A 57,671-nucleotide genomic window follows, 5' to 3' on the forward strand; every position below is an offset into this window, starting at 1 on the left:
TCGGATTAGACTCTGCCTCTAGCGGATGCTATGGCCTGCGCCGCGCAGGCGCTTCCGGCGCAGCCGGGACTTGAGGCTCAGAGGCTTGAGGCTCAGTGACCTGGGGCTCAATTGTCCCCGGGCCTGTCCGGCCGGCTCTTGGAGAGACTATGACGGCTCAAAATCCAAAGCGTGTGGCGCTGATCACGGGCGTCACCGGCCAGGACGGTGCCTATCTGGCCGAATATCTGCTCGGCCTCGGCTATGAGGTCCACGGCATCAAGCGGCGGTCGTCCTCGTTCAACACCGCGCGCATCGATCACCTCTACCAGGATCCGCATTCCCGCAACGTGCCGTTCCTGCTGCATTACGGCGACATGACCGACTCGACCAACCTGATCCGGCTGATGCAGCAGATCAGGCCGACCGAGATCTACAACCTCGCCGCCCAGAGCCATGTCGGCGTCAGCTTTGAGAGCCCGGAATATACCGCCAACGCCGACGGCATCGGCGTGCTGCGGCTGTTGGAAGCGATCCGCATCCTCGGCATGGAAAAGGAGACGCGGTTCTATCAGGCCTCGACCTCGGAGCTCTACGGTCTGGTGCAGGAAGTGCCGCAGAGGGAATCCACGCCGTTCTACCCGCGCTCGCCTTACGGCGTCGCCAAGCTGTACGGCTACTGGATCACGGTCAATTACCGCGAGGCCTACGGCATGTTTGCCTCGAACGGCATCCTGTTCAACCACGAGAGTCCGATCCGCGGCGAGACGTTTGTCACCCGCAAGATCACGCGCAGCGTCGCCCGCATCGAGGCCGGCCTGGAAGAGGTACTCTATCTCGGCAACCTCGAAGCCAAGCGCGACTGGGGCCATGCGCGGGATTATGTCGAGGGCATGCACAGGATCCTGCAGGCGGACGCGCCCGACGATTTCGTGCTGGCGACCGGCGAGACCCGTTCGGTGCGCGAGTTCGTCGAACTGGCGTTCGCCGAGGTCGGCCGCACCATCGAATGGCGCGGCCAGGGCATCGACGAGACCGGCGTCGACAAAAAATCCGGCAAGACCCTGGTCCGGATCGATCCGACCTATTTCCGGCCGACCGAAGTCGACCTTCTGGTCGGCGATGCCAGCAAGGCGCGCGAGAAGTTGGGCTGGCAGCCCAGGACGTCGTTTGCCCAACTGGTCAAGGAAATGGTCGCGGGCGATCTGGCAGAGGCGCGGCGGGAGGCGGCCAATGGCAAGCCTTCCATTTGAGCTGAAGGGCAAGACGGTCTACGTCGCCGGACATCGCGGCATGGTCGGCGCCGCGCTGGTGCGCCGGCTGGCACGCGAAGACATTGAACTGCTGACAGCAACAAGGGACGAAGCCGATCTGCGCGATCAGGCCGCGGTCACCAAATGGTTCGCCGCCAAGCGTCCGCAGGTGGTGTTTCTGGCGGCGGCCAAAGTCGGCGGCATCGTCGCCAACAACACGCTGCGCGCCGAGTTCCTCTACGACAATCTGGCGATTGCGACGAATGTGATCCATGCGGCGCATGTCCATGGCGCCGAGAAGCTGATGTTCCTTGGCTCGTCCTGCATCTATCCCAAGCTGGCGCCGCAGCCGCTGCGCGAGGATTCGATGCTGACGGGACCGCTGGAGCCGACCAATGAGCCCTATGCGATTGCCAAGATCGCCGGGATCAAGATGGTGGAGGCCTATCGCAGCCAGTACGGCGCCGACTTCATCAATGTGATGCCGACCAATCTGTACGGGCGCGGCGACAATTATCATCCCGAATACAGCCACGTCGTCGCCGCCCTGATCCGCCGCTTCCACGAAGCGAAGCTGTCCGGCGCCGGGGAGGTCGTGGTCTGGGGCACCGGCACGCCGCGGCGCGAGTTCCTCTATGTCGATGATCTCGCCGATGCCTGCATCCATTTGATCAGGACCTATTCCGGCGCTGAACTGGTCAATATCGGCACCGGCGAGGACATCACGATCGCCGAATTCGCCCGCGTGGTCGCGGCGATTGTCGGCTACAGCGGTGAGATCAGCTTTGATGCCTCGCGGCCGGATGGCACCCCGCGCAAACTGCTCGATGTCAGTCGGCTGGCCAAGCTGGGCTGGCGGGCCAGCACGAAGCTCGAGGAGGGCATCCGGCTCGCCTACCAGGCGTTCCTGAGCGAGCACGCGGCGAACGTCTAACTCGCCGAACGAAAGACCTGTCAGCCGGCGTTAACGCGAAAGCATTTCGCCTCTCCCTGACGAAAATCGGTACCCAATTTTCCCGATCATGCTCTAGGATGCTCGCGCCGAGCGGCCGCAAAAAACCGCCGGCGTGCGCTTGGAGGAAGCATGATGAAATATCAGCGTCGCCAATTCTTGCAGCTTGTCGCCGGTGCGGCCGCGCTTCCCGTTACGTCAGGCATCGCAAGCGCGCAGGCCTATCCATCGCGACCGGTACGCCTCGTGATTGGCTATACGCCCGGCGGCTCGGCCGACCTCACGTCGCGCCTGATGGGGCAGTGGCTGTCGGAAAAGCTCGGGCAATCCTTCGTGATCGAGAACCGGCCGGGCGGCGGCACCAATATCGCCACCGAGCAGGTGCTGCGCGCCACGCCTGACGGCTACACGCTGCTTCTGGTGGCGCCGGCCAACGCCATCAACGCCACGCTCTACGACAAGCTGCCCTTCGATTTCATGAAGGAGATCGAGCCGATCGCGGGCATCATTCGCTTTCCCAACGTCGTGGTGGTGCATCCCTCGCTGCCGATCAAGTCGATCCCTGAATTGATCGCCTATGCCAAAGCCAATCCGGGCAAGCTCAACATGGCCTCATCCGGTAACGGATCGACGATCCACATGTCGGGTGAGCTGTTCAAGATGCTCACGGGCACCAACATGCAGCATGTGCCCTACCGGGGCGGCGCACCGGCGCTCACCGATATGCTCTCCGGCCAGATGCATGTCATGTTCGACAACCTTCCAACCTGCGCCGAGCACGTCAAATCCGGCAAGCTGCGCGGCCTTGCGGTCACCAGCACGACCCGCTCTGACGTGCTGCCCGACCTGCCGCTGGTCGCGGATTACCTGCCGGGCTACGAGGCAAGCGCCTGGTACGGCCTCGCCGCGCCGAAGGGCACCCCGCCGGAAATCATCGACAGGCTCAACAAGGCGGTGAATGAAATCCTGGCTGATCCCAAGGCAAAGGCGCGATTTGCCGAGATCGGCGCGATTCTGCTGCCGGGCTCGCCCGCCGACTTTGGAAAGCTGGTGGCGGACGAAACCGAGAAATGGGGCAAGGTGGTCAAGTTCGCCGGTGCGAAGGTGGATTAGCGGCGCACCGTCGCTCGGGGCGGATTCTTGCCAAGCGCTGCCGCCATCGCCGAGATCAGCGGTCGCATGAAGAAGGCGTCCTCGGCCGGATAAATATCCGTGCGCAGGCCGTGAGACTTGAGTTCTTCTGACACGGCCGGTCCGACGGACGCGATCGGCGTACATTCAAGCCCCTCGCGTAGCCGATCCTCGCAACCGCGCGCCCGCGCGACCTCGATGAGACGGCGCACCTGGCCGAGATTGGTCAGCGCGATCGCGTCGACGCGGCCTTCCGCCATCTCGTCGATCGCGGTGATGATATTGGCGTCGGCGGCCTGCGCGTCATAGGCATAGGGCAGCACGGTGTCGACTTCGGCGCCTTGCGCCTTGATCGCGCCGAGCAGGACGCTGTGATCCTTGTCCGGGTAAAGCTGCAGGCCGAGGCGATGGCCGCCAAGGTCGAGGCGCGACAGCATCTCGGCTATGCCTTCGGAAGTCGGCTTTTCCGTCGTCATCTGCGGTTCCAGCCCGATTTCGCGCAACGCCTTGCCCGGTTTGGGCCCGCGCGCGAATTTGCGCGCCTTGCCGAGCGAAGCAACGAATTCCTGTTCGGCACCGATGCGCCGTACGACTTTCATCAGCCGGCGCAGGCCTTCGCCCGTCATCAGCACGATGTCGTCGAAGGGCTGTTCAATGCACCGCCCGATCCAGGCTTCGACCGGCGCCGGGTCCGGCGCGTCGTGGATGGTGAACATCGGACATTGCAGCACGTCGGCGCCCTGTTCGGTGAGCAGGCGGGAAAACTGCGCTTCCTCGCGGGTTTCCAGGATCAGGATGCGGTAACCGTCTAATTTGTCAGCCATGATCTCGCTCCAACGCTTTTGCTTCGCGCTTTGTTCATCCTGACTCCGGTTTACGGATTGGCGCAAGCGCGCCCGCAGTGATAGAGCAGGGCCCGCAATCGCCGCTTCACCCTTTTGCCTGAATTGTAGTCAGCTTCGCCATGCCCGATCACCAGTTCGTCTTGACCCTGTCCTGCCCGGATCGTCCCGGCATCGTTTCGGCGGTGTCGACCTTTCTCGCCCATAACGGGCAGAACATTCTGGATGCCCAGCAGTTCGACGACATCGAGACCGGCAATTTCTTCATGCGGGTGGTGTTCACCGCCGCCGATCTCGCCGTCGAATTGCAGGCGCTGCAGACTGGCTTTACCGCGATCGCCGATCGCTTCGCCATGGAATGGCAGATGCGCGACCGCGCCAATCGCCGCCGGGTGATGCTGCTGGTCTCCAAATCGGATCACTGCCTGGTAGACATCCTCTATCGCTGGCGTACCGGCGAACTCGAGATGATCCCGACCGCAATTGTCTCCAACCATCCGCGCGAGACCTACGGCAATCTCGATTTCGGCGAGATCCCGTTCCACTACATGCCGGTGACAAAGGAAACCAGGCGCGAGCAGGAAGAGGCGGTCTGGAAACTGGTTCAGGACACCAGGACCGATCTCGTGGTGCTGGCGCGCTACATGCAGATCCTGTCGGACGAGATGTCGGCAAAGCTGTCGGGGCGCTGCATCAACATCCACCACTCGTTCCTGCCGGGATTCAAGGGCGCGCGGCCCTACCACCAGGCGCATGAGCGTGGCGTCAAGCTGATCGGCGCCACCGCGCATTACGTCACGCGCGACCTCGACGAGGGCCCGATCATCGACCAGGACGTCGAGCGCATCAGCCATCGCGACACGCCGGAGGATCTGTCGCGCAAGGGCCGCGACATCGAGCGCCGCGTGCTGGCGCGCGCGATGCGCCATCACCTGGAGGATCGCGTGATCCTCAACGGCCGCAAGACCGTGGTGTTCATGGACTAGCGGTTCGCATCCTGCGCGGCGGGCGCGGGCTTGGTCTCTTCGCCCCGTTCGGAGGCCGGCAACAGTCGCTTCCGCTCGCGCTCCCGCATGTATTCGTCGTACTTCGCGGTCCCGGGGCGCGGCGGCGCGTCCGCGGGCATGCCGCCGATCGCCGCCGGGATGGCGTCGCTGACACCAGCGGCCAGCTTCTCGTTGATAGTTCCGCAGCCGCTCACGCCGCAGCCCGCGAGGGCAACGGTGACGATCGTGACGATATGGCGCGCGCTGGTCGGCATCGGCAGAAGGTTACAACCTGACCCTTTAAAGATGATGGATTTAGGGCGCTGGCCTTCGGGAACCGGTGAGGGCTCTTCTTGTTGACAAGACCATTTTATTTGTACAATCGTACAAATAAGCGGCAACTGAGGAGGGCGTCGGGCAGTTATATCGGGTTACATCGGGTCATATCATAATACCGTCGCGTCTTTTACGCCTGGCCTGGCCTCTTCGCCACGGCACGCCAATGGTCCGGTTGACAAAAGTACGGCCAAGGACGCCATGTTGCCGTGCTACCCGGCCGAAAAATCTGGGTTATGGTGAGATCAAGGGCCGGGGACTCGGTTCGAGGACACAAGGCCGACCAGGGGGAGAAATGTTCATGTCTATTCGCAGTCACATGTTGTTGGCCGCAGGCGCCGTCGCCGGGATGCTGGCGCTTGCGCCGGCGCAGGCCCAGGAGACCGTCAAGATCGGCCTGATCCTGCCGATGACCGGCGGCCAGGCATCGACCGGCAAGCAGATCGACAACGCGGTCAAGCTCTACATGCAGCAGAACGGCGATACCGTCGCCGGCAAGAAGATCGAAGTCATCCTCAAGGACGACGCGGCTGTTCCCGACAACACCAAGCGCCTCGCGCAGGAACTGATCGTCAACGACAAGGTCAATTTCATCGCGGGTTTTGGCGTGACGCCCGCTGCACTCGCGGCGGCGCCGCTGGCGACGCAGGGCAAGATTCCCGAAATCGTGATGGCGGCTGGCACCTCGATCATCACCGAGCGTTCACCCTATATCGTCCGCACCTCGTTCACGCTGGCGCAGTCGTCGACCATCATCGGTGACTGGGCCGCCAAGAACGGCATCAAGAAGGTTGCAACGCTGACCTCCGACTATGCGCCCGGCAACGACGCCCTGAACTTCTTCAAGCAGAACTTCACCGCCGGCGGCGGCGAGATCGTCGAAGAGGTGAAGGTGCCGCTGCAAAACCCTGATTTCGCTCCGTTTCTGCAGCGCATGAAGGACTCCAAGCCGGACGCCGTGTTCGTGTTCGTGCCGGCGGGACAGGGCGGCAATTTCATGAAGCAATATGCCGAGCGCGGGCTCGACAAGTCCGGCATCAAGGTGATCGGCCCCGGCGACGTCATGGACGACGACCTGCTCAACGGGATGGGCGATGCGGCGCTCGGCACCGTCACCGCGCATCTCTATTCTGCGGCCCATCCCTCCGCGGCAAATAAGGAATTCGTCGCCGCCTACAAGAAGGCCTTCAACCAGCGCCCCGGCTTCATGGCGGTCGGCGGCTATGACGGCATCCGCCTGATCTATGAGGCGCTGAAGAAGACCGGCGGCAAGACCGACGGCGATGCGCTGGTCGCGGCGATGAAGGGCATGAAGTGGGAAAGCCCGCGCGGCCCGATCTCGATCGATCCGGAAACCCGCGACATCGTGCAGAACATCTACATCCGCAAGGTCGAGAAGGTCGATGGCGAACTCTACAACGTCGAATTCGCGACCTTCGAGGCGGTGAAGGATTCCGGCAAGACGAAGAAGTGACGCGGAAAGCGTCATTCCGGGGCGCGCGTTAGCGCGAACCCGGAATCTCGACATTGTTGCACAAGATTCCGGGTTCAGCGCTATCGCGCTGCCCCGGAATGACAACCCATCAAGGTCTTCCGGCGCCTAACCCATGACCACGCTCTTCACCATCCTGTTCGACGGTGTCGCCTACGGCATGCTGTTGTTCGTGCTGGCCTGCGGGCTGGCGGTGACGCTCGGGCTGATGAATTTCGTCAACCTGGCCCATGGCGCCTTCGCCATGACCGGCGGCTACATCTGTGCGGTATTGGTCAACAACTCCGGCTGGCCGTTCTTCACGGCGCTTCCGCTCGCCTTTGTCTCGGCCGCCGCGATAGGCGTGTTGCTGGAGCGCACGCTGTACCGCCACCTCTACACCCGCAGCCATCTCGATCAGGTGCTGTTCACGATCGGCCTCACCTTCATGTCGGTGGCGGCGGTGGACTACATCATGGGATCGTCGCGGATCTTCATCAAGCTGCCGGCGGCGCTCGAGGGCCAGTTCGATTTCTTCGGCGTCGGCATCGGCCGCTACCGGCTGATGATCATCGTGATCTGCGGACTGCTGACGGTGGCGCTGCAATTGATCCTGGCGAAGACCCGCTTTGGCAGCCGCCTGCGCGCGGCGGTGGATGATCCCCGCGCGGCCAGCGGCCTCGGCATCAACGTGCCCCAGGTCTTTGCGTTCACCTTTGCGTTCGGTTGCGGCCTTGCCGGTCTCGGCGGCGCGCTGAGCGCCGAAATTCTCGGGCTCGACCCGTATTTTCCGTTGAAGTTCATGATCTACTTTCTGATCGTGGTCACCGTCGGCGGTTCCTCGAGCATCACCGGGCCGTTCCTCGCCTCGCTCTTGCTCGGCATCGGCGACGTCGCCGGCAAATATTACGTGCCGAAGATGGGCCCGTTCGTCATCTACACCATCATGATCGTGATCCTGATCTGGCGTCCGAACGGCCTGTTCGGCCGCACCGCCACGCGATGAGCCCGCGATGACCGCAGTTTCCGATGTCTCATCCCATGCCATCGCCCGCGCCCGCTGGCGCCCGGCCGAAATCGCGTTCTGGATCCTCGCGGCATCCTGCGCGTTCCTGTTTCCGTCCCGCTATCTGATCATGACCGACATCATTCGGCTGGCGCTGTTCACGCTGTCGCTCGATCTGATCCTCGGCTACGCCGGCATTGTCTCGCTGGGGCACGCCGCCTTCTTCGGCGTCGGTGCCTATTCGGCGGGGCTATTGGCCCTGCACGGCATCATCAACGAGCCGGTGATCGCGCTGGTCGCGGCCGGCTTGATTGCGACCGTGCTCGGTTTCCTCACGAGCTTCCTCGTCATCCGCGGCGTCGACCTGACGCGGCTGATGGTGACGCTCGGCATTGCGCTGCTGCTGGAGGCGCTGGCGGAACGCTTCTCCAACATTACCGGCGGCACTGACGGGCTGCAGGGCATCGAGATGCAGCCGATCCTCGGCCTGTTCGCATTCGACATGTTCGGCAAGACCGGCTTCTTCTATTCGCTGATCGTGCTGTTCCTGCTGTTTCTGCTGGCGCGGCGGATCGTGAATTCGCCGTTCGGCCTCTCGCTGCGCGCGATCAAGAACAATCCGTTGCGGGCGTCCGCCATCGGCGTGCCCGTCAACCGCCGCCTGATCGCGATCTACACGGTGGCGGCATTCTATGCCGGCATTGCCGGCGCGCTGTTCACCCAGACCACGGCCCTGGCCTCGCTCGACGTGTTCGCGTTCGAGCGCTCGGCCGATCTGATGCTGGTGCTCGTCATCGGCGGCACCGGCTATCTCTATGGCGGGCTGATCGGCGCGGTCGTGTTCAAGATGCTGCAGGAGCTGTTTCAAACCATTACGCCGCAATACTGGATGTTCTGGATCGGACTCGTTCTGGTCGTGATCGTGCTGGTCGGCCGTGAGCGCATCCATCGCTGGGTGCTTTGGGGGCCGAACCTCGTGATACGCCAGGTCTTCGGACGCAAGGCCGTTGTGGCCGTTCCCGAAAGCGATGCGCCATGACGATCGCGCTGGCAACCAAGGGACTGGAGAAATCGTTCGGCGGCTTGAAGGTCACGCGCGATCTGTCGCTGCAGGTGAAGCAGGGCGCCCGCCATGCCCTGATCGGGCCGAACGGCGCCGGCAAGACCACCGTCATCAATCTCTTGACCGGCGTGCTCAAGCCCAATGGGGGGCGGATCCTGCTCGAGGGCAACGACATTACCGATCTGCCGGTTCATACGCGGGTGCTGCGCGGGCTTTCGCGCACCTTCCAGATCAATCAGCTTTATGCCGACCTCACTCCGCTCGAAACGATTGGGCTTGCCGTCTCCGAACGGCTCGGCCGCGGCGGCGACTGGTGGCGGCGGATGGGCACTCGCGACGACGTCAACCAGGAGATCGCGGAAACACTCGGGCGCTTTCATCTGCTCGACGTGATGAACGAACGCACCGCGACGCTGCCTTACGGCAAGCAGCGCCTGCTCGAGATCGCGGTCGCGATCGCGACGAAGCCACGCGTGCTGCTGCTCGACGAGCCCGCCGCCGGCGTGCCCGAAAGCGAGCGCCACGATATTCTGGCGGCGGTTGCCGCGCTGCCGCGCGATGTCACGGTGCTCTTGATCGAGCACGACATGGACCTGGTATTCTCGTTTGCCGACCGCATCTCGGTGCTGGTCAATGGCGCCATGCTGGTGGAGGGCCCGCCCGACGAAGTGGCGCGGGATCCGCAAGTCAAGGCGGTCTATCTCGGTGAGGCCTCCGATGCCTGATCTTCTCGCCATCGATGCCTTGCGCGCCGGCTACGGCGAAGCCGTGGTGCTGCCTTCGATGTCGCTGTCCTTGGGCGAGGGGCAGGTGCTGGCACTGCTCGGGCGTAACGGCACCGGCAAGACCACGCTGATCAATTCGATCGTCGGCATCACCCGCCGTTTTGGCGGCAGCCTTGCGCTCGGCGGGCTCGACATCACGGCGATGCGGCCGGACCAGCGGGCGCGGGCAGGAATCGGCTGGGTGCCGCAGGAACGCAACATCTTCCGCTCGCTGACGGTCGAGGAAAACATGACCGCGGTGGCCCAGCCCGGCCTGTGGACCGTCGAGAAGGTTTACGAAATGTTTCCGCGGCTGAAGGAACGCCGCAACAATTTCGGCAACCAGCTCTCCGGCGGCGAGCAGCAGATGCTGGCGATCGGCCGCGCGCTGACCCTCAATCCGAAGGTTCTGCTGCTGGACGAGCCGACCGAAGGCCTGGCGCCGATCATCGTCGAGGAACTACTCCGGGCGCTGGGCACCATCACCCGTTCCGGGGGCATCTGCTCGATCATCGTCGAGCAGAATGCGCAAAAGATTCTGGGGCTGGCCGATCGGGTTGTGATATTGGAACGCGGCGCAATCGTGCATGATGCGCCAAGCCACGCGTTGAAGGCCGATCCTGCGGTGCTCGAACGCTATCTCGGCGTCGCCGGCGCCACTGCGCACTAGATTTGATGGGAGTTGAGACCATGCAGAGAACAAAGCCCCCGTTCCGCGCCGACGAGGTCGGCAGTCTGTTGCGGCCGCAGCGCATCAAGGAGGCGCGCGCCAAGCTCGAAAAGGGCGAGATCACGGCGGACGACTTGCGCAAGGCCGAGGACCTGGAGATCGAGAAGGTCGTGCACAAGCAGGCCTCGATCGGCCTGAAGCTTGCAACCGACGGTGAATTCCGCCGCTCCTGGTGGCATTTTGATTTTCTCGCCAAGCTCGGCGGCTGCGAGCTCTTCCACCCCGAGACTGGTATTCAGTTCGCAGGCGTCGAGACCCGCCATGACGCCGTCCGCGTGATCGGCAAGCTCGATTTCCCCGACAACCACCCGATGCTGGATCACTTCCGCTTCCTGAAGAAGCATGCCGACACCGCCCACGTCACGCCGAAGATGACGATTCCGTCGCCCGCGGTGCTGCATTTCCGCGGCGGCCGCAAGTCGATCTCGCAGGAGGTCTATCCCGATCTTGAGGAGTTCTTCCTCGACCTCGGCAAGACCTATCGCAAGGCGGTGAGGGCATTCTACGATGCCGGCTGCCGCTACCTGCAGTTCGACGATACCGTGTGGGCGTATCTCTGCTCGCAGGACGAGTTGCAGAAGGCGCGCGAGCGCGGCGACAATCCTGATGGTCTGCAGGAAATCTACGCGCGCGTCATCAACTACGCGCTGGCGGAGCGGCCGGCCGACATGGTGGTCACCACGCATGTTTGCCGCGGCAATTTCCGCTCGACCTGGATCTCGTCCGGCGGCTACGAGCCGGTGGCCGAGACCATGCTGGCCGGCACCAATTACGACGGCTATTTTCTCGAATATGATTCCGACCGCGCCGGCGGCTTCGAGCCGCTGCGCTATTTGCCGAAGGGCAACAAGGTGGTCGTGGTCGGCGTCATCACCTCGAAATTCGGCGAATTGGAGAAGAAGGACGACATCAAGCGCCGCCTCGAGGAGGCCGCCAAGTTTGCCCCGCTCGACCAGCTCGCGGTCTCGCCGCAATGCGGCTTTGCCTCGACCGAGGAAGGCAACATCCTGTCCGAGGAAGAGCAGTGGGCGAAGCTGAGCCTCGCGGTCGAAGTCGCCAACGAGGTATGGGGGAAGTGACGCGCGCCGGCGCGCGCCCCGGGATGACGGCGCGTCAGTCACACCGTCACTTCTCCGCCAGATAGACCTCACCAAGCAGCGACGAGTTCGACCACGGCACCTGCTTGCCCTTGGTCGCGGCGACCACCTCGGCCCGTACCCGCGTCAGCATCTGCTGCACTTCCAGCCCGGGCGTGCCGATGTGGCGGGTCAGCGCGGCCGAGAACGGGCTGTTGGCGCCTTCGCCGTCCAGCGCGACCTGTCCAGGCGCGGTGGCGAACGCGATCAACGTTCCCGCCCCATGCGTCGCGCCGGCGCCGAGCGTAGCGGGCGCGGCAAGCCCCGAGCCGGCTTCGATGCCGCGGGCTGGACCTGCGGAAGCCAGCTTCGGCGCCATCGGGTTGTTGCGGCAGGCATCCAGGATCAGGATGTTGGTGCGGACCTGATCGTCCAGGCCGGCCGTGATCGTGTCCATGTCCATCATCGCATCCGTCATGCCGCTGCCGGTCTGAAACTGGATATCGATCGGCGCCAGGTAATTGCGGCCGTCGATCTGTACGCCGTGACCGGCGTAGTAGACCACTGCCACCTGCGCCCGCGCGGCATCGCGCAGGAAGTCGCGGATCGTCGCCTGCATCGCCCTGCGGTCGAGGTCGGAGCCCTCGGTCACCACGAAGCCGATGTCGCGCAGGCTTTTTGCCATCGCGCGCGCATCGTTGGTCGGATTGGGCAGCGCTCGGACATGCGCATAGGCGCCGTTGCCGATCACCAGTGCGACGCGCCTGACGGTTTCTCTGTTGGCCTCTGCGCGCTGGCGCTGCTCCGCTGCAGGCGGCGGGGACGGGCTCGCTGCGCCCGTCGGCGAAGCCGGCGCGGCCTTGCTGGCCGGCGGCGGTGGCGCCGTGGTCGCCGTTCGCGGCGCGGGCGGCACCGTCTCTGACAACAGCGACAGGCGAACTTTTGCGGTTGCCTGGTTGGCCTTGCTGCCGGCGTCGGAGGCCTTGCCTTCGAGAGCCGCGGCGTAGTCCATTTTGGCGCGGTCGAAATCGCCCTTGGCCTCGTAGGCAAGCGCGCGATGGCTATAGGCCGAGATCAGCACGCTGCCGGGCGGCGTCATGATGTTGACCGGCGCCTTGGCCTTGGCGAGCCGGATCGCTTCGGTCGTATCGGCGATGGCGCGATCGAAGTCGCCTTTGGCGCGCCAGATCACCGCGCGGCTGGTCAATGGTTGCGGCAATTCCGGATCGAGCCGGATCGCTTCGTTGATGTCGGCCAGCGCGCCATCGAGATCGCCGAGCGCGCGTTTCGATATCCCGCGGTTCTGCCACGAAAAGGCGGACGGCGGACCGAGCCTGATCGCTTGATCGTAGTCGGCGATCGCCTTGGCGAATTCGCCCTTGTTGCGCCAGGCGTTGCCGCGGTTGTGAAAGATGATGCCGCTTGGCGGCCCTATCCGCAGCGCGTCGTTGAAGTCGGCGATCGCGATGTCGTCCTCGCCCTTGTCGTAGTAGGCCGAGCCGCGCAGATTGTAGAGGGCGACGCTGGGGTGCAGGCGGATCGCCTCGCCGGCGTCCGCGATCACCTGGTCGTAGTTGCCTTTCTTGTTCCAGCCGACCGCGCGCCAGAAGTAGATCGTCGCGAGCTTCTCGCCGGAAAATACCTTCAGTGCGATGATCTTGTTGCAGGCGCCGATCTGCTGATCTGCCGGCGTGGTGTCGGTGGTGCAGAGCGGCCCAAGCTGGTTGCGCGGTTGGGCGAGGGAAGGCGCCGACCACAACGCGGCGGCAAGCAACGTGAGTATCAGGATTGCGCGGCGCATCAGGTCCCCGTGATTGGCGGTCGCAGTGGCGGATACAACTTTGTTGCCCCCTGCGGAACGGCGGTTCAAGCAAGGACGTCGATCCATGCCGGTCGCAGACGGCGGCATTTCCCCTGTTGGGCAGATGGTGGTGGGACAGGCAGGTCATCCCATCCTGCCCACCGGTGCTTCGCCGCGAATTCCTTTATCGCTGGACTGAACGGATAGTGGCTTGATTAGCCCGCGTGTGGCCAGCTGTTGGCCATTGGAGCGGAGGCGGAGGGAACCGCTTCAATTGGTGTTGAGCCTAGCCTAGCGATGGTAGCGGCGCCGCTGAAGCCCATGTAGCGCAGACGATCACCGATCGGACGGTTGCCACGGCTCCGCTTTTGTAACGTAGAACCAGTAATCGCCATAGCGACTGCTATCGCCCCACCGCTTGAGATCGAAGTGCCAAGCCAGGATGTCGCGGCGTTCCACAACGTTAGCCGGTACGATGTATAGATAACGACTGATGCTGCCCTTCTCCAGGCGCGGAGCAAAGACGAAGCCGAAGGGCAGCGGCGGAAGGATCGGGTGAATGAGATCTTGGTACTGTTCCACGCCACTCTGTGTGATGATGGCATCGAAGTCCGCCACGTGAAGCGAGGGAATGTCGTCGCGAAGAGGCTGGTCGTCGTCGACTACGAGGAAGCCGGACATTCGACGACCGCCGAATACAAAAGTCTCGTCGTTCTTTTCCGCCGGAGTTACCGCGACCAACGTATCGATGGGAGAGAGGCGATGGGCCATCCATGGAACGCAAACAAAGAGCACTGCCGCCGCAATTAGTCCAATTAAGCCATTTCGTGACAGCGAGGAACTCGACTGCAACTTCGCCGGTACCAAGGCCACGTTGCTCATTCCCAGCGCAAAGAACAGCGCCATCATCGGCTGGCTCGCGGCGAGAGAACGTGCGCCATCATCAAAGTAGATCAAGGAGGACGACACCACAATGCTTGCCCAGACAAGACTCCAGAAAGTAAGTTCGACAGCTTCGGCTCTTCTCGCAGCGCCGTACAAAAGCCCGATGAGGGCCATCGCAGTCAATACGCCGCGAAGTAGCCAGTCAGGCGTGTTGATCTGTCCATAGCCTCTCCAAATTACCCCAGGAAATTGCGTAGCGAAGGCCTGAGCGCTATCGGCGAGTCTCCGGAAAAGGATTCCGGGCTGCGCGCGGAAATTCTTCCAAGCTGCGGAATACAGTTGCCGCGCACGGTCATCTTCGGAGCCTTCAAGCGGGGTGCCTTCAGCGGCAAGTTTTTTGGCGCAGCCGTCCCATGTTGTCCCGATCGACAATCCGCAGAGCACGTAAGCAAAGTTCCCGGTGCCGGGACTAGGACCTGTCGCATAAGCTCTTTGCAGCAGCGAATTGAGCCCGAAAACCCCGATCAAGGTGCAGATCGTTATGGCGCAAATCCTGATTTTCGCTGCGGCGCCTTTCCCGAATTGCCAAACCAGCCATACCACCAAGGCAGGGATCGTGAACATGCTTCCCATTCGCGTCGTCAGGGCTACGGTCGTCATCGCAAACGCCACCAGCGCGGCATTTACCGAGTGATCACGGAAAGCCTTGATGAAAAACGGGATCGACAACAGCGCCCAGAACAACCCAAACGGTTCAGTGAGAGTAGTGGGCACAAAGTAGCGGGCGTAAATGTATGTCAGCGCAAAGAAGGTTATGCCGGCCCAGACGCCCCGCCACGCGATGATGGCATGGGTCGCGAAGCAGAGGGCCCCGGCCACCAGACAGGCTTGCAGGATAAGCATGAACTGCAGCGAGGAATTACCAAAAACTAGAAGGGCGGACCTGAAAGCCGCAGCCAATGGCCGCCGCAGTGCCAAGTCGTTCCAGACGCCATCCTTCACCTGATCGAAGGCAGCTGCGAGATATCCGCGCGCGTCTGAAAATGGAACCAAACCGCCAATGCTCGAGGGATTCGGGTCACCCGGTCTGAGAATTCCCGCCCACATAGCGCTGCTACAAAAAACGAAGGCGCAAGCGGTGATCGGAAATCCGCACCAAGCGAGAAGCCGTCGCAGCGACTGCTCCGTCTGATCCAGCAACGGCCGATAGTGAGGTGCGCTCGAGCCGACGAGCCAAGTCATTGCCGTCCCGAGGCCTGCCAGCATCAAAAGCAAGTAGGCGAAATAGGGCTCATTCCTGCCCGCCCATTCGGCGACCGGCGACCAACGAATCAATGCAGTGGTTGGCAGGGCCCAACCCGCTGCCAACGCATAGAGGGTGGACACGAGATACACCGCCGAAGCGGTCAAGCCAGCCCAGCAAAGTCCAAACAATATCAGGTACGGCGCTCTTATTACGATCGCCTTCGGCATGTCCCCAAAGCGTGCCGCGAGCGATCTGAGCGGACCAGAGTAAATGGAATAGCCGAGCAGGGCACTCAAAATCCCCAGTGCATAGCTGACCCAGGTTCTCGGCCGTACATTGTACCGAATTGTTGCTATTGTTTCAGGACCATTCGTCACGCCTGGAGGAAGTGAGAATATCACCTGAGCGCCCCAGTGGCTGAAGCCAGTCGTCTTGCCCGTCCGAATCTCTTCGTGCAACGTGTGCGGAGGCCCCATCTCGCGGCCATTGATGCGTAACTCAAGAAACGACTGAAAAGGCTTCTCGCCGTTGTCGCCGTTCGGCGGCCGCCTCCACCACTGAGCCCGCCCTTCTTGCGGGACGTTCAATATCAGCGAAGCCCGCGCCGGATTCGTCTCTGTTGCGAATGGGCCGGCAAATTTGACTTCCTTCGACCAGGCACCGAGCTGAAGCGCCAGCGACACCAGCGCCAACACGACGAGCGGCCAGAATATTAGCTTGGCACCGACCAGCATCCAGTCGCGGAAGCAGCGGACAGAAGCCGACTTGATGGCGATTCCGGAAGTCCGCAACAGCTCCTGCATACCTACACTCGCTCCAGCACAACCATCATCCGAAATGCCAGATGCTTTCGGAAAATAGCGGGCACCATGTTCTCGAATGCCAGCGTCGGGCTTACCAGTGCCGCTGGAATCAATGACCATTTCTGAAATCCGCCGCTCATCGGATAGGCAATCAGGCTGTGCCAGTCCACACTTCGGACGCGCAACGATGGAATCGTCTGTTCGACACGCTGGCGCGCCGGCGTGGTGGCAAACAGCAGCGAGGGAATTGCCTGATTGGAATCGAACGGGTCTCGATTGGGGTTGATCGTTACCGGCGCGAATGGGTCGACGTTCATGTCTACGGGCTCTTCGTGAAAGCGATCGTAGAATCTTTGCGCCAGCGTTGTCATGGCCGGTTCGATCATCACGAGTCGTCCGCCGGGCCGCAATACGCGCGACGCTTCCTCGAGGAATTCGATCGGGCGCTCGAGATGATGCATGACGTCGAGCATGACCACGCCGGCAAAAAAACAGTTCTGGAATGGAAGTTGGTGAGCGTCGGCGACCACGTCGATACCCGGAAAGGACTGGATATCGGCGGAGACGACGTCGGGATGAGTTTCCTTGATGTGGGCGGTGCCGCCGCCAATGTCGAGGACGGCGCCTTCGGGACAGTTTTCGAAAAGCTGCCGATGGTAGTCCTGGTAGATGAGCCTGAGCGCTTTCTTGCGCTCCCACAGTTCTCGATGGGTGATCTGGCGTTGGCTCAAACCGATCGCGTTCGTTGTGGTCATGGGCTTGCCGATCAAACGGCTTTGAGTTTGCGATAGGCGAACCACACCATTTTCAACAGCAGCCAGCCGTCTCGAAATCGCGATATCTGGGTTTCGCCGAAGGTACGCGCCTTGTAGTGGATCGGTATCTCGATGATCTTGAGATTTTGCTTGGCTGCGCCGAAGATCAGATCGAAATCGCCGAACGGGTCGAAATTGCCGAAATAGTCGCGCTCCCGCGCCAGCACCTCGTAATCCTTTCGCAACAGAACCTTGGTGCCGCAGAGTGTGTCCGTCAGCCGCGTATTCACCAGATAACTGAACATGTAGGCAAAGCAGCGGTTGGCGGCGAAATTAAGCGGCCGCATCGCCTCGTTTTCCATGGGGTAGATCAGGCGGGTTCCGTTGACGAATTCGGCCTTTCCGCTCTCGATGATCGCATGATACTTCGGAAGCATTTCCGGGGGCATCGTCAGGTCGGCATCCAGAATCATCAGCACGTCGCCGCTCGCGGCGGCAAAGCCCTTGCGGACCGCGTCTCCTTTGCCCTTGCCCTCCTGCTTCATGACCTTGATATCCCAGCTATCCCTGTAGGCATCGCGTACCCGCTCGCACTCCTCAAAAGTGCCGTCGCTGGAATTCCCCTCGACGAACAGAATTTCCTGGCTCGCTGCAAATCTCGGCATTCGCAGTACAGCGTTTTCGATATTTCCCTTCTCGTTGCGGCAGGGGATGATGATGCTCACCGATAGTTTCCGATCCGGAAACGGCAGCACCGGACGTCCGACGATATAGGTTCGCAAGCACAGTTTTCTGATGCCCGGCAGCGGCGCTACGAACCGGTTGATGAACGGACCAAGTCCGAACCATCGCCGCGGCAGCAATTGTCTTTGCTCCTGATTGATCACCTCGAAATCCGCAAGGTCCATGAGATTCAGAAAGTCAGTGGTGGCGATGAAATTGATTCTCGGTTGCTTGCTGCGCAAACGCAGCAGTTCGGCAAATTTCAGGATCGGCTCCCACAGATGGGAGTAATAGGCGATGATGATCCGCGTGGAGGGCGTGCACAAATGGTGCACTTGTCGCAAGGTGCCGTCGATGTCCTCGAACATGCCGATGGTGTCGGCGATCACGATGTAATCGAAGGGGCCCTCGATCCCGGCCAGCGTCGCCGGATCTTCAACGTCGCCCATGACGAAGTGCAGATGGGGGAACGCCTCGCGCGTCTTGGCGATGGTCCTGGCGCTGAAATCAATGCCGACTCCGTAGGAGGGCTCCAGCGCCGCGAGCAGACGCGCGGTGCCGCAGCCCAGTTCCAGAACCCGCTTGCCGGGCGGGATGAGAAATCGCATGAACTTGCGATCGTCCTCGTGATAGGCGGCATTGAACTTGCGCCAGCGCTCCAGGTCGTCGAGATTAGTGTCGACGTGTTCGAGTAATTCCAGTTTTCGCGGGCTGTTCAGCTGTAGCGGAACGGCAGATTGCGCTAGATTCATTGCCGCCTCAGATGGGGGACTTGCGTCCATATTGATCGATCAGTCAAAATGCGGGGCGTGGCTTACGCTTCGGATTTTACCGTGACTTAGACCAATCTTGTAGACTGAACCGGCTTCGAACCGCAACCACAGGTGTGGCGGGTCTTCGTGACCAACATTTGCGGCGATCAGCCTACGCGCGCGATGACATTTACGCTTTCACCGCTGGCAACCAGTCCCTGCAACTCCTTGGCAGCGGATGGCAGCCGCTGAAGAGTCCGTTCATTGTAAAACGAGTAGCCATTAGGAATGAAGTAAGAAAGAAGCTGGTCCAGCGATGCACCCCGCTCCTCTAGCACATAGGGTGCCAGTTCCATCACGAAGATTGGGCGCGTATCGTGAAGCAACGAAGCCGCGCCTTGCAGCACGTCACATTCAAAGCCGTCCACGTCAAGTTTAACCAGCTGAACCTTGCGATCGGTACGCTCCGCCAGAATGCTATCGAGGCTCCGCGCCTTTGCCGAATTCGTCTGCATTTCGCGGCCTAGGTGCTTGGCGTGCAGTCCAGCTTCTGCTGCGAGCGGCCAACTTGAATAAATTGCGTCTGGAACGGAAGTCCCGTCGGCGGCGGTCAGGAAGCAATGGAACGCTTCCACGCGGGAGGCAAGCGACGGATTGAGGTCGAGGTTGCGTCGAAGCTTGCGGAATGCAAATTCGGTCGGCTCAAACGCCATTACCCGTCCCTTGGGACCAACGAGATTGGCCAAGCGCAATGTATGCGCCCCGATATTGGCTCCGATATCGAGCACAAGAGAGGACGGCTCGGTCAATTTGCTCAAAGCGATTGCGGTGCTGCGCTCGAAAATTCCGCCGAGATAAATGGCAAAATCTATTCCCTGTGAGAGGTCCAGATCATAGGTAATGCCGCCCCTGACCACGATCTGCCGATCGGTTCGCCCCAGCAGCGTGCGCCCGGCATGAACTGCATGATAGATCATGCGGGCAGCACCGATTTTGTGGGCGGTCTTCATCAATGTGTTCCAGCAGGTGGGTCGGCGAAGAGCTATGCCTAGCCGATGAGCGATTCCGTGTAAATTGAAGAGCGGTCCCTCCCCAGCAGCGACGAATTCGACCACGGCACCTGCTTGCCGTTGGTGGCCAAGCCGATCCAGCTTCGATGCCGCGGGCCGGTCCGGCGGACGCAACATTCGGCGCTATCGGGTTGTTGCGGCAGGCGTCGAGGATCAGGAGGTCGGTGCGGACCTGATCGTATCCATGTCCATCATCGTGTCTGTCATGCCATTATCGGCCTGAAACCTGGTATCGATCGGCACCAGGTAATTGCGGCCATCGACCGGAATGCCGTGGCCCACCGCGAACTGCGACCGCGCCGCTTCGCACAGGAAGTCGCGGATCGCGGCCCGATGCGCAGCGCGTCGTTGAAAATCGGCGGTCGCGATGTCGTACTCGCCCTTGTCGTAACCGGCTGAGCCGCGGAGATTGTAGGCGGCGACACTGGGCTGCGGCCGGATCGCTTCGCTGGCGTCCGCGATCACCTGCGTGTAGTTGCCCTTCTTGTTCGAGCTGACCGCCCGCCAGAAGTAAATCGACGCCAGCTTCTCGCCGGAGAACACTTTCAGCGCGATGCTCTTGTTGCGGGCATTGATCTGCTGGTCGGTCGGCGTCGTATCGGCTGTGCAGAGCGGACCGAGTTGGTTGCGCGATTGGGTGGGCGAAGGCGCCGACCACAGCGCGGCGGCGAGCAGGGTAAGGTCAGGATCGCGCATCAGGTCCCGTTGATTGCCGGCCGCAGTGGTGGATACCGCTTTGTTGCCCCCGGCTGGACGGGTTCACGGGTAGATGTCCGGCGTTGTCGGGCTTGGGCTCGGCATTTCCCCGTTGGGCAGATGGTGGTAGGATATACCGGTCATCCGAATCTGCCCACCGGTACTTCCCAAACCCCCTTTCGGAATTTCTGGCCTGATGAAGAACGACCAGATCCTCAGCCAGATAACGGAGTTCTGCCGCCAGGCCGACATGGCGGAGAGCACGTTTGGCCGCCGGGCCGTCAATGACGGCAAGCTGGTGCACCGGCTGCGCGAGGGCAAGCGCATCACCATCGACACGCTGGATCGCATCCAGGCCTATATCGCGGCGTCCACACCGGGCGGGGTGCCGCCGCCACGCGGCCTCGAAGTGCCGCCCGAAAAGCGCGACCCCAGAGGCAATTTCCGCTTTTTCGAGAACCGCCAGAAATACCTGCTGTTCGTCCATACCTGCAGCGAAAAGCGGGTAATTGCCGAGCGGGTGGCATTGGAGCTTTCCAGCCTGCACCCGCGCCCGCCGGCGCTTCGGGTATTCGACGCCGGCGTCGGTGACGGCACGGTGCTGGCGCGGGTGATGCGCTCGATGCACGGCCGCTTTCCCCACATGCCGTTCTATATCGCCGGCAAGGAATTGAGCCTGGAGGACGTCCGCCTGACGCTCGACAAGGTGCCCGACCGACTGTTCGAGCACCCGGCGACCGTCTTCGTCCTCACCAACATGTACTACGCCGAGGCACCCTGGCTGACCCCGGCTTCGCCCTCCGCGGCCGCGGGCATGATCTGGCATGAGGTCGCCTTGCGAGGGGCCTCGTCCGGCGAATTCGAGGCCCAGATCGCCGAATTGGGTCCGTTTCTGGAACAAAACTGGCGAGCCAATATCAGCCCCAAATCGGGCATGCCGACCTATGAACGGCCCGTGGCACTGGTCGTGTACCGGGAGGACCACCGGTTCCTGCTTGATTCGATCATCCCCCGGGCGGGCCGGACCGAGGCCAATTTCGACCTTGTGATCGCTTCCCAGCCCTATCGGGCCAAATCCTCTGTGAATTTCCGCGCCAAGCGGATTATTGCGCCATTGGCCCGGAGTTTGCGGGCAGGGGGCCGTTTGATTGGAATTCACTCCCACGGGCAGGATCCGGGCCTGGAAATCATCCAGTCGGTGTGGCCGGGAGAAAATCCTTTCGCCGTGAGCCGTCATGAGCTATTGCGCGCCGTGAAATACGAGCTGGGATCGGCCGGGCGCGACCTTAACTTTAATGCCTACGCCGATAACCGTTCCATCTTCCGTTATGATATGGAAGCGCTGCCCAACGAGGTCACCGGCCAGATCGGAACCTCGACGGCCTTTGCAGCGTGGAATGCGGCGGTGTATGTCGCCCAGATCGAAGACGACCGGTTGACGGAAATGACAGAAAACAGCCGAACCCTCGATGCCACCAGGGAGGTTCTGCGCAAGCATAATGGGCTTTGGTTTTACGACGAATCCTACGTCATTTCGCGCCGTCGCGACTGACATTCCAGGAACACATTCAGAAACAAACGTCGGAGTTCGACGAAAAGAGGGGTCTGCTTGATGCGCGCGTCTTACCTGTTCACCAGCGAGTCGGTCTCGGAGGGTCATCCCGATAAGGTCTGCGACCGAATTTCCGACGAGATCGTCGACCTGTTCTACCGGGAAGGGCCGAAGGCGGGCATCGATCCCTGGCAGATCCGTGCGGCCTGTGAAACGCTTGCCACCACCAACAAGGTGGTGATCGCCGGCGAAACCCGCGGCCCCGAATCGGTCACCAATGAGCAGATCGAGAACACCGTGCGCGAGGCGATCAAGGATATCGGCTACGAGCAGGAGGGTTTTCACTGGAAGACCGCCGACATCGAAATTCTGCTGCACCCGCAGTCCGCTGACATCGCGCAGGGCGTCGACGCCAAGCAGCCCAGCAATCAGGAAGAGGGCGCGGGCGACCAGGGCATCATGTTCGGTTACGCCACCAACGAGACGCCCGACTTGATGCCGGCGCCAATCTTCTACGCCCACAAGATTTTGCGGCTGATTTCCGAAGCCCGCCACTCCGGCCGCGAGAAGGTGCTGGGTCCGGACTCCAAGAGCCAGGTCACTGTGCAGTACGAGAACGGTAAGCCGGTCGGCGTCCGCGAGATCGTGGTCTCGCACCAGCATCTGGTGGAGGATCTGACCTCCAATCAGATCCGCGACATCGTCGAGCCCTATGTGCGCGAGGCGCTGCCGAAGGAGTGGATCAACGGCAAGACCATCTGGCACATCAATCCGACCGGCAAGTTCTACATTGGCGGTCCCGATGGCGACTCCGGCCTCACCGGCCGCAAGATCATTGTCGATACCTATGGTGGCGCGGCCCCGCATGGCGGTGGCGCATTCTCCGGCAAGGATCCGACCAAGGTCGACCGTTCCGCGGCCTATGCCGCGCGCTATGTCGCCAAGAACATCGTTGCGGCCGGTCTCGCCGACCGCTGCACGCTGCAGCTTGCTTACGCGATCGGCGTGGCTCGTCCGCTGTCGATCTATATCGATACCCACGGCACCGGAAAGGTGTCGGAGGACGAACTCGAGAAGGCCGCTGCGCGGGCGATGGATTTGACGCCGCGCGGCATCCGCAGCCATCTCGATCTCAATCGGCCGATTTACGCGCGCACGGCGGCCTACGGTCATTTCGGCCGCACGCCGGACAATGAAGGCGGCTTCTCCTGGGAGAAGACCGATCTGGTCGAGCCGCTCAAGCGCGCGGTCTGATCCTTTCTTGCCTCTCCCCGCTTGCGGGGGGAGGTCGCCGCGCCTTCGCGGCGGGTGAGGGGAGTTTCCGCACACGTCGCTGTTTGGATTTCGCGGCAGCAGCCCCTCACCCATAGCCGATGCTTCGCATCGGCGTTCTGAAGCAAAGAGCGGCGGCCAAAAGGCCGCCGTTGCCTCTCCCCGCAAGAGCGGGACGAGGGAGATCAACGTCACAATGCGTGCAGCTTCGGCCTGTACGGATACGTCGCCCGAATTCATCGTGTTAGGAAAAACGACATGACCACCGCCGCTGCCAAGAAGCCCGCCTTCACCGATTACATCGTCAAGGACATCTCGCTCGCCGAGTTCGGCCGCAAGGAAATCTCGCTGGCCGAGACCGAAATGCCGGGCCTGATCGCAACGCGCGAGGAATACGGCCCGAAGCAGCCGTTGAAGGGCGCCCGCATTGCCGGCTCCCTGCACATGACAATCCAGACCGCGGTCCTGATCGAGACGCTGGCAGCACTTGGCGCCGATATCCGCTGGGTGTCCTGCAACATCTATTCGACGCAGGACCATGCGGCAGCCGCGATCGCGGCCGCCGGCATTCCGGTGTTCGCCGTGAAGGGCGAAACGCTCGCCGAATACTGGGACTACACCGCAAAGCTGTTCGACTGGCATGGCGGCGGCACGCCCAACATGATCCTCGATGACGGCGGCGATGCCACCATGCTGGTGCATGCCGGCTACCGCGCCGAGCAGGGCGACACCGCCTTCCTCGACAAGCCGACGTCGGAGGAAGAGGAAATCTTCTATGCGCTCGTCAAGCGCCTCCTGAAGGAGAAGCCGAAGGGGTACTTCGCCGAGATCGCCAGGAACATCAAAGGCGTCTCGGAGGAGACCACGACGGGCGTGCACCGCCTCTACGATATGGCGAACAAGGGCACGCTGCTGTTTCCTGCCATCAACGTCAACGACAGCGTCACCAAGTCGAAGTTCGACAACCTCTATGGCTGCCGTGAATCGCTGGTCGACGGCATCCGCCGCGGCACCGACGTGATGATGTCCGGCAAGACCGCGATGGTCGCTGGCTTCGGCGACGTCGGCAAGGGTTCGGCCGCTTCGCTGCGCCAGGCCGGCTGCCGCGTCATGGTTTCCGAAGTCGATCCGATCTGCGCGCTGCAGGCGGCGATGGAAGGCTATGAAGTCACGACGATGGAAGACGCCGCACCCCGCGCCGACATCTTCGTCACCGCGACCGGCAACAAGGACATCATCACCATCGACCACATGCGCGCGATGAAGGATCGCGCCATCGTCTGCAACATCGGCCACTTCGACAACGAGATCCAGATCGCCGGTCTCCGTAACCTGAAGTGGACCAACATCAAGCCGCAGGTCGACGAGATCGAATTCCCCGACAAGCACCGCATCATCCTGTTGTCGGAAGGCCGCCTCGTGAACCTCGGCAACGCCATGGGCCATCCGTCCTTCGTGATGTCGGCGTCGTTCACCAACCAGACGCTGGCGCAGATCGAGCTCTGGGCCAACAACAAGGACGGCAAGTACGAGAAGAAGGTCTACGTGCTGCCGAAGACGTTGGACGAGAAGGTTGCGCGCCTGCATCTCGCCAAGATCGGCGTCAAGCTGACCGAGCTGCGCAAGGACCAGGCCGACTATATCGGCGTCAAGCCGGAAGGCCCGTTCAAGTCGGATCATTACCGGTATTGATGGTCCCGACTTCGTCATTGCCGGGCTTGACCCGGCAATCCATCTTGCGAAGATGATGGATACGCGGGTCAAGCCCGCGTATGACAAGTTGTACGGGTGATGCGCCGGTGTCCGTCCTGGTCCGGCTCGCCCTCGGAGACCACGATGTCTGCAGAGCATTTCGATGTGCTTATCGTCGGCGCGGGCCTGTCCGGCATCGGCGCGGGGTATCACCTGCAGCAGAAGTGCCCGGGCAAGAGCTACGTGATCCTCGAGGGGCGCGATTGCATCGGCGGCACCTGGGACCTGTTTCGCTATCCCGGCATCCGTTCCGACTCCGACATGTATACACTCGGCTATTCGTTCCGGCCGTGGACCGAGCCGAAGGCGATCGCTGACGGGCCGCGGATCCTGAACTACGTCCGCGAGACCGCTTCCGACAACGGCATCGACAGGAAGATCCGCTTCAACCATCGCGTCAAGCGCGCGTCGTGGTCGTCGCCGGCTTCGCGCTGGACGGTGGAGGCCGAACGCATGGCAGGCGAGGGCGCAATCGAGGTCGTGAGTTTCACCTGCAATTTCCTGTTCATGTGCTCGGGCTATTACAAATACGAGGAAGGCTACACGCCCGAATTTTCCGGCACGGCTGACTTCGCCGGCCAGATCGTGCATCCGCAGAAATGGCCCGAGGATATCGACTATGCGGGCAAGCGCGTGGTGGTGATCGGCTCGGGCGCGACCGCCGTAACGCTGGTGCCGGAGATGGCGAAGACCGCGTCGCACGTCACCATGCTGCAGCGTTCGCCGACTTACGTGGTGGCACGGCCGGCGGAAGATGCGCTCGCCAACAAGCTGCGGCAGAAACTCTCGGCCAAGCTCGCCTATCATCTGATCCGCTGGCGCAACGTGCTGTTCGGCATGTATTTCTTCCAGCTCTGCCGCCGCAAGCCTGACCGCGCCAAGCAACTCATCCTCGGCGGCGTCAAGATGGCTCTGGGGCCGGAATACGACGTGGCTAAGCACTTTACGCCGCGCTACAATCCGTGGGAGCAGCGGCTGTGCCTGGTACCTGATGGCGACCTGTTCAAGTCGATCCGCGACAAGCGCGCTTCCGTTGTCACCAGTGAGATCGACACTTTCACCAAGGGCGGCATCAAGCTGAAGGATGGCAGCGAGCTTGAGGCCGACATCATCGTTACCGCCACGGGACTGAACCTGCAGGTGCTCGGCGGCCTCGAGGTCAGCGTCGACGGCCGCACGGTCGATTTTGCGCGAACGCTGAACTACAAGGGCATGATGTATTCGGACATTCCGAACATGGCCTCGGCATTCGGCTATACCAATGCGTCGTGGACGCTGAAATGCGATCTGACCTGCGAATATGTCTGCCGGCTCATCAATTACATGGACCGCAACGGCTACAGGCAATGCATGCCGCATAATGTCGATCCTGACGTCACGGAACTGCCGTCGCTGGATTTCTCGTCCGGTTATGTGCAGCGCTCGATCGCTAAACTGCCCAAACAAGGCTCGAAGCGGCCGTGGCGGCTGTATCAGAACTACGCGCTCGACATCGTCACGCTGCGCTACGGCAAGGTCGACGACGGGGTGATGCAGTATTCGTGAGCGGTCCGCGTATTCCGCAAAAGTGGACACGGTTTTGCGGTCAGAATACGCGCAGACAAACCGCGCGAGGTGCGTTCCGGCGCCCCATGCGTTATTTCGCGTATACGTGGCCGAACGCGAATCGTTCAAGGTACCCTCACGGTTAACGCCGGATTAACCGGCATCCATCTATGCTGCGTGGCTTGTGGCCCCCGACAGCACGAGGAAGCCCATGGACGCCCAGCGAATTGCCATCGATGCCATCGTGGCGCTGACCGATTGCGACCGCGAGGCGGCCGCCGCCTTCATCCGCAAGTTCTATCTCGCCGGCGTCCGCGATCCGAAGCGGCTCACGTTCAAGGGCCTGCAGGCGCTGCGGGGCTGAGGTCTCTCCTCCGTGAGGATGGATTTCGGGTTCGGCCGTCAAGCGGTTCGCCCGCAATGAAGTGGATATGGTTTTGCGTTCTCGCGACGCATTGCGCCCGAGGTTTGATCTTCGTTTGCCCTCTTCGAAATAGAGGGCGCAGGGAAGACCGGGTGCTTGCTGCACCCGCGGTCTCGCGTGCGATTTGCGCAAACAAAACTGCACACGAGCATACAGGGCAGCGGGAGCATTCCGGCCTTCCCTGCGCAATGGCTTTACGGCTTACTTCGTGCTCTCCCTGGTGAACGGCTCTTTTGCCACCATCGTTACGCAGAACTTCCGCGCAACTTAGCGCCAGCACCGCGGCGCCCGAACCACACGACTTCGCCGTACGCTCAAGCTGCACACGTCAGTCGCAGCTCGCGCGTCCATCGCATCTCACCGCACGTTCGTGACGATGGCCAACGCCCCTCATCTGCCGTGAGACGGGCGGAGTTATGCTGCTGATTTGGGTGACATGTTAAGCGGAATATTTTTGCGCGAAGGGCTGGACGACCCAAATCGCGTTGATGCATCGGATAAATTTCGTCTGAGCGCGCAGGCCATCGAGACCGCGCTCGTCCTCACTCAGCCGTGAACCCGCTTACGGACTCTTGCTACCGGAGCGCGAGCATGATGAAATGTGGTCGAAATGTAACCAAACGGAAACCAGCACGACCCCCGAATTTCCTGGGCCGCGGATCAAATCCGCGCATCACGGGTACAGGAACCGGAAAATGCTACAGCAGCTTTTCGCGCCACAGCTCGTCTTTCTCTATATCCTCTTTGCATCGACGCTCTATGTGCACTTCCGCGGCCGCGAGCGGCTCCGGATCGCGCGCCAGCTTGGCGATCATTCGACCTATCTCGCGCCCTACAACGTGCTGATGTATGCGGGCTCGGCGATTCCGAACCAGCCGGTGATCCCGGTCGAGCGCTTCCCCGAACTGGCAAAGCTCAGCGAGAACTGGGAGGCGATCCGCGAGGAGGCGGTGCGACTGTTCGACGAGGGCTTTATCCGCGCCGCCGCGAAGAACAACGACTGGGGCTTTTACTCGTTCTTCAAGAGCGGCTGGAAACGGTTTTATCTGAAATGGTATGACGACTTTCTTCCTTCCGCGCGCACCCTGTGCCCGAAGACGGTCGAACTGTTGAACTCGATCCCGACGGTGCACGGCGCGATGTTCGCCATGCTGCCGCCCGGCGGCAAGCTCGGCGCGCATCGCGATCCCTTTGCCGGCTCGCTGCGCTATCACCTCGGTCTCGTCACGCCCAATTCGGACAAATGCCGGATCCTGGTCGACGGCGTGCCATGCGTCTGGCGCGACGGCGAAGCCTTCATGTTCGACGAGACTTTTATCCACAGCGCGGAGAATGCGACCGACGTCAACCGCATCATCCTGTTCTGCGACGTCGAACGTCCCATGAAGTATGGCTTCATGACCGCGATCAACCGCTGGGTCAGCCACCACATCGTCAAGGCCTCCGCCACCCAGAACATGGAAGGCGAGCATGTCGGCGTGCTCAACAAAGTGTTCGGCAAGCTCTACGAACTTCACCTCGCCAGCCGCAAGGTCAAGGAGTGGAACCGCAAGGTCTACTACGCGCTGAAGTACAGCCTGATGGTCGGGATCGTCGCGCTGATCGTGGTGTCGGCGTTGCGATGATGCGTAGGGCGGACTAGCGATAGCGTAATGCGCCATCTTGACCAGCTACGGGTGCTGACGGTGCAACGGGCGTACGTCTAAGAGGTAGGCGGGTTACGCTTCGCTAACCCGCCCGACTTATCAAGTCGGGAGGCTGCGCATCTTCAGCCGACGACGACTTCGCTGATCTGGATGACCGGAGACTGATCGGTATAGTTCGGGATGTCGGCCATGATCTCCTTGGCATGAGGCCCAAAGCCGGTCTGGAACGCCTCGAGCGAGTCGCAGAAGATGTGACACATGCCGACATAGGTCGCGGGAGCGCCGGGCGCGCCGCCGGCGAGGCCCTTGTCGACTGTGTAGGACTTGCAGGCATCGCCCATGCGCGCCTTCACGAGCGGCATATGCTTGTCGCGGTAGTAGTCGTGATCGAAGCGCCCGCCGGGTGTATTGGGATACATTACGCTTACCTTGATCATGGACGTGCCCTCCGTTTCGACGTTCGCCGTTGGTTTCCGGCAATAGTTGAAATCTGTGTCAGTTTTGCGGATCTTGCAACCGGAAGGTGGCGGCCTTCGCGTCATCCTGCCGCCGAAGGACGTGGGCGATCATCATAGGGTGGATTACGCTTCGCTAATCGCCCAACGAAAAAGCCCCGGATCAGATCCGGGGCTTTGCACTTCGCGGAGGCTCTCAGTCGCAGATTATTCCGGCTTGCCGATCGCAACCTTCAGCGTGCCGACGCCGTCGACGCCGCACTCGATCTGGTCGCCGGGGTTGAGCTGGGAGACGCCGGCGGGCGTTCCCGTCATGATGATGTCGCCGGCGGCGAGTTTTACCTGCTGCGAGAGCTGCCAGATGATTTCCGGCACGTTCCAGATCAGCTCGGTGAGATCACCTTTTTGCGTTTCCTTGCCGTTCACCGTCAGCCAGATCTTGCCCTTGGTGGGATGGCCGATCTTCGCGGCGGGCTGAATCGCGGAACAGGGTGCGGAATAGTCGAACGACTTGCCGACTTCCCACGGCCGCTCCTTCTTGCGCGAGGCGAGCTGCAGGTCGCGGCGGGTGAGGTCGATGCCGACGGCGTAGCCATAGACATGGTCGAGCGCCTTGTCGGCGGGAATGTTGAGGCCGCCGCTCTTCATCGCGACGATCAGCTCGACCTCGTGATGCAGATCCTTGGTCAGCGGCGGGTAGGGAATGGTGGCGCCGTCGGGCACCAGCATGTCGGCATGCTTGCCGAAGAAGAACGGCGGGGCGCGCTCGTCATTGCCCATCTCGCGGATGTGCTCGAGATAATTGCGCCCGACGCACCAGATGCGGCGGACCGGATAGGTGCCCGTTTCGCCGACGACGGGAAGGGCGGGCTGCGGGGCTGCTGATATGACGTAGGAGGCTGCGTTCATGAAAAGGGTCTCGGGAGGTTACAGGTGGAAATTTCGGGAATAGCTCTACGCGGTTGCGCTGACCGGCGCCAGACTGGGGATGGGCAGTGAGGGTGGCTCAGAAGTTCTCTTCCCCGTCGCCGCGGGTCCGTCAAGAGAACTTCTGAGCCACCCTCACTGAAATCAGAAATTTTTGCGGTGTCCTTTATCGGATCCGACGCTCGCTCAAGATGCTACGATGGAGTAGGCGAGCGTCGGCTCCGGGACACTGCTGTCGCGCTGTTGCAGGCGGAAGAACGAGGCGTAGCGGCCGCCGCGCCGCAGCAAATCATCATGCTGCCCGCGCTCGACGATTTCGCCGGCCTCGACCACCAGGATCGCATCGGCGTGCATGATGGTGTGCAGGCGGTGGGCGATGACGATGGTGGTGCGGTTCCGGCAGAGATGCTCGATCGCTTCCTGCACGGCTTTTTCGGACTCGGAGTCCAGCGCCGCGGTGGCCTCGTCGAGCAGGATGATCGGCGCGTTCTTGAGCAGCGCCCGCGCGACGGCGATGCGCTGGCGCTGGCCGCCGGATAGCTGCGTGCCGTGCTCGCCGACGGGCGTGTCGTAGCCGAGCGGGAAGCCCATGATGAAGTCATGCGCGCAGGCCGCCTTGGCCGCCGCCACGATCTCGTCCTGGGTGGCGCCTTCCTTGCCGAAGGCGATGTTGGCGCCGATCGTGTCGCGGAACAGATAGACGTCCTGCCCGACATAGCCGCTCTGGGCGCGCAGCGAATGCCGCGACACGCCTGATATCTTCTGGCCGTCGATCAGGATCTCGCCGTCGTTCACTTCGTAGAGCCGCAGCAGCAGTGCGAGCACAGTGGACTTGCCGCCGCCGGACGGGCCGACCAGCGCGGTGGTCTTGCCGGGCTCGGCGACGAAGCTCATGTTCTTCAGCACCGGCTCGTCCGGCCGGTAGCGGAAATTGACGTCGCGGAACTCGACCCGCGCGTTGGAGAGTTTCAGCGCCGGCTTGTCGTTGTCGGCGGGCTCGCTCGCCGGGCTGTCGACGATCTCGAGCAGCATGCGCGCGCCGACCAACTGGCTGTTGAGGTCGATGTTGAGCCGCGCCAGGCGCTTGGCCGGTTCGGTCGCCAGCAGGAACGCGGTCATGAAGGAGAAAAACTGTCCGGGCGTGGCGCCGAGCGCGACCACGCTGTAGCCGCCATAGAGCAGGCAGCCCGCGACGGCAAAGCCGCCGAGCATTTCCATCAGCGGGTTGGAGCGATTGGAGACCCGCGCCATCTTGTTGGCGTTCTTCTCGACGATCGCGATATTCTCGTCGATGCGCCGCTGCATGGTTTGTTCCAGCGTGAACGCCTTCACGGTGCGGATGCCTTGCAGCGATTCCTGCATCACCTCGAGGATATCGGCGGTGCCGGTGAACTGGTTGTGGGCAAGGCCCTTGATGCGCTTCACCAGCTTGCGCAGGATCAGCATCGCCGGCGGCACCACCACCAGGCCGATAAACGACAGGACCGGATCCTGCGTCACCATCACGAATATCAGGCTGACCAGCAGCAGCAGGTCGCGTCCGACCGCATTGATCAACAGCGTCAGCACGTCGGTGATGGATTTTGCGCCCGACGTCAGCCGCGCCAGGAATTCGGACGAATGCCGCTCGGAATAGAATCCGATGCTCTCGCTCATCAGCTTGGCAAACAGCCGCCGCTGGTTATTGGCGAGAATGGCATTGCTGATCTTCGACAGGATCACGGTGTGGCCGTAGGCCGCCAGACCCTTGATGAACAGCAGCACCACCGTGACGCCGGAGAGGATAGCGATGCCGACGACGTTCTTGTCGATATAGGCCTGGTTGATCACCTGGCCCAGGATATAGGCCGAGCCCGCGGTGGCGCCGGCGGACACGCCCATCAGCGCGAACGCGGTCAGATAGCGCCGCCAATAGACAAAGCCCTGTTCCATGACGAGGCGGCGAATCAGGATCGCCGCGCCGTAGGGATCGTCGGTGATTTTTCGTGTCGGTTTGCTTGGAAGTTCGGTCATCCGCGTTCCATTGACGGGGCCGGTAGACCGGCGCGTCAGGGCTGCTGCGGACTAGTCCTTGCCTGCTTGGCGGGGCTTTTTCAAGCCCAATAAGCACTTGATTTCAGGCCGATTCCGCATGCTGCAGGAGGCCGCCGCGGTCGCGGAACAGCTTCTCTTCCCAGGCCAGCGCGTGGGCGGCGATGGTCTCGAGGTTGTCGTATTGCGGCGTCCAGTCCAGCGTCGCATGAATGCGGCGCGTATCGGCGACCATGGTCACGATGTCGCCGGGGCGGCGCGGCGCATAGGAAACCGCGAAATTGCGCATGGAGACCCGGCGGACGGCCTCGATGGTCTCGAGCACCGAGTAGCCGCGCCCGTAACCGCAGTTCAGCGTGATCGAGCCTCTCGCGCCGCGCAAATAGGCCAGCGCAGCGCGATGGGCCTGCGCGAGATCGCTGACATGGATGAAGTCGCGGATGCAGCTTCCGTCCGGCGTCGGATAATCCGTGCCGTACACGTCGATCTTGGCGCGCTGGCCGGTCGCGGCTTCGACCGCGATCTTGAGCAGATGCGTAGCGCCGACGGTGGCGAGGCCGCAGCGGCCCAAAGGATCGGCGCCGGCGACGTTGAAATAGCGCAGCACGACATAGTTCATGCCGTGTGCGGAGGCCACGTCATGCAGCATGATTTCCGTCATCAGCTTGGAAGAGCCGTAGGGCGATGCCGGCCGCGTCGGCGCATGCTCGGGCACCGGCACCTGGTCCGGATTGCCGTAGACGGCAGCCGTCGACGAGAAGATGAAGCGGTTGACGCCGCCCTTGACCGCGGCATTGAGCAGGCTGCGGGTCGTCATGGTGTTGTTGCGGTAATAGCCGAGCGGATCGCGCACCGAATCCGGCACCACGATGGAGCCGGCGAAATGAATGATGCTCTCGATGCCGTGCTGGGCGATCACGCCTGCGACGAGGTTTTCATCGCCGGCATCGCCAATGAACAGCGGCACGCCTTCGGGCAGGAAGGCGGAGAATCCGGTGGACAGATTGTCGATCACGACGACGCTTTCGCCGGCGTCCGCCAGCGCATGAACCATGTGACTTCCGATATAGCCGGCGCCACCGGTGACGAGCACGGTCATGGGCCACCTCTCCTGAATTGTTGGAGGCGATGCTAGCGGGGCTGCGATGAAGAGTGGGTTTCGGCGCCTGCGAACTGGCCACTATGCTTAATGTTGCGTATAGGAACTGGCCGAAAATGGAGCCGGACGTGCCGATCGAGAACAATTTGGCCAGTGATCTGCAACTGATCGTGCCGAATCTGCACAGGCGCTATTCCGGCGTCACGGCGACCAACCGGATGGTGGCGCCGAAGCTCGCCCGGATGTACCGGGCGGCATGGCTCGGACCGCACGCGCCCGACGGCATCGCGCGGATGGGTTTTGCGGATCTCCTGAAACTGCGGCGCCACGGCACGCCGCTGATCTGGCACGCGCGGCGCAATGACGAGATGATCGCAGGGCTATTGCTGCGCGCGCTCGGCTGGCCGCTGAAGCTCGTCTTCACTTCGGCAGCACAGCGGCATCACAAGCGGCTGACGCGCTGGCTGATCCGGCAGATGGATGCGGTGATCGCCACTTCAGAACTCTCGGCGTCGTTTCTCAAGCGCGAGGCAACGGTGGTGATGCATGGCGTCGATACCGATGCTTACGCACCGCCCACAGACCGCGCGGCGGCATTTGCGGAAGCCAAACTGCCGGGACGCTACGCGATCGGCTGCTTCGGCCGCGTGCGCGCGCAAAAGGGCACGGACGTGTTTGTGGCCGCGATGTGCCGGCTGTTGCCGCGCTATCCCGATTTCACCGCAATCATCGTCGGCGCGGTCGTGCCGGAGCAGCAGGGGTTTGCCAACGGTCTGAAGCAACAGATCGAGGCGGCCGGGCTGCAGTCGCGCATCGTCATCATGGGCGAGCTCGCAATCGACGAAGTGCAGCGCTGGTATCAGCGGCTGACAATCTACGCCTTCACCTCGCGCAACGAAGGCTTCGGCCTGACGCTGATCGAGGCGATGTCCGCAGGTACGGCACTGGTGGCGTCGCGCGCGGGCGCCGCCGAATTCGTGGTCGAAGAGGGCGTGACCGGCCTATTGACGCCGCCGGGCGATGTCGACGCGCTGGTCGCCGCACTGGAGCCGTTGATGCGCGATCCGGCATCGGCAATCGCGATGGGCGAGCGCGCGCGGGCGCGCGTGCTGAAAAAATTCAGCCTCGATGCAGAAGCGAACGCGATCGCCGCGGTCTATCGTGCACTATAGCGTTTTCGAGCGAAGTGGATGCCGGTTCGCGCATAGAAAACGCGTCAAAACAAAGAACAGAGCTCGGTTCTGTAAGCAGAACCGATCAGGCTCTGGGCTGAGCGACCAGCAGGCGGTGCGCCACATCGGCCACGTAGGAGGGATCGATGTCGCGCATGCAGCGGTGGTCGTTCATGGTGCAGACGGTGCGTTGGCAGGGCTGGCAGGGCAGCACGGTCTTGGTTTGAAGAACCGTCGCGGCAAGACCGTTCAGCGGCGCCCAGAGATAGGGACTGGTGGGGCCGAAAATGCCCATGGTCGGCGTGCCGATCGCGGCCGCGATGTGCATCAGCCCGGAATCGTTCGAGATGGCGACGCCGGCCGCCGCCATCGCCAGGATGCCGTTGCGCAGGTCTGACCCGGTGAGGTCGCGGACCTTGCCGCGGCCGGCGGCAACGATCTCCTGCGCCAGCGCCTTCTCGCCGGGGCCGCCGACCACCCAGACGTCGAGCCCGCGCTCGGCCAGGAGCCGTGCGGCGCCGGGGTAATAAGTCCAGCGCTTGGAGGCGCCGACGGACCCAGGGGCCAACGCCACCGCGGGCCCCGTGCCGAGGTCGTTGGCCTGCCGCCAGCGCGCGATTTCCTCCGGCGGAACTGCGAGCTGCGGCACCGGCCATTCGCCCGGCAGCGCCGCGCCCGCAGGCAGCGCCAGCGCGGCGTTCTTGTCGATGAAGCGGGGCAGGGCTTTTTCACCCCAGCGCATCCGGTTGATCAGCCCAAATCTCGCCTCGCCGAAAAAACCGACGCGCTCGGGTATCCCCGCCAGCGTGGGCGCAATCGCGGCCTTCCAGGTGCGGGGCAGGACGAGAGCGGTTCCATAGCCTCGGGCGCGCAGTTCGGCGGCCAGCCCCCACTGCTTGGCCACCGCCAGCCGACTGCGGGGCAGGTCCCAGACAATGCCCGCCCGGACACCGGGCATATAGTCGACCAGCGGTGCGCAAAGGGGGGTCACCAGGAGGTCAACCGGGCGATTCGGCCAGCGCTGCTTGAGAACACGGACGACCGTATGGCCGCGCACGAAGTCGCCGATCCACATATAGGGCACGATCAGGATCGGCCGCGTGTCCGTCGCGTCCTCGGTCCCAATCCCTATGATTGAATCTTGATTCATAAAATGAGCGGCCGGCCGATGTTCGGCCACGTCGGTAACCGGTCCGCGCCGGGAGGTAAAGCGTTCATCCCCAAGGGCTTGAGAACGCCGATTGCCTGTGGCGCGGGACTGGGGGCAAAGCTGAACCCTGCTGGGGGCAAGGACAAGGATTTCGGGATGTTGCTGGTAACCGGGGGCGCCGGTTTCATCGGATCGAACGTCGTGGCCGCGTTGAACGACGCTGGGCGCAGCGACGTCGCGGTCTGCGATATCCTTGGGTCCGACGGCAAGTGGCGGAACCTGGCCAAGCGCCAGCTCGCCGATTTTGTGCCGCCTTCCGAGCTGATGGGGTGGCTGCACGGCCGCCGGCTCGACGCCATCATCCATCTCGGCGCGATCTCCTCGACCACCGCGACCGATGGCGACCTCGTCATGGACGCCAATTTCAAGACGCCGCTGCGGCTGCTCGACTGGTGCACGGCGACCGCCACCCCGCTGATCTATGCCTCGTCGGCCGCGACCTATGGCGACGGCGAGCAGGGATTTGATGATGACGGCTCGGTCGAGGCGCTGAAGCGGCTGCGGCCGATGAACCTGTACGGCTGGAGCAAGAACCTGTTCGACATAGCGCTGGCCGAGCGCGCGGCACGCGGCGAGAAACTGCCGCCGCAATGGGCCGGATTGAAATTCTTCAACGTCTTCGGCCCCAACGAATATCACAAGGGCACGATGATGAGCGTGCTGGCGCGGCGCTTCGACGACATCAAGGCCGGGCGCCCGGTGCAATTGTTCAAGTCCCATCGGGAAGGCATTGCGGACGGCGACCAGCGCCGCGACTTCATCTATGTCGACGACGTCGTTCGCGTCACGATGTGGCTGCTGGCGACACCTCATGTCAGCGGGCTCTTCAACGTCGGCACCGGCACCGCGCGCAGCTTTCGCGACCTGATGCTGGCGGCCTATGCTGCGCTCGGCACAAAACCGAACATCCAGTATATCGACATGCCCGAAGCGATTCGCGGCAGCTATCAATACTTCACCCAGAGCGAAGTCGATCGGCTGCTGCGTGCCGGCTATAATGGCGGCTTCACGGCGCTGGAAGACGCGGTCGAGACTTACGTGAAAAATTTTCTCAATCGCACAGATCGTTTTCGCTGACGGGCTACGGATAGACAGATGTTCGATTTTGAAGCCCTGAGCCAGGCGATCCCACATCAGACCGTGCTCTGCGTCGGCGATCTCATGCTCGACGAATTCGTCTATGGCGAGGTGTCGCGCATTTCGCCGGAAGCGCCGGCGCCCGTCATCGCGGTTCAGCGTAGCGAGACCAATGTCGGCGGCGCCGGCAACGTCGCCCGCAACATCGCAGCTCTCGGCGCGCGCTGCATCTTTGCAGGCCTGGTCGGCGAGGACGAGGCGGGCGCGAAGCTGAAGACCGATCTGGCGCGGGAGAGGCTGATCGAGGCCGTGCTGGTCACGGATTCCTCCCGCCCGACGACGCGCAAGGTGCGTTTCGTCTCCGAGCATTTTTCCACCCATATGCTGCGCGCGGATTGGGAGTTGGCCGTGCCGGCCTCCGCCGATGCCGAGCAGCGGCTGATCGACGCGATTCTGCCGCAGCTCGCGCGCGCCGATATCGTGCTGCTGTCCGACTATGCCAAGGGCGTGCTGACGGCGCGCGTCATCCGCAATATCATCGATACCGCGAAAAAGCTCGGCAAGCGCGTGATCGTCGATCCGAAGAGCGCCAATTTCGCGATCTACCGCGGCGCCACGCTCTTGACGCCCAACCGCAAGGAGTTTGCGGAAGCCACCCGCAGCCGCGCCGATACCGACCTGAACATTGCCGCCGCGGCGCAGGACGCGATGGTTCTCGCCGATTGCGAGGCGATGCTGGTGACGCAGAGCGAACACGGCATGACGCTGGTGGCGCGCGGCGGCGAAGCGATCCATGTGCCGGCGTTGTCGGTCAAGGTGCGCGACGTCTCCGGCGCGGGCGACACGGTCGCCGCCGTGCTGGCGCTTTCGCTTGCGGCCGGAGCCGACTGGGAGACGGCGCTGCGGATGGCGAATGCGGCAGCCGCGGTTGCGGTCGGCAAGAAGGGCACTGCGACCGTGACGCCGGCGGAACTGCGGCGGAAAATCCTGCCGCATGCCTCGCTGGCGGCCGAAGAGAAGATCGTGCCTGCTGGCGGCGATCTCGCCGTGCATCTGGCGGAGTGGCGCCGGCAGGGCCTGCGCATCGGCTTCACCAATGGCTGCTTCGACATTTTGCATCCCGGCCACGTCAAGGTGCTGACGGCCGCGCGCGGCGCCTGCGATCGCCTGATCGTCGGGCTCAACAGCGATGCCTCGGTGAAGCGGCTGAAGGGCGAGGGGCGCCCGGTTCAGGACGAGCAGGCGCGCGCCGAGGTGCTGGCGGCGCTGGAGGCGGTCGACCTCGTCGCGATCTTCGAGGAAGACACACCGATCGACCTGATCACGCGGGTGAGGCCGAGCGTTCTGGTCAAGGGTGGCGATTACACCCGCGAGCAGGTCGTCGGCTACGAAATCGTCGAGGCTACCGGCGGCGAGGTCGTGCTCGTCGACATTCTGCCGGGCCACAGCACGACGTCGCTGGTCCGTCGCGCGCGGGGAGGCAAGGCGTGAGCGGGGGCGCGGCATTGTCGCCGATGGCCAGGGCGCTGCCGGTCTGGCGCGATCCGGCCGCCTGGATGAAGACGACCGACATCGTCGCGGTGCTGCTTGCGTTGTCGCTGCCATGGTCGACCTCGCTGGTGGGCATCCTCGGCCTGGTCCTGCTCATCACGGTTGCGCCGACGCTCGAACTGAAGGGTTTTCTGGCCGCGCTGAAGCGTCCGATTTTCGCGACGCCGATCGCTCTGTTCGTTCTGGCGCTGGTCGGAACCCTGTGGTCCGACGCCGCCTGGGGCGCGAGGCTGTATGCCGTGGGGCCGGGTGCGAAGCTCCTGGTGCTCCCGGTTCTGCTCTATCATTTCGAGCGTTCGACGCGCGGAAAGTGGGTGCTTGCGGCGTTCCTGGGCTCCTGCACGCTGTTGATGCTGATGTCCTGGGTGGTCTTTCTGCATCCTGGTTTATCGATGAAGCCAGCGGGGGACGCAGCCCGCGGCATCTTCGTCAAGAACTACATCGCCCAGAGCCAGGAATTCACGCTGTGTGCGGTCGCGCTGGCCTATCCGATCATCATGCTGCTGCGGGCAAAGCGGATCGCGTTGGCACTGCTGCTCACCGCCATCGCATTCGCCTTCTTCGTCAACATGGCTTTCCTGGTGGTGTCGCGCACGGCGCTGGTCACGGTGCCGATCATGTTTGCGGTGTTTGCGCTGCTGCATCTGAGGTGGCGCAGCATCGTCATCATCCTGTGCGTGGCGGCTGCATTCGCCGCCGTGGCCTGGCAGACGTCTCCGGCATTGCGCCGGACCGTGGAGACGTTCACCCGGGACTACCAGCTCTACAAAGAACAGAACATTGCGACATCGATCGGGCTGCGGCTTGAATTCTGGCGGAAATCGCTCAGCTTCTTTGCCGAGGCGCCGTTGATCGGCCACGGCACGGGTGCGACGCGAGGGCTGTTTGAGCGCGTCGCCACGCACGGCTCCAACCAGGCCAGCAGTGAGGTGATCGGCAATCCGCACAACCAGACGCTCAATGTCGCAGTGCAATGGGGCATTGTCGGCGTCGTTGTGCTGTACGCGATGTGGCTCTTGCACCTGCTGCTGTTTCGGGGCGACGGGCTCGCCAACTGGATCGGACTACTGGTGGTCGTGCAGAACATCTTCACCTCGCTGTTCAACTCGCACATCTTCGATTTTCACGAGGGCTGGATGTATGTGCTGGGCGTGGGCGTCGCCGGCGGCATGGCGCTACGCGCCAGATCCGAGGTCAAGGAATCTTCCGGTACAGCCCGGCTATGATCGCTGGCATGCGCGCCGGAGATAAGATATCAGCGGGCGCGGGACGCCCTTCGAACAACCATCGGTTCCGCAGCCGGCCATTGGAATGACGCCTCTTTCGCAACTGACCCGCCGCAACTATCTCATCGCAGCGCATGATGCGCTGGCGACCGCGTTTGCGCTGCTCGCAAGCTTCTATTTGCGGTTCGAGGGAAGCGAGGCCTTCTTTGCCCGCCTGCCGCTATTGCTGCGCATTCTGCCGCTCTTCGTCGTCTTCAGCGTCGTAATCTGTTACGTCTTCAACCTGACGACCACGAAATGGCGTTTCATTTCGCTCCCCGATGCGCTGAACATCCTGCGGGTGGCAAGTGTTCTGACGGTCGCGCTCATCGTGCTGGACTATACCTTCATCTTCGCGGTATCGAACGGCAAGGCGCCGGTGCTGTTCGGCCGTATCACCATCGTCCTCTACTGGTTTCTCCAGGTGTTCGCGCTGAGTGCGCTCCGTTTCGGCTATCGCTATTTCCGCTACTCGCGCGTTCGCCGCCATGCCCGGACCGAGGGGGCCTCGTCGACCCTGCTGATCGGGCGCGCCGCCGATGCGGAGGTGCTGTTGCGCGCGATCGAGAGCGGCGCGGTCAAGCAGCTTTGGCCGGTCGGCGTGCTGTCGCCGTCGGCCGCGGATCGCGGGCAGTCGATCCGCAATGTGCCGGTGCTCGGCGGCATCGACGATGTCGAGGACGTGGTGCGCGATTATGCCGGACGCGGTAAAGCGATTTCGCGGGTCGTCATGACCCCGTCGGCGTTCGAACCCGAGGCACATCCCGAGGCGGTCCTGATGCGGGCCAAGCGGCTCGGCCTGTTCGTCAGCCGCCTGCCGTCGCTTGAAAGTGGCGACGTGCCGAGGCTGACCAATGTCGCCGTCGAAGACCTGCTGCTGCGGCCGAGCGAGAAGATCGATTACGCGCGGCTCGAGATGCTGGTGAAGGGCAAGGCGGTGATCGTCACCGGCGGCGGAGGCTCGATCGGTTCGGAGATTTGCGACCGTGTCGCGACCTTCGGCGCCGCGCGGCTGTTGGTAATCGAGCATTCCGAACCGGCGCTTTACGCGGTGACGGAGGCGCTGACGGCGCGCGCCACCCAGGCGGTGATCGAGGGCCGGATCGCCGATATCCGCGATCGTGACCGGATCATGAACCTGATGCGGGAATTCAAGCCCGATATCGTGTTCCATGCCGCAGCCCTGAAGCACGTGCCGATCCTCGAGCGCGACTGGAGCGAGGGCGTCAAGACCAACATCTTCGGATCGGTCAACGTCGCCGACGCCGCGCTGGCGGCGGGCGCCGAAGCAATGGTGATGATCTCGACCGACAAGGCGATTGAGCCGGTCTCGATGCTCGGCCTGACCAAGCGCTTTGCCGAAATGTATTGCCAGGCGCTCGACCATGACCTGATGACGCAATCGGACGGCAAGCCGCATATGCGGCTGATCTCGGTGCGGTTCGGCAATGTGCTGGCCTCGAACGGATCGGTGGTGCCGAAATTCAAGGCGCAGATCGAGGCCGGCGGTCCGGTCACGGTGACGCACCCGGATATGGTCCGCTACTTCATGACGATCCGCGAAGCCTGCGATCTCGTGCTGACGGCGGCGACCCACGCGCTGACGCCGGCGCGGCCCGATGTCTCCGTCTACGTCCTCAACATGGGACAGCCGGTCAAGATCGTGGAAATGGCCGAGCGGATGATCCGCCTGTCCGGCCTCGAACCCGGAATCGATATCGAGGTAGTGTTCACCGGCGTGCGGCCGGGCGAGCGGCTGAACGAGATCCTGTTTGCGAGCCAGGAGCCGACGATGGAGATCGGGGTCGCCGGCATCATGGCGGCCAAGCCGAACGAGCCGCCGATGCAGACGTTGCGCAAATGGCTCGCGGCGCTCGACGAGGCGATTGCGCGGGATGACCGTTCCACCATCCGCGCCGTGCTCAAGGACGCCGTGCCGGAATTCGGATCGCACGCCGCCTGATCTTTTTCGCATGCTGCCTTATGCCTTTGCCGCCGCCGCGCGAGGCCGAAATCGCAGGGCGTTTCGACTTTGAGACTACCATGGCCGACTATTGCGGCCTGATCCGCGAGCTTGCGCAGAAGTAGCCGGATCAGCCGGGGGACTGCCTGCGTGAGAAGCGGTGCATCAGCAGCGCCGTGGCGATGCCGCCTGCGATGAAAAGCAGGATTGCGATGGCCGTCGACGAGGTCATGACTGAGCCGATTGCCAGCGCAGCCAGCAGGAGGTTGAGCGCGAACACCTCGCTCACCACGCGCCACACCGGAAAGCCGTTGTCGGTGGCGCGCTGATAGAAGTGGCTGCGATGCGCTGCCCAGAACGGTTCGCGCCTTGCCATCCGCTGAAATAGCGTGACGGTGGCATCGGCCAGATAATAGAGCGGCAACAATAGCGCCGCCGTCACGTGCTGATGCCAGGCGAGTTGCAGCAGACACCAGCCGGCCAGCAGGCCGACCGGCAGGCTGCCGACGTCGCCCAGAAAGATCTTCGCCACCGGTCGGTTGAAAGGCGCAAATCCGAGCATCGCCCCGAACAGCGCCGCGGCGGCGACGGTCGCGGGCACCGGAAGTTCGGCGAGCCAGCCGAGCAGAACGAGCGCGCCGGTTACCGGCACGATCTCGGCGACCGTCATCAGGTCCAGCCCGTCCATGAAGTTGACGAGGTTCACGAACCACAGCCCCGCGACGAACAGCAAGCCGCGCTCGAGCCAGAGCGGGCAGACTGGTGCGATCCGCAAGGTTTCGGGCGCGGCGAGGATCACGGCGGCGACGGCGAGCCCCTGCAGCAATAGCCGCGGCACGATCGGGATGGTTCTGACGTCATCGACAAAGCCGACGGCCGCGATGAACAGCGTCGCGCCGAATACCGCGACGGGAATCTTCATCTCCGCCGTGCCGGCCAATGCGATGACCGTGACGCCCGAGATCAGCGTGGCCGCGATCACCGCGATGCCCGCGCCTTGTGGCGTCGGAACCCGATGGGACGAGCGCGCATTTGGCCTTGCCAGCGCTATCCGAACGAGCAGCGGCCGGATCGCCCGTGTCAGGACGCCTGACAACAGCGCCGCCAGCACTGCTGCGGCAAACGACAGCAATAGTTGCGAATGGGCCATTCTACCTGCGCGGAAAGTTGCTCGAAGATTATTTGGGGACCTCGATGGCCGCCGTGCCCTGCGCGGCTTTCTCGGCGCTCAATATCCAGACCAGCCCGCCGATCGCGCCGACGATGAAGGATACCGCCCCGTAGAGCAGGGAGATGTTGACGCCCTCGCTGGCCATCAGGCCGGCATAGCCGAACGCCAGCCCCATGGTGGCCTCGCGGACGCCCCAGCCGGCGATCGATATCGGCAGCATGGTGATCAGCATCACCGGCGGGATGAGCTGGAAGATCTGGCCGAACAGCACGGGGGCTGCGATCGACTGCACCACGCACCAGGCGATCACGACTGCGAGCACGTGCACGAGCAACGACAGCACTGCGACTTTCGGGCCGTGGGCGCGGCCGAACAGCACGCGATTGGCGATCACCGAACAGGCGTGGATGTGATGGGTGCCCCACCAGTGCTTCAGCCACGGCCATTGCAGCCGGCCGAGCAGCAGAAATCCGAGGCCGCCGGCGAGCGCTGCGAAATCGACGAACAGCAGCGCCGACCTGCCGTTGGGATCGGTGATCAGGCGGTAGCTCCAGGGCAGGCTCGCGACGATGACCACCGCGAGTGCGATCAGGCCGATGGCGCGGTCGACGAAGATGGAATAGGTCGCAGCCCGCCAGCCGTGACCGCTGCGAGCCACCAGCCACAGCCTGACCGCATCGCCGCCGATTGAGGACGGCAACGTCTGGTTGAAGAAGGTTCCGATCACGTTGAAGCGCATCGCCTGCCGGATCGGCAGCGGCGCGCCGCACTCCGCGCTGATCTCGCGCCATCGCAGCACGCCGATGAATATCTGCAGGAAGGTCACGGCAATCGCCGCGCCGATCCAGCCCAGGCTGGAAACGTCGATGCGGGCGACGAGGTCGGCAAGATCGACCTTGCGCAGCGAGAAATACAAAAGCGCCGCCGAGACCAGTATCTTCAACGTCGAAAGCAGGATACGGCGCATCTCGCCCGTGCTGGGTTTGAGAAGGGGGGTGCAAAAAACGATGCAATTCGGCGCCTTGGTATGGTTTTCGGGCCGATCTGGCAATAGCGGGGACGCTAGGTGTTGCGGCGACCTCGGCAACGCGGGTAAAGAGGGCCGGACAGACATTTCAGCCTTTGAGCGGTACCGAGGACGGGCTTGCCGATTTGTCGCCTGGTATTGTGACTACTAAAGGATTTGAGAGGCCGATGAACCGACGAATTATCCCCCTGATCATGTGCGGCGGCGCGGGAACGCGGCTGTGGCCGGCCTCGCGCGAGGTTCACCCCAAGCAGTTCCTGTCCCTGTTCGGGGCGCGTTCGACGTTCCAGGACACGCTGTTGCGGGTTTCCGATGCTGGTCTGTTCGAACGGCCCGTCATCATCACCAACAACGCCTATCGCTTCATGGTGCTCGAGCAACTGGCGGAGATCGGGCTCGAGGCCGACGTGCTGCTCGAGCCGATGCGGCGCGATTCCGGTCCCGCGATCGCGGCCGGCGCCGCGTTTGCCGAAACGCGCGACAAGGATGCGATCGTGCTGGCGCTCGCCGCCGATCACGTGGTTTCCGACACGCCTGCGTTCCTCGCCGCCTGCCGCGAGGGGCTGGCTGCGGCGGAAGCCGGGCACATCGTGACGTTTGGCGTGCAGCCCGAACGCGCCGCCACCGAATATGGCTACATCAATCCCGGCGAGGTTATTTCGGGCAAGGTCCGCGCGGTCGCGAAGTTTGTCGAGAAGCCGGATCCGGCAACGGCTGCGGGTTATGTCGAGGCCGGCTATCTCTGGAACAGCGGCAACTTCATGTTCCGCGCCGCCGTGTTGTCGGATGAATATCGCAAGGTCGATGCGGATAGCGTCCAGGCCGTGACCGATGCGGTGGCCAAGGCGGGCGCCGACCTCGGTTTCGTCAAGCTCGACGAGGCGGCGTTCGGATCGGCGAAGTCGATCTCGATCGATTATGCTGTGATGGAAAAGACCGCGCGCGCCGCCGTCGTGCCGGTCGCGTGCGGCTGGTCCGATGTCGGCTCCTGGCATGCGGTGTGGGAATTGTCCGGCAAGGATGGCGAGGGCAACGCGGCGCGCGGAACCGCGGTGTTCGAGAATTCCCGCAATTGCAACGTATCGACCGACCGCGCGCTGGTCGCGCTCGAAGGCGTCGACGACCTCGTGGTGGTCGCCACCCAGGACGCCGTGCTGGTCTCCAGGCAGGAGGACGCCAACGGGCTGAAGCGGCTGGTCGCGAAGCTGAAGACGGTCGCCCCGCAGGTGACGGAAGATCACATCAGGGTGCACCGGCCCTGGGGGTCCTATCAGTCGGTCGACAATGGCGACCGTCATCAGGTCAAGCGCATCATCGTCAAGCCGGGCGGGCGGCTGTCGCTGCAGAAGCACCATCACCGCGCCGAGCACTGGATCGTGGTGCGGGGAACGGCGCAGGTCACCGTCAACGAGCTGGTCAAGACCGTGCACGAGAACGAATCGATCTATATCCCGATCGGCGCGGTGCACCGGCTGGAGAATCCCGGCAAGATCCAGCTCGAACTGATCGAGGTCCAGACCGGCAGCTATTTCGGCGAGGATGACATCATCCGCATCGAGGACGACTACAAGCGCAGTTGAGCGAACCGTGGTTTTACCGCCCCCGGCGGCTGTAATTCTTTGAATCAAAACGTGTCCGGAAACGGTCAATGACGTTCGCCACATCTGTGACGGCGTGCTAGAGAACCACCGGGGACGTTACCGGCGCAGAGTCTGCTTGGGGTCGACAAATCATGAGTTTCAAAGTGTCCGCATCTGACGCGAAGAGCGATGCACCACGCGGCTTGCGCGTCGGGGTGGTCGGCGCGGGCGTGATGGGCAGCAACCATGCCCGCGTGCTGGCCGGTCTGCCTGGGGTGACGCTGGTCGGCATCGTCGATCCGTTGCCGGAACACCGCGCGCGCGCCACCGCGCTCGCCGGCTGCCGCGCGTTCGCTACCCTCGAAGAGATCTTCGACGAAGGCGTCGACGCCATCACGATCGCGGCGCCGACCCATCTCCATCACGAGATTGCGCTGGCCTGCATCGCGCGCAACATCCACCTCCTGGTCGAGAAGCCGGTCGCCTCGACGGTGGAGGAGGGGCAGGACATCGTCAACGCCGCGCGCAGCGCCGGCGTGACGCTGATGGTCGGCCATGTCGAGCGCTTCAATCCGGCGGTCGCCGCGATCAAGCAGGCGATCTCGGGCGAGGATATTCTTTCGATCGGCATCACCCGCGTCGGGCCTTTCCCGCCGCGGATGTCCAATGTCGGCGTCGTGATCGATCTGGCCGTGCACGATATCGACCTGATCCGCTGGTTCACCGAGTCCGACATCGTCGAGGTGCAGCCGCAGCTTTCCAGCGCGGTCGCCGAGCGCGAAGATATCGCGCTCTTGCAGTTCCGGACCGCCTCGGGCGTACTTGCCCACATCAACACCAACTGGCTGACGCCGTTCAAGGCGCGCAGCGTCACGGTCGCGACGCGCGGCAAATATGTGATGGGCGATCTCCTGACGCGGCAGGTGACCGAGTGCTTCGGCTTCAAGCCCGACGGCAGCTATTCGATGCGGCATCTGCCGGTCGGCCATGACGAACCGCTGCGTGCCGAACTGATCGCCTTCCTCGATGCCGTTCGGACCGGCAATGTGCCGGCGGTTTCCGGCGACGAGGGTGTCGCCAGTCTCGAAATCGCGATCCGCTGTCTCGAGCAGCCCGCCAAGCCCGCGGCGTCGGCCGCGCGCAAGGGCCCGCGCCGCATCGCCGGCTGAACTCTCTCAAAGTCCGATCCCAGCAAGGCCACATGAACCAGCACATGCGTCCAGAACCCGTTCCCTTCTATGACCTCGCCTCGCAGCGCCGGCGGCTCGGCACATCGATTGATGAGGCGATCTCGCGTGTGACGAGCCATTGCCTCTTCATCAATGGTCCGGAAGTTGCCGTCCTGGAGAAGGCCTTGGCGGATTTCTGCGGCGCCAAGCATGTCGTGAGCTGCGCGAGCGGCACCGACGCGCTTCTGATGGTTTTGATGGCCAGGGAAGTCGGCCCGGGAGACGCCGTCCTGTGTCCATCGTTCACGTTCTGCGCAACCGGCGAAGCCGTGGCGCTGACCGGCGCGACGCCGGTATTCGTCGATGTCGACGCAGCAACCTACAACATGGATGCCGGTTCGCTCCGGCGTGGCATCGCGACGGCGAGGCAGCGCGGCTTGAAGCCCCGAGCCGTGATCCCCGTCGACCTGTTCGGCCAAAGCGCCGACCACGATGCGATCGCCGAGGTCGCGCAGGCCGAGGGCCTGTTCGTGCTCGATGACGCCGCGCAGGGTTTTGGCGCGAGCTACAAGGGCCGCCGGATCGGCGCTTTGGGACTTGCGACCGCGACCAGCTTCTTCCCGACAAAACCGCTCGGCTGTTTCGGCGATGGCGGCGCCATCTTTACCGATGATGACAAACTTGCCGAGACGCTGCGCAGCATCCGCGTTCACGGCCAGGGCTCAGACAAGTACGACAATGTGCGCCTTGGCTTGACCGGACGTCTCGATACCATGCAGGCGGCGGTCCTGATCGAGAAGTTGAAGATTTTCGAGGACGAGATCGCGGCGCGCAACCGCTTCGCGGAGCGCTATTCGCGCGGTCTCGGCAACCTCGTGACGGTGCCGCGGTTGGCTGCCGGATGCACCTCGATTTGGGCGCAGTACACCATCCGCCTGCCCAGGGGGACCGATCGCGATGGTTTCGCGGCAGCGCTGAAGGCGCAGGGCATTCCGACGATGGTCTACTACACGAAATCGATGCATCAGCAGACCGCGTACAAGAATTTCCCGGTGGCGGATGGCGGGCTGCCGGTGAGCGAAAAGCTCTCGGAAGATGTCGTCAGCCTGCCTATTCACGCCTATCTCGACGAGGCGACGCAGGATCGCGTCATCGAGGCGGTGCGCGGCGTGCTCTCTTCCTGATTTCACGGTTTGGCGAATATGCGCTAGAAGCGGCGCATGCTCGGACGCATCTTCACTGTCGGCGGTTACACGCTGCTCTCGCGGCTGACCGGATTTGCGCGCGATATCATGCTCGCCGCCATTCTGGGCGCCGGGCCCGTCGCGGATGCGTTTTTCGTGGCGCTGCGGCTGCCCAATCATTTTCGCGCGATCTTCGCCGAGGGCGCCTTCAACGCCGCCTTCGTGCCGGCCTATGCGCAACTGAACGGCAAGGGCGAAGCGTCGGCAAAACTGTTCGCCAACCGCATCTTCACACTGCTGTTTGCCGCCCAGGTGATTCTGCTCGTCGCGGCCTGGGTGTTCATGCCGGAGGTGATCGCCATCCTCGCGCCGGGGTTCAAGGATGACCCGGCGCGCGGCGAACTCGCGATTTCGCTGACGCGGATCACGTTTCCGTATTTGCTGCTGATCACGCTGGTAACGCTCTACGGCGGCATGCTCAACGTGATGCATCGCTTCGCAAGTGCTGCCGCCGCGCCGATCTTTCTCAATTTATCGATGATGGCGACGCTGGCGCTCGCCGCGTTCTTTCCGGGCGCGGGCTACGCCGCCGCGTGGGGCGTATTGATCGCCGGCATCCTCGAATTCCTGCTGCTGGCAGGCGATGCGGCAAGGACCGGCATCCTGCCCAAATTCGCGGTGTTCAAGCTCGACGAAGACGTTCGCGCGTTCTTTCGGGCGCTCGGGCCTGCGACCATCGGCTCGATGGGAACCCAGATCGCGTTGTTCGCCGATACCATCATCGCGACCTTTCTGCCGGCGGGCGCGCTTTCGGCGCTGTATTATGCCGACCGTCTCAACCAGTTGCCGATCGGCGTGATCGGGATCGCGATCGGCACCGTGCTGTTGCCGGAAATGTCGCGGCGCCTCACCGCGAATGATGTCACCGGCGCATCCGCCGCGCAGCGGCGCGCGTTCGAATTCTCGCTGCTGTTTTCGGTGCCGTTCGTCGCCGCCTTCCTCACCGTGCCTGACGTCATCATGCGCGCGATGTTTGCGCGCGGCGCGTTCTCGAAGGCGGATGCGGCGGCCGCGGGCGCCACGCTGGCCGCTTATGCGATCGGACTGATTCCGTTCGTGACCATCCGCAGCGCGGTGGCAACCTTCTATGCGCGTCACGATACCGCAACGCCGGTCAAGGCGGCGCTGACCGGCGTTGTCGTCAACGTGGCGCTGAAGGTCGCGTTGATGGGCGCGCTGGCGCAGATCGGCCTGGCGCTCGCCACCGCCATCGGGGCCTGGGTCAATCTTTTGCTGGTGCTCTTCTTCGCGGTGCGGGCAGGTTACCTCGAGTTCGACCGCGCCTGGATGACATCGCTCGCCAAGTTCGCGGCGGCCGGTGTGCTGCTCGCCGCCGCGCTTTGGGCCACGGCGCGATTCGCCAGCTTCTATTTCGCGCAAATGCACACGTTCCGGGACGAGACCGCGTTGTTGCTGCTGATTGTGGCTGGTGCCTTCGTGTATGGGGTCTTGATCTTGCTGCTGTTTGGCAGGGGATGGATATTCTCGCTGGTGCGCGATCGAACATCCGTCCGTAACCAATTGTAAATTAAAATAAATTCGTAAAGCGCGCGTTGTGGGTGTATTCGTGTCGGCCTGAACTACACCACCAGCGTCCGGTGATCGCGAAGTATTGATGTCGGCGTTATCTTTTCTCCGTAAAAATTAAAGCCCTGGCATCGCCCGCGGCTTTTTTGTTGTGCAAGCGCGAAAAGGATTGCGCTGCGTGGCGATCCCGTCGCACCCGCGCTGTGTCTAGTCGGGCGAAGGCGGTTTGCGCTGACGCGCGAACCACTGCAATATGGAACACTTCTAGAGCATGACCCGGAAAAGTGGGTACCGGTTTTCCGAAAGGGCCATGCTCAAACAAAAAGATGGGGCGGATGACGGCTCGAAGAGGCGTCATCGTGCTCCAGGATAGTTGGAGATACGATGGCAGCTCCCATCAAGTTCGGCGTCGGTCAAAGCGTGCTTCGCAAGGAAGACGACGCGCTCATTCGCGGCAAGGGCCGCTATACCGACGACCATTCGCCACAGGCTGCGATGCACGCGCTGATGCTGCGCTCGCCGCATGCGCACGCGAAATTCACCCTCAACGTCACCAAGGCCCGCGGGATGCCGGGCGTGTCGTTGATTCTGACCGCGGCCGAGGTCGGCGATCTCGGCGATCTGCCGTGCCTGTTCAACCTGGAAACCGATCCGTTCACCGGCCCGCCATACCCGATCCTTGCCAAGGACGAGGTGCGCCATGTCGGCGACGCCGTCGCCTTCGTGGTCGCCGATACCATCGACCAGGCGCGCGACGCGATCGAGGCGATCGACGTCAAATGGACGCCACTGCCGGCGGTTGTCGGCGTCGTCAACGCCGTCAAGCAGGGCGCGCCGCAGGTCTGGCCCGACAAGCCCGGCAATGTGCTGTTCGACGTGTCGATCGGTGACAAGAAGGCGGCTGAGGCCGCCTTTGCCAAGGCGCATGCGATTGCCGAGATATCGATCGTCAACCCGCGCGTCATCACCAACTTCATGGAAACGCGCGCAGCGGTCGCCGAATACGATGCCAAGCGCGATCACCTGACGCTGACCATCGGTAGCCAGGGCAGCCATCGCCTGCGCGAAATCCTGTGCGGCATGGTGCTGAAGATGCCGATGGAAAAGATGCGGGTGATCTGTCCCGACGTCGGCGGTGGCTTCGGCACCAAGCTGTTTCCCTATCGCGAATACGCCCTGATTTCAGTTGCCGCGCGAAAACTGCGCAAGACCATCAAATGGACCGCCGATCGCTCCGATCATTTCATGGGCGACGCGCAGGGCCGCGACAACGTCACGACCGCGAAGATGGCGTTGGCCGAGGACGGCAAGTTCTTAGGCATGGACGTCGATCTGATGGGCGACATGGGCGCCTATCTCTCGACCTTCGGGCCCTACATTCCGCATGGCGGCGCCGGCATGCTGCCCGGGCTCTATGACATCCAGGCGTTCCACTGCCGCGTCCGCACCGTGTTCACCAATACCGTGCCGGTCGATGCCTATCGTGGCGCCGGGCGCCCCGAAGCGGCCTATGTGATCGAACGTCTGGTCGATGCGGCCGCGCGAAAGCTCGGGATGACGCCGGATGCGATCCGGCGCAAGAACTTCATTCCGCCGAAGGCGATGCCCTACAAGACCGCGACCGGAAAGGTCTACGATTCCGGCGACTTCACCGCGCATATGAAGCGCGCGATGGAAGTCGCGAACTGGAAGGAGTTTCCCAAGCGTGCCAAGGCGGCGAAGAAGCAAGGTCTCGTGCGCGGCATCGGCATGTCCTGCTATGTCGAGATCTGCGGCACGATGGGTGAGGAGACCGCTAACGTCGCGCTCGATCCCAACGGCGACATCAACATCCTGATCGGCACGCAGTCGAGCGGGCAGGGCCACCAGACCGCCTATGCGCAGCTCGTTGCCGAGCAGTTCGGCGTGCCGCCGGAGCGTGTTCATGTCTTGCAGGGCGACACCGACAAGATCGCCACCGGGCTCGGCACCGGCGGCTCGGCGTCGATCCCGACCGGCGGCGTCAGCGTCGAGCGCGCCACCCGTGATCTCGGCGGCAAGCTGAAGGAGATCGCGGCCGAAGCGCTGGAAACCAGCGCAGGCGACCTCGAGATCAGCAATGGCGTGGTGCGCATCGCCGGCACCGATCGCTCGATCAGCTTTGCTGACCTCGCGAAACGCCCGGGCGTCGATCCCTCGAAACTGAATGCGAGCGCAACCTTCGCGCAGGCCGACGGCACCTACCCGAACGGCACGCATCTCGCCGAAGTCGAGATCGATCCCGCCACCGGCATCATCAAGATCGTCAACTATGTCATCGTCGACGATTTCGGTGTGACCCTCAATCCATTGCTGCTCGCCGGTCAGGTGCATGGCGGGGCGATGCAGGGCATCGGTCAGGCCTTGATGGAGCAGGCGGTCTATAGCGCAACCGACGGCCAACTCGTTACCGGCACCTTCATGGATTATGCGGTGCCGCGGGCTTCCGACGGTCCATCATTCCACTTCGAGACGCACAATGTGCCGTGCACGACCAATCCGCTCGGCGTCAAGGGGGCGGGCGAGGCGGGTGCGATCGGCTCCTGTCCCGCGGTAGTCAACGCGATCATCGAGGGCCTGTGGCGTGAGTACCAGATCGATCACGTCGACATGCCGGCCACCGCCGAACGGGTCTGGATCGCGATCCGCGAGGCACAGAAGCGGCATAATCTCTGATATTTTGCCGCATGCGGAATGATGCGTCGCATGCGGTGTTTACAAACAGCCGGTCCGCACCACCTTTGGGGCCGGTACAAACCCGAATTGAAGGGGGATTTAGCCAATGAAGCGGATCGTCGTCGTCGCAGCTTTGCTTGCATTCAGTGCTGGTGCGGTCGTTGCACAGCAGGATCAGGTCAAGCGGACCCAGGCCATGATGAAGGACAATGGCAAGAACGCCGGCGCGTTGTCGGCGATGGTCAAGGGCGACAAGCCCTACGACCAGTCGACTGTCAATGCCGCGCTGGCCCAGTTCGAAGACACCGCCAAGAACCTTCCGACGCTGTTCCCCGAGAGCATGAAAGGTCTTAGGCTGGAGGGTGATTACGATCCCTCGCCGAAAATCTGGGAAGACAAGGCCGGCTTCGAATCCCAAATCAAGAGCTTCGCCAAGGTCGTCGCCGATGCCCAAGGCAAGATCAAGAGTCTCGACACGCTAAAGGCGGAACTGCCCGTCATCGGCAAGCAGTGCGGTGGCTGCCACGAGACATTCCGGATCAAGAAGGGCTGATCGCATTCCAATTTCGAGCATGATCTCCGCGCAAAACGCGTTCCGCGTTTGTCGCGAGGGAAAACCGCTACACATTTTCCGGATCATGCTCTGGCCTCAAAAAAGGGCGGAGGCCGCGAAGCGTCCGCCCTCTTTGTGTTAGTCTTTCCTGTTTTGTTTACTCGTGTTCGAACTTACCTGCTTCGTCACCAAATTTACCTGGTGACTTGATTTATTTGGTTACCTGGCCGCGGATTTCGCCGCCCGGATTGGCCGCGGTGTGAATGTTGATGTAGTACTTGCCGGCCACCAGATCTGCGGCCTGCGCATCGGTCAACGTCGCGCTGCCCTCGACCGGGCTCGACGTCGCATTGGGGATGGCGACCGCGACGCCGGCATTCTTGCCGGCTTCGGCAGGACCATGGAAATGCGCGGCGGTGGCAGGGCCGGACAGGCCGGAATAGTTCAGCTTCCAGCTCAGCTTCTTGCTGGCGGCATCGTAGTCGATGTCGGCGGTACCCTTGGCGGCGCTGGTGTTGGGCGGCACCTGGGCCTTGCCGTCGAGCGTCGCCTTCATCTTGTCGGCCAGAGCGGGCCCGGCAAACGCAATCGCTGCGCCCAGCGCAAGGGTTACAAGCATAGTCTTGTTCGGCATGGTGTTTCTCCCTGTTGACATCAAGCGGCCGTGTCAGCCTCAAAACAACGACTTCACGAATTTATTCCCGAAACGCCGACAAAGCCCCGAAATTTCATGGAAGCCGCTGGCGCAAAGTGCGTTCATACTGGTTGTTGAAGTGCGACCTGGACTCTTGTTTTGACGCGTTTTCTGCGCAGATAAGTCTACGCAATCTGCGTAAACTTGATTGCTATGCGAACCGGTACCCACTTCGTTCGAAGACGCTCTAGTGACGGATCGGTGAATGCTGCGACGAATTCTCCTTGGTTTGATTTTGGCTGGCGCCGTCGGCGCCGGTATCTTCTGGTGGCTGACGGTCCCGGCGGTCGTTGCCCCGGCCTCGCTGGCTCCCCGCACGCCGAACCTTGCCAACGGCGTCACAACGTTCAATGCCGGCGGCTGTTCCTCCTGCCATGCCGTTCCGAACCAGCCCGACCGGCTGAAGCTGGGCGGCGGCCTTGCGATGCCGTCGCCGTTCGGGACGTTCTACGTGCCCAACATCTCGCCCGATCCCGCGTACGGTATCGGCCGGTGGAGCGAAGCAGATTTCGTGACGGCGGTGCTCAAGGGGACGTCGCCGGACGGCGTGCATTATTTCCCGGCCTTTCCGTATGCGTCCTACCAGCATGCGACGGTCGACGACGTTCGCGACCTCTTTGCCTATCTGAAGACGCTTGCGCCGGTTGCCGGCAAGCCGCGCGATCACGAGTTGCCGTTTCCATTCAATATCCGCCGCAATATCGGCGTCTGGAAATGGCTGTTCATGGACGGCAAGCCTTACACGGCGGACGCCTCACATTCGGCGTCATGGAATCGCGGCGCTTATCTCGTCAATGGTGTCGGCCATTGCGCCGAGTGCCACAGCCCGCGCAACTTCCTCGGCGGTATCGTCGGAGCGCAGCGATTCGCAGGCGGTCCCAATCCGGAAGGCGAGGGCTGGGTGCCCAACATCACCCAGAAGAGATTGGACGAGTGGAGTGCAAAGGACATCGCCTACTTCCTCGAGACCGGGCAAACGCCTGATGGCGACACCGCCGGAGGATCGATGGCGCGCGTCATCAGGAACACGTCGCAATTGCCGCCGGAGGATCGCGCTGCGATCGCGGAATATGTGAAGTCGCTGGCGCCGGTCGAGGGACCGCCGCGGCCGAAGAAGACAAAGAACGCCGAGAAGTCATGATCGGCGCGTTGCCGCCTAGGGCGATATGGCCGCGGGGAGCGGCATTTGCCTCTCTGGCGGCGCAGGGGGCGCCGGAGGCACAATCGCCAGCGGCTTGCGCGGAACAGACGTGGCGATCTTGGCCCGCCTCGAGTCCGCGGGCGGCTTGGGTGGAACGAGAGCGGCGAACGGGCGATCGAAATCGCCGACGCGATACAGAACGATGCCGCGGTCGAAACTGGCGGTTGCGAAGCGCGGGTAATATTGAATCGCCAGATTGTATGAGACGAACCCTGGGACAGGTTCGAAACGGCCAATGGCCGCGGCGTTTGCCTCTTTCGCTTCGGGCGCAACCGCCGATGCCACGACGGCGCCGACGGTCGAAGCGTCCCCCTCGCGCGGGGCGCGCGGTTCGTTCGAAGCGGTGATGTCGGGCTGCAGCGCTGCGACGACTTGCGCCTCGCCGGCGATGCTGCCCGTCGCGATTTCCGCCGCGCCAGGTTTTGAAAACATTCCGAACAGGACGTAGCCGCCGACCAGCACCGCCGAAATGACCGTTGCCGCCATCGTGTTGGAAGCGACCTTGCCGATAACCTCATAAGTACGCACAGCCTGCGCCTGCGTGGCCTGCGGCTGCAGCGCAATGGCGAGCAGTTGATCGTAGGTCGCGCGCTGCTCGGCATCGGTCAGGATGTCATAGGCGCGCACCAGCTCCCGGAACCGCAGCGCGGCATCTGGATTGTCGGGATTGATATCGGGATGGGTGGCCTTCGCGGCCTTGCGGAACGCCGTCCGCAATCCCTCGGCGTCATCGCTCGGAAGCGCCCCGAGCAAATCGTATAGCGTCCCCATGGTGGTACTCGCGACTGTTTCCCCCTCGGAATGTCCCCCGCCGCGGAGCTTCCGATTGACGACGCACTAGGTAATAAAAAATATCAAGGCGGTAGAATGATCCTCTTATGGCAAAAGCGTGCCATGGTTAACGCCGTTAACCATCCATTGCCGTAGAGGTTGCTCCATCGAGCGTATCAGCGCGGACGCGGAGGCCTGCAAGGCGCGGCCTAACTCACGAGCCTCGCCATGCCAAGATCGTCGGCGACCTGATCCAGGCCGCGCATCAGCGCGGGGCCGACCGGAATTCCAAGGCTGGTCCGCCTGACAGGACGGGCCACTCCCAAAGGTCGCGGGCGAGGCCGCCCCGGGCGACGTCGACGGCAGACAGGCGGGCCGGCGCTAACCCGTGCCGAACGCCTTGAAGGTGATGATGGTGTGGGTGTCCTGGATGCCCGGAATCACTTGCACCTTCTCGTTGACGAAATGGCCGATGTCGGTGTCGTTATCGACGTAGAATTTGACCAGCAGATCGTAATCGCCGGCGGTGGAATAGATCTCCGAGGCGATCTCGGCCTCCGCGAGCGCATTGGCGACGGCGTAGGACTGGCCGAGCTTGCATTTGAACTGGACGAAGAAGGGAACCATCGCTGTCGTCTCCGAATAAGTTGCTCACAATAGGCCAAAAACCATGGGCCGTGGCAAGCCAGCTTGCCGCCAATGGCAGAGCGCGTTAGGACAAGCGCGCTAGGACAAGACATGGCCCTGAACCCGGCATTTTCACGAGACTTTTGATGACGACGCCGATCGCGCTGACCATTGCCGGCTCGGATTCCTCAGGGGGAGCCGGCATCCAGGCCGACCTGAAGACGTTTGCCGCGCTCGGCGTCTACGGCGCCTCCGTGATCACGGCGCTGACCGCGCAGAACACGTCAGGCGTCAGCGGCATCCATCAGGTGCCGGCGGAGTTCGTCACCGCGCAGATCGACGCAGTGTTTTCCGATCTCGACGTCGGCGCGGTCAAGATCGGCATGGTGGCACAGCCGTCGGTGATCGATGCCATCGTCGCCGGGCTTAATCGCTGGTCGCCGAAGCACGTCGTGCTTGATCCCGTGATGGTCGCGACCTCGGGCGACCGGCTGCTCGCGGCCGAAGCCGTCGACGCGCTGCGGACCAAACTCGTTCCGTTGGCGTCGGTGATCACGCCCAATCTGCCGGAAGCCGCAGCGCTGCTCGATGAAGGCGTGGCGGCGGACGAAGCCGCCGTCGAGCAACAAGGCAGGCGATTGCTGGCGCTGGGATGCAAGGCGGTGCTGATCAAGGGCGGCCACGGAGAGGGCGCCGAGAGCATCGACTATCTGATCGATTCCACTGGTGTCACCGCACTCGCCGCGCCGCGCATCGCGACGAAGAATACCCACGGCACCGGCTGCTCGCTCTCCTCGGCGATCGCCGCGGGGCTCGCGAAGGGCGAGGGCATGGAGACCGCCGTGCGCAACGCCAAGGCCTGGATCAGCGCCGCGATCGCTGCCGCAGACCGCTTCAGCGTCGGGCATGGCCACGGCCCGATCCATCATTTTCACAGGGTTTATTGACCTATCTTTCGTCGTCCCTGCGAAAAGCAGGGACCCATAACCACCTGCGTTGGCTGTTGCGCGAGGTGTCGGCCCGATTGCCCAATTGATGAGCCGCGGCGTATGGGTCCCTTCGCCCGTGCGCAATTGCGCACCAGGCAGGGACGACAGTGAGATGCTTTCTCTTTCATGTCGCTTGTCTGTCGCATCGCGCTGCTATGCGCAGGCACAGGGGCGCGGCATTGATTCTCGTGAGGCTATCAGTCGCGTGAACAGTCATCGCCCTGTCACAAAAATCTGTCAGGTGAGCGGGTATGGGCAGTGACTCCTTGAGTGAAGAGAGCCCCGAACGGCGCTTTCGTACCTTGTTTATCTCCGACGTCCATCTCGGAGCCCGCGGCTCGCAGGCCGATCGATTGCTGGACTTCCTCAAAAGTCACGACGCCGACACCATCTACCTCGTCGGCGATATCGTCGATGGCTGGGCGCTGAAGTCGAGCTGGTACTGGCCGCAATCGCACAACGACTTCGTGCAGAAGATGCTGCGCAAGGCGCGCAAGGGCGCCAAGGTCATCTACGTGCCGGGCAATCACGACGAGTTCCTGCGCAACTATTACGGCACGCATTTCGGCGGCATCGACGTGGTGGAAAACACCATTCACGAAGGCGTCGACGGCAAGCGCTACCTGATCATCCACGGCGACATCTTCGATCTCGTGGTGCAGAACGCGCGCTGGCTCGCCCATCTCGGCGACAAGGCCTATGACTTCGCCATCCAGATGAACCGGCTGGTCAACTTCTTCCGGCGCATGTTCGGCGTGCCCTATTGGTCGCTGTCGCAATGGGCCAAGCTGAAGGTCAAGAACGCCGTGAACTATATCGGCGCGTTCGAAAAGACGCTGGCCGGCGAAGCGCGGCGTCACGGTGCCGACGGCGTGATCTGCGGCCATATCCACTACGCCACGATCCGCGACGAGCACGGCATCCGCTACATGAACTGCGGCGACTGGGTGGAGAGCTGCACCGCGCTCGCCGAGCACGAGGATGGCCGGTTCGAGATCATCACCTGGACCGATCCGGTGCGAAGGACGGTACCGGTTCCCCGCGTTGCGGCGCGCGCCGCATGACGCATATCCTGGTCGCGACCGATGCGTGGCATCCCCAGGTCAACGGGGTGGTGCGGACGTTGACCGCGACCGCCGAAGCGGCCAAGGGAATTGGCGTCG

General features: G+C 62.8%; 48 protein-coding genes and 1 pseudogene (1 of these 49 cut by a window edge). 31 read left to right on the top strand and 18 right to left on the bottom strand.

Going from position 1 to position 57,671, the window contains the following annotated elements:
* Positions 1-149 precede the first annotated feature (149 nt).
* From gmd to V1288_RS21235, 3 genes are all read left to right on the top strand, one after another.
* The gene (gene gmd / locus V1288_RS21225; protein ID WP_334358897.1) at positions 150-1,232 is read left to right on the top strand and encodes a GDP-mannose 4,6-dehydratase; all 1,083 of its coding nucleotides are present in this window, start codon (positions 150-152) and stop codon (positions 1,230-1,232) included.
* On the top strand, positions 1,213-2,166 hold the full coding sequence (fcl, locus tag V1288_RS21230; RefSeq protein WP_334358898.1) for a GDP-L-fucose synthase: 954 nt from the start codon (positions 1,213-1,215) through the stop codon (positions 2,164-2,166). Before gmd ends, fcl begins: the two co-directional genes overlap by 20 nt.
* A 153-nt stretch (positions 2,167-2,319) precedes the next feature.
* Positions 2,320-3,297: a Bug family tripartite tricarboxylate transporter substrate binding protein gene (locus V1288_RS21235; protein WP_334358899.1), complete on the top strand. Its 978-nt coding sequence runs from the start codon at positions 2,320-2,322 to the stop codon at positions 3,295-3,297.
* Here the strand turns inward: V1288_RS21235 and V1288_RS21240 are convergent.
* Positions 3,294-4,139: a uroporphyrinogen-III synthase gene (locus V1288_RS21240; protein WP_334358900.1), complete on the bottom strand. Its 846-nt coding sequence runs from the start codon at positions 4,137-4,139 to the stop codon at positions 3,294-3,296. The genes V1288_RS21235 and V1288_RS21240 overlap by 4 nt on opposite strands.
* A 140-nt stretch (positions 4,140-4,279) precedes the next feature.
* Here V1288_RS21240 and purU point away from each other — a divergent pair, with 140 nt between their 5' ends.
* Positions 4,280-5,143 carry a formyltetrahydrofolate deformylase gene (gene purU, locus V1288_RS21245; RefSeq protein WP_334358901.1) on the top strand — a complete coding sequence of 288 codons (864 nt, stop codon included), beginning with the start codon at positions 4,280-4,282 and terminating at the stop codon, positions 5,141-5,143.
* On the opposite strand, the gene V1288_RS21250 is transcribed toward purU, so the two are convergent.
* A complete protein-coding gene (locus V1288_RS21250; RefSeq protein ID WP_334358902.1) occupies positions 5,140-5,418 on the bottom strand; it encodes a hypothetical protein in 279 nt (92 codons plus the stop codon). The genes purU and V1288_RS21250 overlap by 4 nt on opposite strands.
* A gap of 410 nt (positions 5,419-5,828) precedes the next feature.
* Here V1288_RS21250 and V1288_RS21255 point away from each other — a divergent pair, with 410 nt between their 5' ends.
* The 6 genes from V1288_RS21255 to V1288_RS21280 all read left to right on the top strand — a co-directional run bounded on the left by V1288_RS21255 (position 5,829) and on the right by V1288_RS21280 (position 11,592).
* Positions 5,829-6,953, top strand: a complete 1,125-nt coding sequence (locus V1288_RS21255; protein WP_442894040.1) for an ABC transporter substrate-binding protein — start codon at positions 5,829-5,831, stop codon at positions 6,951-6,953.
* Positions 6,954-7,086: 133 nt separating this feature from the next.
* Complete coding sequence (locus V1288_RS21260; protein ID WP_334358903.1) at positions 7,087-7,956, top strand: branched-chain amino acid ABC transporter permease; 870 nt, start codon at positions 7,087-7,089, stop codon at positions 7,954-7,956.
* A gap of 7 nt (positions 7,957-7,963) precedes the next feature.
* Positions 7,964-8,995, top strand: a complete 1,032-nt coding sequence (locus V1288_RS21265) for a branched-chain amino acid ABC transporter permease (protein ID WP_334358904.1) — start codon at positions 7,964-7,966, stop codon at positions 8,993-8,995.
* A complete protein-coding gene (locus tag V1288_RS21270; protein ID WP_334358905.1) occupies positions 8,992-9,744 on the top strand; it encodes an ABC transporter ATP-binding protein in 753 nt (250 codons plus the stop codon). The genes V1288_RS21265 and V1288_RS21270 overlap by 4 nt, the downstream gene beginning before the upstream one ends.
* The gene (locus V1288_RS21275) at positions 9,737-10,453 is read left to right on the top strand and encodes an ABC transporter ATP-binding protein (protein ID WP_334358906.1); all 717 of its coding nucleotides are present in this window, start codon (positions 9,737-9,739) and stop codon (positions 10,451-10,453) included. The genes V1288_RS21270 and V1288_RS21275 overlap by 8 nt, the downstream gene beginning before the upstream one ends.
* 20 nt (positions 10,454-10,473) lie before the next feature.
* Positions 10,474-11,592, top strand: coding sequence for a cobalamin-independent methionine synthase II family protein (locus V1288_RS21280; protein ID WP_334358907.1), 1,119 nt, complete (start codon positions 10,474-10,476; stop codon positions 11,590-11,592).
* 46 nt (positions 11,593-11,638) lie between these two features.
* On the opposite strand, the gene V1288_RS21285 is transcribed toward V1288_RS21280, so the two are convergent.
* From V1288_RS21285 to V1288_RS21310, 6 genes and pseudogenes are all read right to left on the bottom strand, one after another.
* Entirely contained in the window at positions 11,639-13,390 is a 1,752-nt protein-coding gene (locus V1288_RS21285; RefSeq protein ID WP_334358908.1) for a caspase family protein, read from the bottom strand.
* Between the two features lie 336 nt (positions 13,391-13,726).
* Positions 13,727-16,324 carry a hypothetical protein gene (locus tag V1288_RS21290; RefSeq protein ID WP_334358909.1) on the bottom strand — a complete coding sequence of 866 codons (2,598 nt, stop codon included), beginning with the start codon at positions 16,322-16,324 and terminating at the stop codon, positions 13,727-13,729.
* Positions 16,325-16,326: 2 nt separating this feature from the next.
* Positions 16,327-17,094 (bottom strand): class I SAM-dependent methyltransferase, encoded by a 768-nt coding sequence (locus V1288_RS21295; RefSeq protein WP_334358910.1) that lies wholly within the window; start codon positions 17,092-17,094, stop codon positions 16,327-16,329.
* Positions 17,091-18,554 carry a glycosyltransferase gene (locus V1288_RS21300; protein ID WP_334358911.1) on the bottom strand — a complete coding sequence of 488 codons (1,464 nt, stop codon included), beginning with the start codon at positions 18,552-18,554 and terminating at the stop codon, positions 17,091-17,093. Before V1288_RS21300 ends, V1288_RS21295 begins: the two co-directional genes overlap by 4 nt.
* Before the next feature lie 167 nt (positions 18,555-18,721).
* Positions 18,722-19,564, bottom strand: coding sequence for an FkbM family methyltransferase (locus V1288_RS21305; RefSeq protein WP_334358912.1), 843 nt, complete (start codon positions 19,562-19,564; stop codon positions 18,722-18,724).
* A 374-nt stretch (positions 19,565-19,938) separates the two neighbouring features.
* A pseudogene (locus V1288_RS21310) lies at positions 19,939-20,320 on the bottom strand (tetratricopeptide repeat protein); the annotation flags it as partial.
* 196 nt (positions 20,321-20,516) lie between these two features.
* On the opposite strand from V1288_RS21310, the gene V1288_RS21315 reads away from it, so the two are divergent.
* From V1288_RS21315 to V1288_RS21340, 6 genes are all read left to right on the top strand, one after another.
* Complete coding sequence (locus V1288_RS21315; protein WP_334358914.1) at positions 20,517-21,872, top strand: hypothetical protein; 1,356 nt, start codon at positions 20,517-20,519, stop codon at positions 21,870-21,872.
* A 60-nt stretch (positions 21,873-21,932) separates the two neighbouring features.
* Positions 21,933-23,126, top strand: a complete 1,194-nt coding sequence (metK, locus tag V1288_RS21320; RefSeq protein ID WP_334358915.1) for a methionine adenosyltransferase — start codon at positions 21,933-21,935, stop codon at positions 23,124-23,126.
* Positions 23,127-23,402: 276 nt separating this feature from the next.
* Positions 23,403-24,836, top strand: coding sequence for an adenosylhomocysteinase (ahcY, locus tag V1288_RS21325; RefSeq protein WP_334358916.1), 1,434 nt, complete (start codon positions 23,403-23,405; stop codon positions 24,834-24,836).
* Between the two features lie 144 nt (positions 24,837-24,980).
* The gene (locus V1288_RS21330) at positions 24,981-26,441 is read left to right on the top strand and encodes a flavin-containing monooxygenase (protein WP_334358917.1); all 1,461 of its coding nucleotides are present in this window, start codon (positions 24,981-24,983) and stop codon (positions 26,439-26,441) included.
* A gap of 211 nt (positions 26,442-26,652) precedes the next feature.
* A complete protein-coding gene (locus tag V1288_RS21335; RefSeq protein WP_300942159.1) occupies positions 26,653-26,805 on the top strand; it encodes a hypothetical protein in 153 nt (50 codons plus the stop codon).
* Between the two features lie 755 nt (positions 26,806-27,560).
* Positions 27,561-28,490, top strand: a complete 930-nt coding sequence (locus V1288_RS21340; RefSeq protein ID WP_334358918.1) for an aspartyl/asparaginyl beta-hydroxylase domain-containing protein — start codon at positions 27,561-27,563, stop codon at positions 28,488-28,490.
* Between the two features lie 143 nt (positions 28,491-28,633).
* Here V1288_RS21340 and V1288_RS21345 read toward each other — a convergent pair whose 3' ends face one another.
* The 4 genes from V1288_RS21345 to galE form a co-directional block, all read right to left on the bottom strand.
* On the bottom strand, positions 28,634-28,948 hold the full coding sequence (locus V1288_RS21345; RefSeq protein ID WP_334358919.1) for an EthD family reductase: 315 nt from the start codon (positions 28,946-28,948) through the stop codon (positions 28,634-28,636).
* A 225-nt stretch (positions 28,949-29,173) separates the two neighbouring features.
* Complete coding sequence (locus tag V1288_RS21350) at positions 29,174-29,875, bottom strand: fumarylacetoacetate hydrolase family protein (RefSeq protein ID WP_334358920.1); 702 nt, start codon at positions 29,873-29,875, stop codon at positions 29,174-29,176.
* A gap of 204 nt (positions 29,876-30,079) precedes the next feature.
* Positions 30,080-31,906: an ABC transporter ATP-binding protein gene (locus V1288_RS21355; RefSeq protein ID WP_334358921.1), complete on the bottom strand. Its 1,827-nt coding sequence runs from the start codon at positions 31,904-31,906 to the stop codon at positions 30,080-30,082.
* A 103-nt stretch (positions 31,907-32,009) separates the two neighbouring features.
* Positions 32,010-33,023 (bottom strand): UDP-glucose 4-epimerase GalE, encoded by a 1,014-nt coding sequence (gene galE / locus V1288_RS21360; protein ID WP_334358922.1) that lies wholly within the window; start codon positions 33,021-33,023, stop codon positions 32,010-32,012.
* A gap of 116 nt (positions 33,024-33,139) precedes the next feature.
* On the opposite strand from galE, the gene V1288_RS21365 reads away from it, so the two are divergent.
* On the top strand, positions 33,140-34,195 hold the full coding sequence (locus V1288_RS21365) for a glycosyltransferase family 4 protein (protein WP_334358923.1): 1,056 nt from the start codon (positions 33,140-33,142) through the stop codon (positions 34,193-34,195).
* Between the two features lie 85 nt (positions 34,196-34,280).
* Here V1288_RS21365 and waaF read toward each other — a convergent pair whose 3' ends face one another.
* Entirely contained in the window at positions 34,281-35,345 is a 1,065-nt protein-coding gene (gene waaF / locus V1288_RS21370) for a lipopolysaccharide heptosyltransferase II (RefSeq protein ID WP_334358924.1), read from the bottom strand.
* 156 nt (positions 35,346-35,501) lie between these two features.
* Between waaF and rfaD the strand changes: the two genes are divergently transcribed.
* The 4 genes from rfaD to V1288_RS21390 all read left to right on the top strand — a co-directional run bounded on the left by rfaD (position 35,502) and on the right by V1288_RS21390 (position 41,261).
* A complete protein-coding gene (gene rfaD, locus V1288_RS21375) occupies positions 35,502-36,482 on the top strand; it encodes an ADP-glyceromanno-heptose 6-epimerase (protein WP_334361365.1) in 981 nt (326 codons plus the stop codon).
* A gap of 18 nt (positions 36,483-36,500) precedes the next feature.
* Positions 36,501-37,973 carry a D-glycero-beta-D-manno-heptose-7-phosphate kinase gene (gene rfaE1 / locus V1288_RS21380; RefSeq protein WP_334358925.1) on the top strand — a complete coding sequence of 491 codons (1,473 nt, stop codon included), beginning with the start codon at positions 36,501-36,503 and terminating at the stop codon, positions 37,971-37,973.
* A 23-nt stretch (positions 37,974-37,996) separates the two neighbouring features.
* Complete coding sequence (locus tag V1288_RS21385; RefSeq protein WP_334361366.1) at positions 37,997-39,259, top strand: O-antigen ligase family protein; 1,263 nt, start codon at positions 37,997-37,999, stop codon at positions 39,257-39,259.
* A gap of 85 nt (positions 39,260-39,344) precedes the next feature.
* Positions 39,345-41,261: an SDR family NAD(P)-dependent oxidoreductase gene (locus tag V1288_RS21390; protein WP_334358926.1), complete on the top strand. Its 1,917-nt coding sequence runs from the start codon at positions 39,345-39,347 to the stop codon at positions 41,259-41,261.
* A 130-nt stretch (positions 41,262-41,391) separates the two neighbouring features.
* On the opposite strand, the gene V1288_RS21395 is transcribed toward V1288_RS21390, so the two are convergent.
* A complete protein-coding gene (locus tag V1288_RS21395) occupies positions 41,392-42,411 on the bottom strand; it encodes an MraY family glycosyltransferase (RefSeq protein ID WP_334358927.1) in 1,020 nt (339 codons plus the stop codon).
* 28 nt (positions 42,412-42,439) lie between these two features.
* Positions 42,440-43,399 (bottom strand): lysylphosphatidylglycerol synthase transmembrane domain-containing protein, encoded by a 960-nt coding sequence (locus V1288_RS21400; RefSeq protein WP_334358928.1) that lies wholly within the window; start codon positions 43,397-43,399, stop codon positions 42,440-42,442.
* Between the two features lie 227 nt (positions 43,400-43,626).
* Here V1288_RS21400 and V1288_RS21405 point away from each other — a divergent pair, with 227 nt between their 5' ends.
* The 6 genes from V1288_RS21405 to V1288_RS21430 all read left to right on the top strand — a co-directional run bounded on the left by V1288_RS21405 (position 43,627) and on the right by V1288_RS21430 (position 52,226).
* Positions 43,627-45,039, top strand: a complete 1,413-nt coding sequence (locus V1288_RS21405) for a mannose-1-phosphate guanylyltransferase/mannose-6-phosphate isomerase (protein ID WP_334358929.1) — start codon at positions 43,627-43,629, stop codon at positions 45,037-45,039.
* 152 nt (positions 45,040-45,191) lie between these two features.
* Positions 45,192-46,208: a Gfo/Idh/MocA family oxidoreductase gene (locus V1288_RS21410; protein ID WP_334358930.1), complete on the top strand. Its 1,017-nt coding sequence runs from the start codon at positions 45,192-45,194 to the stop codon at positions 46,206-46,208.
* Between the two features lie 32 nt (positions 46,209-46,240).
* Positions 46,241-47,392, top strand: a complete 1,152-nt coding sequence (locus V1288_RS21415; protein WP_334358931.1) for a DegT/DnrJ/EryC1/StrS family aminotransferase — start codon at positions 46,241-46,243, stop codon at positions 47,390-47,392.
* Between the two features lie 36 nt (positions 47,393-47,428).
* Entirely contained in the window at positions 47,429-48,979 is a 1,551-nt protein-coding gene (gene murJ / locus V1288_RS21420; protein WP_334358932.1) for a murein biosynthesis integral membrane protein MurJ, read from the top strand.
* Positions 48,980-49,363: 384 nt separating this feature from the next.
* Entirely contained in the window at positions 49,364-51,673 is a 2,310-nt protein-coding gene (locus tag V1288_RS21425; RefSeq protein WP_334358933.1) for a xanthine dehydrogenase family protein molybdopterin-binding subunit, read from the top strand.
* A 106-nt stretch (positions 51,674-51,779) separates the two neighbouring features.
* Positions 51,780-52,226, top strand: coding sequence for a c-type cytochrome (locus V1288_RS21430; protein ID WP_334358934.1), 447 nt, complete (start codon positions 51,780-51,782; stop codon positions 52,224-52,226).
* 211 nt (positions 52,227-52,437) lie between these two features.
* Here the strand turns inward: V1288_RS21430 and V1288_RS21435 are convergent, their stop codons facing one another.
* On the bottom strand, positions 52,438-52,860 hold the full coding sequence (locus V1288_RS21435; protein WP_334358935.1) for a CHRD domain-containing protein: 423 nt from the start codon (positions 52,858-52,860) through the stop codon (positions 52,438-52,440).
* A 265-nt stretch (positions 52,861-53,125) separates the two neighbouring features.
* On the opposite strand from V1288_RS21435, the gene V1288_RS21440 reads away from it, so the two are divergent.
* Positions 53,126-54,061, top strand: coding sequence for a c-type cytochrome (locus tag V1288_RS21440; protein WP_334358936.1), 936 nt, complete (start codon positions 53,126-53,128; stop codon positions 54,059-54,061).
* A 15-nt stretch (positions 54,062-54,076) separates the two neighbouring features.
* Here the strand turns inward: V1288_RS21440 and V1288_RS21445 are convergent, their stop codons facing one another.
* Positions 54,077-54,892 (bottom strand): J domain-containing protein, encoded by an 816-nt coding sequence (locus V1288_RS21445; protein ID WP_334358937.1) that lies wholly within the window; start codon positions 54,890-54,892, stop codon positions 54,077-54,079.
* 381 nt (positions 54,893-55,273) lie between these two features.
* Entirely contained in the window at positions 55,274-55,519 is a 246-nt protein-coding gene (locus V1288_RS21450; protein WP_029583462.1) for an Lrp/AsnC ligand binding domain-containing protein, read from the bottom strand.
* A 146-nt stretch (positions 55,520-55,665) separates the two neighbouring features.
* Between V1288_RS21450 and thiD the strand changes: the two genes are divergently transcribed.
* The 3 genes from thiD to V1288_RS21465 form a co-directional block, all read left to right on the top strand.
* Positions 55,666-56,466: a bifunctional hydroxymethylpyrimidine kinase/phosphomethylpyrimidine kinase gene (thiD, locus tag V1288_RS21455; protein WP_334358938.1), complete on the top strand. Its 801-nt coding sequence runs from the start codon at positions 55,666-55,668 to the stop codon at positions 56,464-56,466.
* 293 nt (positions 56,467-56,759) lie between these two features.
* Positions 56,760-57,572: a UDP-2,3-diacylglucosamine diphosphatase gene (locus V1288_RS21460; protein ID WP_334358939.1), complete on the top strand. Its 813-nt coding sequence runs from the start codon at positions 56,760-56,762 to the stop codon at positions 57,570-57,572.
* A protein-coding gene (locus tag V1288_RS21465) for a glycosyltransferase family 4 protein (RefSeq protein ID WP_334358940.1) crosses the window boundary here: on the top strand, positions 57,569-57,671 show its 5' end (the start). 956 nt of this gene lie beyond the right edge of the window; the window shows 103 of its 1,059 coding nt (coding positions 1-103); it begins with the start codon at positions 57,569-57,571; its stop codon lies beyond the right edge, outside the window. The genes V1288_RS21460 and V1288_RS21465 overlap by 4 nt, the downstream gene beginning before the upstream one ends.

Source organism: Bradyrhizobium sp. AZCC 2176 (assembly GCF_036924645.1).
In the GTDB taxonomy this organism is placed as follows: Bacteria; Pseudomonadota; Alphaproteobacteria; order Rhizobiales; family Xanthobacteraceae; genus Bradyrhizobium.

Coding starts and splice junctions, on each gene's coding strand:
- gmd (WP_334358897.1), top strand. CDS start 150: ATGACGGCTCAAAATCCAAAGCGTGTGGCGCTGATCACGGGCGTCACC.
- fcl (WP_334358898.1), top strand. CDS start 1,213: ATGGCAAGCCTTCCATTTGAGCTGAAGGGCAAGACGGTCTACGTCGCC.
- V1288_RS21235 (WP_334358899.1), top strand. CDS start 2,320: ATGAAATATCAGCGTCGCCAATTCTTGCAGCTTGTCGCCGGTGCGGCC.
- V1288_RS21240 (WP_334358900.1), bottom strand. CDS start 4,139: ATGGCTGACAAATTAGACGGTTACCGCATCCTGATCCTGGAAACCCGC.
- purU (WP_334358901.1), top strand. CDS start 4,280: ATGCCCGATCACCAGTTCGTCTTGACCCTGTCCTGCCCGGATCGTCCC.
- V1288_RS21250 (WP_334358902.1), bottom strand. CDS start 5,418: ATGCCGACCAGCGCGCGCCATATCGTCACGATCGTCACCGTTGCCCTC.
- V1288_RS21255 (WP_442894040.1), top strand. CDS start 5,829: ATGCTGGCGCTTGCGCCGGCGCAGGCCCAGGAGACCGTCAAGATCGGC.
- V1288_RS21260 (WP_334358903.1), top strand. CDS start 7,087: ATGACCACGCTCTTCACCATCCTGTTCGACGGTGTCGCCTACGGCATG.
- V1288_RS21265 (WP_334358904.1), top strand. CDS start 7,964: ATGACCGCAGTTTCCGATGTCTCATCCCATGCCATCGCCCGCGCCCGC.
- V1288_RS21270 (WP_334358905.1), top strand. CDS start 8,992: ATGACGATCGCGCTGGCAACCAAGGGACTGGAGAAATCGTTCGGCGGC.
- V1288_RS21275 (WP_334358906.1), top strand. CDS start 9,737: ATGCCTGATCTTCTCGCCATCGATGCCTTGCGCGCCGGCTACGGCGAA.
- V1288_RS21280 (WP_334358907.1), top strand. CDS start 10,474: ATGCAGAGAACAAAGCCCCCGTTCCGCGCCGACGAGGTCGGCAGTCTG.
- V1288_RS21285 (WP_334358908.1), bottom strand. CDS start 13,390: ATGCGCCGCGCAATCCTGATACTCACGTTGCTTGCCGCCGCGTTGTGG.
- V1288_RS21290 (WP_334358909.1), bottom strand. CDS start 16,324: ATGCAGGAGCTGTTGCGGACTTCCGGAATCGCCATCAAGTCGGCTTCT.
- V1288_RS21300 (WP_334358911.1), bottom strand. CDS start 18,554: ATGAATCTAGCGCAATCTGCCGTTCCGCTACAGCTGAACAGCCCGCGA.
- V1288_RS21305 (WP_334358912.1), bottom strand. CDS start 19,564: ATGAAGACCGCCCACAAAATCGGTGCTGCCCGCATGATCTATCATGCA.
- V1288_RS21315 (WP_334358914.1), top strand. CDS start 20,517: ATGAAGAACGACCAGATCCTCAGCCAGATAACGGAGTTCTGCCGCCAG.
- metK (WP_334358915.1), top strand. CDS start 21,933: ATGCGCGCGTCTTACCTGTTCACCAGCGAGTCGGTCTCGGAGGGTCAT.
- ahcY (WP_334358916.1), top strand. CDS start 23,403: ATGACCACCGCCGCTGCCAAGAAGCCCGCCTTCACCGATTACATCGTC.
- V1288_RS21330 (WP_334358917.1), top strand. CDS start 24,981: ATGTCTGCAGAGCATTTCGATGTGCTTATCGTCGGCGCGGGCCTGTCC.
- V1288_RS21335 (WP_300942159.1), top strand. CDS start 26,653: ATGGACGCCCAGCGAATTGCCATCGATGCCATCGTGGCGCTGACCGAT.
- V1288_RS21340 (WP_334358918.1), top strand. CDS start 27,561: ATGCTACAGCAGCTTTTCGCGCCACAGCTCGTCTTTCTCTATATCCTC.
- V1288_RS21345 (WP_334358919.1), bottom strand. CDS start 28,948: ATGATCAAGGTAAGCGTAATGTATCCCAATACACCCGGCGGGCGCTTC.
- V1288_RS21350 (WP_334358920.1), bottom strand. CDS start 29,875: ATGAACGCAGCCTCCTACGTCATATCAGCAGCCCCGCAGCCCGCCCTT.
- V1288_RS21355 (WP_334358921.1), bottom strand. CDS start 31,906: ATGACCGAACTTCCAAGCAAACCGACACGAAAAATCACCGACGATCCC.
- galE (WP_334358922.1), bottom strand. CDS start 33,023: ATGACCGTGCTCGTCACCGGTGGCGCCGGCTATATCGGAAGTCACATG.
- V1288_RS21365 (WP_334358923.1), top strand. CDS start 33,140: ATGGAGCCGGACGTGCCGATCGAGAACAATTTGGCCAGTGATCTGCAA.
- waaF (WP_334358924.1), bottom strand. CDS start 35,345: ATGAATCAAGATTCAATCATAGGGATTGGGACCGAGGACGCGACGGAC.
- rfaD (WP_334361365.1), top strand. CDS start 35,502: ATGTTGCTGGTAACCGGGGGCGCCGGTTTCATCGGATCGAACGTCGTG.
- rfaE1 (WP_334358925.1), top strand. CDS start 36,501: ATGTTCGATTTTGAAGCCCTGAGCCAGGCGATCCCACATCAGACCGTG.
- V1288_RS21385 (WP_334361366.1), top strand. CDS start 37,997: ATGGCCAGGGCGCTGCCGGTCTGGCGCGATCCGGCCGCCTGGATGAAG.
- V1288_RS21390 (WP_334358926.1), top strand. CDS start 39,345: ATGACGCCTCTTTCGCAACTGACCCGCCGCAACTATCTCATCGCAGCG.
- V1288_RS21395 (WP_334358927.1), bottom strand. CDS start 42,411: ATGGCCCATTCGCAACTATTGCTGTCGTTTGCCGCAGCAGTGCTGGCG.
- V1288_RS21400 (WP_334358928.1), bottom strand. CDS start 43,399: ATGCGCCGTATCCTGCTTTCGACGTTGAAGATACTGGTCTCGGCGGCG.
- V1288_RS21405 (WP_334358929.1), top strand. CDS start 43,627: ATGAACCGACGAATTATCCCCCTGATCATGTGCGGCGGCGCGGGAACG.
- V1288_RS21410 (WP_334358930.1), top strand. CDS start 45,192: ATGAGTTTCAAAGTGTCCGCATCTGACGCGAAGAGCGATGCACCACGC.
- V1288_RS21415 (WP_334358931.1), top strand. CDS start 46,241: ATGAACCAGCACATGCGTCCAGAACCCGTTCCCTTCTATGACCTCGCC.
- murJ (WP_334358932.1), top strand. CDS start 47,429: ATGCTCGGACGCATCTTCACTGTCGGCGGTTACACGCTGCTCTCGCGG.
- V1288_RS21425 (WP_334358933.1), top strand. CDS start 49,364: ATGGCAGCTCCCATCAAGTTCGGCGTCGGTCAAAGCGTGCTTCGCAAG.
- V1288_RS21430 (WP_334358934.1), top strand. CDS start 51,780: ATGAAGCGGATCGTCGTCGTCGCAGCTTTGCTTGCATTCAGTGCTGGT.
- V1288_RS21435 (WP_334358935.1), bottom strand. CDS start 52,860: ATGCCGAACAAGACTATGCTTGTAACCCTTGCGCTGGGCGCAGCGATT.
- V1288_RS21440 (WP_334358936.1), top strand. CDS start 53,126: ATGCTGCGACGAATTCTCCTTGGTTTGATTTTGGCTGGCGCCGTCGGC.
- V1288_RS21445 (WP_334358937.1), bottom strand. CDS start 54,892: ATGGGGACGCTATACGATTTGCTCGGGGCGCTTCCGAGCGATGACGCC.
- V1288_RS21450 (WP_029583462.1), bottom strand. CDS start 55,519: ATGGTTCCCTTCTTCGTCCAGTTCAAATGCAAGCTCGGCCAGTCCTAC.
- thiD (WP_334358938.1), top strand. CDS start 55,666: ATGACGACGCCGATCGCGCTGACCATTGCCGGCTCGGATTCCTCAGGG.
- V1288_RS21460 (WP_334358939.1), top strand. CDS start 56,760: ATGGGCAGTGACTCCTTGAGTGAAGAGAGCCCCGAACGGCGCTTTCGT.